This is a genomic window from Gemmobacter nectariphilus DSM 15620 (assembly GCF_000429765.1).
GTDB lineage: Bacteria > Pseudomonadota > Alphaproteobacteria > Rhodobacterales > Rhodobacteraceae > Wagnerdoeblera > Wagnerdoeblera nectariphila.
Map to the genome: position 1 here is coordinate 280,229 of NZ_KE386949.1, position 56,446 is coordinate 336,674.

Annotated in this window: 51 protein-coding genes, 1 tRNA gene and 1 pseudogene (2 of these 53 cut by a window edge); 28 read left to right on the forward strand and 25 right to left on the reverse strand. The window is 66.6% G+C overall.

The features are described from left to right. The 5 genes from G481_RS0120085 to G481_RS0120105 form a co-directional block, all read right to left on the reverse strand. Window positions 1-769, reverse strand: partial view of a DNA translocase FtsK gene (locus G481_RS0120085; protein WP_028031584.1) — the 5' end (the start) only. Its footprint begins 2,231 nt before the window's first position; only the first 769 of its 3,000 coding nucleotides appear in the window; it begins with the start codon at window positions 767-769; the stop codon falls past the left edge of the window. 8 nt (window positions 770-777) lie between these two features. Further along, on the reverse strand, window positions 778-1,956 hold the full coding sequence (locus G481_RS0120090; RefSeq protein WP_028031585.1) for an aminotransferase class I/II-fold pyridoxal phosphate-dependent enzyme: 1,179 nt from the start codon (window positions 1,954-1,956) through the stop codon (window positions 778-780). Window positions 1,957-2,145: 189 nt separating this feature from the next. Beyond that, entirely contained in the window at window positions 2,146-2,469 is a 324-nt protein-coding gene (locus G481_RS0120095) for an H-NS histone family protein (RefSeq protein ID WP_028031586.1), read from the reverse strand. A gap of 129 nt (window positions 2,470-2,598) precedes the next feature. Beyond that, the gene (locus G481_RS0120100) at window positions 2,599-3,153 is read right to left on the reverse strand and encodes an ActR/PrrA/RegA family redox response regulator transcription factor (protein WP_028031587.1); all 555 of its coding nucleotides are present in this window, start codon (window positions 3,151-3,153) and stop codon (window positions 2,599-2,601) included. 102 nt (window positions 3,154-3,255) lie between these two features. Then, window positions 3,256-3,876 carry an SCO family protein gene (locus tag G481_RS0120105; RefSeq protein WP_028031588.1) on the reverse strand — a complete coding sequence of 207 codons (621 nt, stop codon included), beginning with the start codon at window positions 3,874-3,876 and terminating at the stop codon, window positions 3,256-3,258. A gap of 90 nt (window positions 3,877-3,966) precedes the next feature. Between G481_RS0120105 and regB the strand changes: the two genes are divergently transcribed. The 14 genes from regB to G481_RS0120175 all read left to right on the forward strand — a co-directional run bounded on the left by regB (window position 3,967) and on the right by G481_RS0120175 (window position 23,297). After that, entirely contained in the window at window positions 3,967-5,355 is a 1,389-nt protein-coding gene (gene regB, locus G481_RS0120110; RefSeq protein ID WP_028031589.1) for a sensor histidine kinase RegB, read from the forward strand. Between the two features lie 117 nt (window positions 5,356-5,472). Next, a complete protein-coding gene (locus G481_RS24740) occupies window positions 5,473-7,080 on the forward strand; it encodes a PAS-domain containing protein (protein WP_084451147.1) in 1,608 nt (535 codons plus the stop codon). Window positions 7,081-7,122: 42 nt separating this feature from the next. Next, window positions 7,123-7,605: a tRNA (adenosine(37)-N6)-threonylcarbamoyltransferase complex ATPase subunit type 1 TsaE gene (tsaE, locus tag G481_RS0120120; protein ID WP_028031590.1), complete on the forward strand. Its 483-nt coding sequence runs from the start codon at window positions 7,123-7,125 to the stop codon at window positions 7,603-7,605. A gap of 67 nt (window positions 7,606-7,672) precedes the next feature. Continuing rightward, a complete protein-coding gene (locus tag G481_RS0120125) occupies window positions 7,673-8,683 on the forward strand; it encodes an aminoglycoside phosphotransferase family protein (protein ID WP_028031591.1) in 1,011 nt (336 codons plus the stop codon). Then, on the forward strand, window positions 8,683-9,351 hold the full coding sequence (locus tag G481_RS0120130) for a nucleotidyltransferase family protein (RefSeq protein ID WP_035026848.1): 669 nt from the start codon (window positions 8,683-8,685) through the stop codon (window positions 9,349-9,351). Before G481_RS0120125 ends, G481_RS0120130 begins: the two co-directional genes overlap by 1 nt. Next, window positions 9,344-12,247, forward strand: coding sequence for a PD-(D/E)XK nuclease family protein (locus G481_RS24745; protein ID WP_035026849.1), 2,904 nt, complete (start codon window positions 9,344-9,346; stop codon window positions 12,245-12,247). Before G481_RS0120130 ends, G481_RS24745 begins: the two co-directional genes overlap by 8 nt. After that, the gene (gene addA, locus G481_RS0120140) at window positions 12,244-15,549 is read left to right on the forward strand and encodes a double-strand break repair helicase AddA (protein WP_028031593.1); all 3,306 of its coding nucleotides are present in this window, start codon (window positions 12,244-12,246) and stop codon (window positions 15,547-15,549) included. The genes G481_RS24745 and addA overlap by 4 nt, the downstream gene beginning before the upstream one ends. A 61-nt stretch (window positions 15,550-15,610) precedes the next feature. Next, entirely contained in the window at window positions 15,611-15,931 is a 321-nt protein-coding gene (gene trxA / locus G481_RS0120145) for a thioredoxin (RefSeq protein ID WP_028031594.1), read from the forward strand. Between the two features lie 100 nt (window positions 15,932-16,031). Next, a complete protein-coding gene (locus G481_RS0120150; protein ID WP_028031595.1) occupies window positions 16,032-17,873 on the forward strand; it encodes an ABC transporter ATP-binding protein in 1,842 nt (613 codons plus the stop codon). Next, a complete protein-coding gene (locus G481_RS0120155) occupies window positions 17,870-18,790 on the forward strand; it encodes a hypothetical protein (protein ID WP_028031596.1) in 921 nt (306 codons plus the stop codon). The genes G481_RS0120150 and G481_RS0120155 overlap by 4 nt, the downstream gene beginning before the upstream one ends. Continuing rightward, entirely contained in the window at window positions 18,787-20,619 is a 1,833-nt protein-coding gene (locus G481_RS0120160) for an ABC transporter ATP-binding protein (protein ID WP_028031597.1), read from the forward strand. Before G481_RS0120155 ends, G481_RS0120160 begins: the two co-directional genes overlap by 4 nt. Next, the gene (locus tag G481_RS0120165) at window positions 20,616-21,848 is read left to right on the forward strand and encodes a class I SAM-dependent RNA methyltransferase (protein ID WP_028031598.1); all 1,233 of its coding nucleotides are present in this window, start codon (window positions 20,616-20,618) and stop codon (window positions 21,846-21,848) included. Before G481_RS0120160 ends, G481_RS0120165 begins: the two co-directional genes overlap by 4 nt. Before the next feature lie 22 nt (window positions 21,849-21,870). Next, entirely contained in the window at window positions 21,871-22,656 is a 786-nt protein-coding gene (locus G481_RS0120170; RefSeq protein WP_028031599.1) for an ion transporter, read from the forward strand. Window positions 22,657-22,790: 134 nt separating this feature from the next. Further along, window positions 22,791-23,297 carry a L,D-transpeptidase family protein gene (locus tag G481_RS0120175; protein ID WP_028031600.1) on the forward strand — a complete coding sequence of 169 codons (507 nt, stop codon included), beginning with the start codon at window positions 22,791-22,793 and terminating at the stop codon, window positions 23,295-23,297. 144 nt (window positions 23,298-23,441) lie between these two features. Here the strand turns inward: G481_RS0120175 and G481_RS0120180 are convergent, their stop codons facing one another. The 8 genes from G481_RS0120180 to G481_RS0120215 form a co-directional block, all read right to left on the reverse strand. Further along, window positions 23,442-24,638 (reverse strand): phenylacetate--CoA ligase family protein, encoded by a 1,197-nt coding sequence (locus G481_RS0120180; protein WP_028031601.1) that lies wholly within the window; start codon window positions 24,636-24,638, stop codon window positions 23,442-23,444. A 13-nt stretch (window positions 24,639-24,651) separates the two neighbouring features. Then, window positions 24,652-25,473 carry an ABC transporter ATP-binding protein gene (locus G481_RS0120185; protein ID WP_028031602.1) on the reverse strand — a complete coding sequence of 274 codons (822 nt, stop codon included), beginning with the start codon at window positions 25,471-25,473 and terminating at the stop codon, window positions 24,652-24,654. A gap of 58 nt (window positions 25,474-25,531) precedes the next feature. Continuing rightward, window positions 25,532-26,821 carry an ABC transporter substrate-binding protein gene (locus tag G481_RS0120190; protein ID WP_028031603.1) on the reverse strand — a complete coding sequence of 430 codons (1,290 nt, stop codon included), beginning with the start codon at window positions 26,819-26,821 and terminating at the stop codon, window positions 25,532-25,534. Between the two features lie 58 nt (window positions 26,822-26,879). Then, a complete protein-coding gene (locus G481_RS0120195; RefSeq protein ID WP_028031604.1) occupies window positions 26,880-27,956 on the reverse strand; it encodes a branched-chain amino acid ABC transporter permease in 1,077 nt (358 codons plus the stop codon). Between the two features lie 95 nt (window positions 27,957-28,051). Next, on the reverse strand, window positions 28,052-28,282 hold the full coding sequence (locus G481_RS0120200) for a hypothetical protein (RefSeq protein WP_028031605.1): 231 nt from the start codon (window positions 28,280-28,282) through the stop codon (window positions 28,052-28,054). A 207-nt stretch (window positions 28,283-28,489) separates the two neighbouring features. Further along, a complete protein-coding gene (locus tag G481_RS0120205) occupies window positions 28,490-29,476 on the reverse strand; it encodes a branched-chain amino acid ABC transporter permease (protein ID WP_028031606.1) in 987 nt (328 codons plus the stop codon). A gap of 38 nt (window positions 29,477-29,514) precedes the next feature. After that, on the reverse strand, window positions 29,515-30,348 hold the full coding sequence (locus G481_RS0120210; protein WP_028031607.1) for an ABC transporter ATP-binding protein: 834 nt from the start codon (window positions 30,346-30,348) through the stop codon (window positions 29,515-29,517). After that, window positions 30,345-32,309 (reverse strand): long-chain fatty acid--CoA ligase, encoded by a 1,965-nt coding sequence (locus G481_RS0120215; protein WP_028031608.1) that lies wholly within the window; start codon window positions 32,307-32,309, stop codon window positions 30,345-30,347. Before G481_RS0120215 ends, G481_RS0120210 begins: the two co-directional genes overlap by 4 nt. A gap of 270 nt (window positions 32,310-32,579) precedes the next feature. Between G481_RS0120215 and G481_RS0120220 the strand changes: the two genes are divergently transcribed. The 4 genes from G481_RS0120220 to G481_RS0120235 all read left to right on the forward strand — a co-directional run bounded on the left by G481_RS0120220 (window position 32,580) and on the right by G481_RS0120235 (window position 37,109). Next, entirely contained in the window at window positions 32,580-34,520 is a 1,941-nt protein-coding gene (locus tag G481_RS0120220) for a hybrid sensor histidine kinase/response regulator (protein WP_028031609.1), read from the forward strand. Beyond that, window positions 34,517-35,224: a response regulator transcription factor gene (locus G481_RS0120225; RefSeq protein WP_028031610.1), complete on the forward strand. Its 708-nt coding sequence runs from the start codon at window positions 34,517-34,519 to the stop codon at window positions 35,222-35,224. Before G481_RS0120220 ends, G481_RS0120225 begins: the two co-directional genes overlap by 4 nt. Before the next feature lie 212 nt (window positions 35,225-35,436). Further along, window positions 35,437-36,663 carry an MFS transporter gene (locus G481_RS0120230; protein ID WP_028031611.1) on the forward strand — a complete coding sequence of 409 codons (1,227 nt, stop codon included), beginning with the start codon at window positions 35,437-35,439 and terminating at the stop codon, window positions 36,661-36,663. A gap of 92 nt (window positions 36,664-36,755) precedes the next feature. Further along, window positions 36,756-37,109 (forward strand): hypothetical protein, encoded by a 354-nt coding sequence (locus G481_RS0120235; protein WP_028031612.1) that lies wholly within the window; start codon window positions 36,756-36,758, stop codon window positions 37,107-37,109. Window positions 37,110-37,172: 63 nt separating this feature from the next. On the opposite strand, the gene ykgO is transcribed toward G481_RS0120235, so the two are convergent. Together ykgO and G481_RS0120245 are read right to left on the reverse strand one after the other, a co-directional pair. Continuing rightward, window positions 37,173-37,298, reverse strand: a complete 126-nt coding sequence (gene ykgO, locus G481_RS0120240) for a type B 50S ribosomal protein L36 (RefSeq protein WP_028031613.1) — start codon at window positions 37,296-37,298, stop codon at window positions 37,173-37,175. A gap of 74 nt (window positions 37,299-37,372) precedes the next feature. Beyond that, a tRNA-Val gene (locus G481_RS0120245) sits at window positions 37,373-37,447 on the reverse strand. A gap of 181 nt (window positions 37,448-37,628) precedes the next feature. On the opposite strand from G481_RS0120245, the gene G481_RS0120250 reads away from it, so the two are divergent. From G481_RS0120250 to G481_RS0120275, 6 genes are all read left to right on the forward strand, one after another. After that, window positions 37,629-38,498, forward strand: coding sequence for an N-formylglutamate amidohydrolase (locus G481_RS0120250; protein ID WP_028031614.1), 870 nt, complete (start codon window positions 37,629-37,631; stop codon window positions 38,496-38,498). Window positions 38,499-38,596: 98 nt separating this feature from the next. Further along, window positions 38,597-39,415: a tRNA (guanosine(37)-N1)-methyltransferase TrmD gene (gene trmD / locus G481_RS0120255; RefSeq protein ID WP_028031615.1), complete on the forward strand. Its 819-nt coding sequence runs from the start codon at window positions 38,597-38,599 to the stop codon at window positions 39,413-39,415. A 136-nt stretch (window positions 39,416-39,551) separates the two neighbouring features. After that, the gene (locus tag G481_RS0120260; protein ID WP_028031616.1) at window positions 39,552-39,836 is read left to right on the forward strand and encodes a YggT family protein; all 285 of its coding nucleotides are present in this window, start codon (window positions 39,552-39,554) and stop codon (window positions 39,834-39,836) included. A 4-nt stretch (window positions 39,837-39,840) separates the two neighbouring features. Continuing rightward, the gene (gene recQ, locus G481_RS0120265; protein WP_028031617.1) at window positions 39,841-41,880 is read left to right on the forward strand and encodes a DNA helicase RecQ; all 2,040 of its coding nucleotides are present in this window, start codon (window positions 39,841-39,843) and stop codon (window positions 41,878-41,880) included. Window positions 41,881-41,978: 98 nt separating this feature from the next. Continuing rightward, window positions 41,979-43,379: an adenosylhomocysteinase gene (ahcY, locus tag G481_RS0120270; RefSeq protein ID WP_028031618.1), complete on the forward strand. Its 1,401-nt coding sequence runs from the start codon at window positions 41,979-41,981 to the stop codon at window positions 43,377-43,379. Between the two features lie 196 nt (window positions 43,380-43,575). Then, entirely contained in the window at window positions 43,576-43,917 is a 342-nt protein-coding gene (locus tag G481_RS0120275) for a DUF2853 family protein (protein WP_028031619.1), read from the forward strand. A 350-nt stretch (window positions 43,918-44,267) separates the two neighbouring features. Here G481_RS0120275 and G481_RS24750 read toward each other — a convergent pair whose 3' ends face one another. Both G481_RS24750 and G481_RS0120285 read right to left on the reverse strand, forming a co-directional pair. After that, on the reverse strand, window positions 44,268-44,957 hold the full coding sequence (locus G481_RS24750; RefSeq protein WP_051294674.1) for a phosphoribosyltransferase: 690 nt from the start codon (window positions 44,955-44,957) through the stop codon (window positions 44,268-44,270). Beyond that, window positions 44,954-45,868: a nucleoside hydrolase gene (locus G481_RS0120285; RefSeq protein ID WP_028031620.1), complete on the reverse strand. Its 915-nt coding sequence runs from the start codon at window positions 45,866-45,868 to the stop codon at window positions 44,954-44,956. Before G481_RS0120285 ends, G481_RS24750 begins: the two co-directional genes overlap by 4 nt. 73 nt (window positions 45,869-45,941) lie before the next feature. Between G481_RS0120285 and G481_RS0120290 the strand changes: the two genes are divergently transcribed. Continuing rightward, on the forward strand, window positions 45,942-47,789 hold the full coding sequence (locus G481_RS0120290) for an adenine deaminase (protein WP_028031621.1): 1,848 nt from the start codon (window positions 45,942-45,944) through the stop codon (window positions 47,787-47,789). A gap of 62 nt (window positions 47,790-47,851) precedes the next feature. Here G481_RS0120290 and G481_RS0120295 read toward each other — a convergent pair whose 3' ends face one another. The 8 genes from G481_RS0120295 to fabI all read right to left on the reverse strand — a co-directional run bounded on the left by G481_RS0120295 (window position 47,852) and on the right by fabI (window position 54,996). After that, window positions 47,852-49,201: an amidohydrolase family protein gene (locus tag G481_RS0120295; RefSeq protein WP_245595018.1), complete on the reverse strand. Its 1,350-nt coding sequence runs from the start codon at window positions 49,199-49,201 to the stop codon at window positions 47,852-47,854. Further along, entirely contained in the window at window positions 49,177-50,223 is a 1,047-nt protein-coding gene (locus tag G481_RS0120300; protein ID WP_028031623.1) for an ABC transporter ATP-binding protein, read from the reverse strand. The genes G481_RS0120295 and G481_RS0120300 overlap by 25 nt, the downstream gene beginning before the upstream one ends. Window positions 50,224-50,227: 4 nt before the next feature. Beyond that, window positions 50,228-51,016, reverse strand: a complete 789-nt coding sequence (locus G481_RS0120305) for an ABC transporter permease (protein ID WP_028031624.1) — start codon at window positions 51,014-51,016, stop codon at window positions 50,228-50,230. Window position 51,017: 1 nt separating this feature from the next. Next, window positions 51,018-51,830 carry an ABC transporter permease gene (locus tag G481_RS0120310; RefSeq protein WP_028031625.1) on the reverse strand — a complete coding sequence of 271 codons (813 nt, stop codon included), beginning with the start codon at window positions 51,828-51,830 and terminating at the stop codon, window positions 51,018-51,020. Between the two features lie 49 nt (window positions 51,831-51,879). Beyond that, window positions 51,880-52,914: an ABC transporter substrate-binding protein gene (locus G481_RS0120315; protein ID WP_028031626.1), complete on the reverse strand. Its 1,035-nt coding sequence runs from the start codon at window positions 52,912-52,914 to the stop codon at window positions 51,880-51,882. Between the two features lie 127 nt (window positions 52,915-53,041). Next, complete coding sequence (gene gpt, locus G481_RS0120320) at window positions 53,042-53,554, reverse strand: xanthine phosphoribosyltransferase (protein WP_028031627.1); 513 nt, start codon at window positions 53,552-53,554, stop codon at window positions 53,042-53,044. A 9-nt stretch (window positions 53,555-53,563) separates the two neighbouring features. Next, window positions 53,564-54,178 carry a LysE family translocator gene (locus tag G481_RS0120325; RefSeq protein WP_028031628.1) on the reverse strand — a complete coding sequence of 205 codons (615 nt, stop codon included), beginning with the start codon at window positions 54,176-54,178 and terminating at the stop codon, window positions 53,564-53,566. After that, complete coding sequence (gene fabI, locus G481_RS0120330) at window positions 54,175-54,996, reverse strand: enoyl-ACP reductase FabI (protein ID WP_028031629.1); 822 nt, start codon at window positions 54,994-54,996, stop codon at window positions 54,175-54,177. Before fabI ends, G481_RS0120325 begins: the two co-directional genes overlap by 4 nt. Window positions 54,997-55,092: 96 nt before the next feature. Between fabI and pdxH the strand changes: the two genes are divergently transcribed. The 3 genes and pseudogenes from pdxH to G481_RS0120350 form a co-directional block, all read left to right on the forward strand. Next, window positions 55,093-55,695, forward strand: a complete 603-nt coding sequence (gene pdxH / locus G481_RS0120335) for a pyridoxamine 5'-phosphate oxidase (protein ID WP_028031630.1) — start codon at window positions 55,093-55,095, stop codon at window positions 55,693-55,695. A 154-nt stretch (window positions 55,696-55,849) separates the two neighbouring features. Then, window positions 55,850-56,390, forward strand: a pseudogene (locus G481_RS24755) (cold-shock protein). Next, window positions 56,360-56,446, forward strand: partial view of a DUF192 domain-containing protein gene (locus tag G481_RS0120350; RefSeq protein ID WP_028031631.1) — the 5' end (the start) only. 405 nt of this gene lie beyond the right edge of the window; 87 of the gene's 492 nt are visible here — the first part of the coding sequence; its start codon is at window positions 56,360-56,362; the stop codon falls past the right edge of the window. The pseudogene G481_RS24755 and the gene G481_RS0120350 overlap by 31 nt, the downstream one beginning before the upstream one ends.

Here is a 56,446-nt window from a genome sequence, read left to right on the forward strand (position 1 = left end):
GCGGCTCATAGTCCTCGATCAGATCGTCCAGCGGCGGGGCCTGACGCGCCTCGCGGCGGGCAGCAGCCTGCGCCCGGATCTTGCTGCCCACGCCCACAGCGCCCGTGGCCGCCCGCAGCCCTGCCACGCGCAGACCCGCCAGAAGCCAGCCATACAAAACGATGGTGCCGATATAGAGGAACCGCCCGACCGTGCGCAGCTCTTCCTTGTCAAAGCCCAGCGTGAACAGGCCCGCCGCCAGCATTGCCAGCGCCAGCACCACCGAGACCAGCTTGAGCGCAACGCCCAAGCCCACCGGCGCTGCCCCCAGCAGGGCGCCCAGAACCGTATCGCCCAGCAGGCCGCCAAGGCCGAAGGAATGCACCCAGTCGTTGCCCGGCACATGCGTCGCGGCATAGGCCGCCGCCAGAACCACCAGCGTCCAGGCAAAGATCGTGCGGCCGACCGCCCGATCCTCGCCCCGATGCAGCACGAAGCGCATCCCCCACACGCCCGACAGCAGCGGCAAGCTCCAGGCCCCCACGCCCAGGATGATCACCAGCGTCGAGGACACGGCCGCGCCCAGACGGCCCAGCATGTTGCGCGCCGGCTCGTCCGTGGCCACCATCCAGCCGGGATCGTCGGGCGAATAGCTGCCCAGCATGGCCGCCAGCCCAAGCGCCAGCGCAACCAGCATCAGGCCCAGCAATTCCTTGCCGCGCTTTTCCACCAGGGCTTGGGTGGTGCGATCCAGAAGCGGGTCGCGCTGCCGTGCGTGATAGCTCGCCATGCCTCTCCTCACCCGTACAGACAGTCGCGGATCATGGTCAGCCCGCGTTTCGTTTCTTCGGCCGGGGCGACCAGCGCCACGCGGATATAGCCCTTGCCGGGGTTCCCGCCCTGCGCATCGCGCGCCAGATAGGCGCCGGGCAGCACCCGCACGCCGGTCTTTTGCCACAGCTCCAGCGCCGCCTGTTCGCCATCGTCCACCGGCATCCACAGGAAGAACCCGCCTTCGGGCAAGGTCACGCCCTGATGACCGGCAAAGACCTCGGCCGCATCCCGGAACTTGTCGTGATAGAGACGCTGGTTTTCGATCACATGGTCCTCGTCGGACCAAAGCCGCTCGGATACCTTTTGCAAAGGCAGCGGCACCGGCGCCCCGGAATAGGACCGCAGGCGACGGATATGCACCATCGACTTCGGCCCGGCCGCAACGAAGCCCGAGCGGATTCCCGGCACGTTGGACCGCTTGGACAGCGAATTGAACACCACCACGCGCTCGGGATCGGCGCCTTTCGCGGCGGCAACCTCCAGCAGGCCGGGGGGCGGGGCATCGCGCCAGATCTCGGAATAGCATTCGTCGCAGAACACGGTGAAATCGTGATGCTCGGCCAGATCCAGCAGATCGGCCAGATACTCGCGCGAGGCAACAGCGCCCTGCGGATTGGCAGGCGAGCAGATATAGGCGACCGCCACGCGGTCGAGCACCTCGGCCGGCAGGCTGCGGTAATCGGGCAGAAAGCCGGTCGCCGCCGTTGCGCTGACGTAAACCGGCTCGGCCCCGATCGCCAGGGTGGCCACCGCATAGACCTGATAGAATGGATTCGGGATCAGCACGACCGGCCGCTTGCCGCGTTTGGTTTCCGGGCACAGGGCGATCAGCGTGTTGAACAGCCCTTCGCGGGTGCCGTTCAGGTTCATCACCTGGCTTGCCGGAACCTCGACACCATAGCGCCGGCCGATCCAGCCACAAATCGCGGCCTGCAATTCGGGCGTGCCATCATTCGGCGGATAGACGCCGAAGCCGTTCAGGTTCTGCGCCAGAACCTCGGCCACCCAGGCCGGAAACGGGTGTTTGGGCTCGCCGATGGTCATCGACAAGGGTGTCCCGCTAGGCTGATGATGATCCAGAAGCGCCCGCAACCGCGGAAACGCATACTCCGGCAAGTCGGAGAACCGCTCGGGAAATGCCATGTCTGCCTCGATCTTCGGGGTCATATCGCCCCGTTTGAGACGAACTCTAGCGGCATTTTCGGCGCGGGTCCAGAAAAACGCCGCGCTGGCAGGGGGATGCGTGGCGGAAATGGCACGGGCGCAAAATGCAAAGGCGGCACCGCTGGCGCCGCCCTGGCCCTGATCGCTGCCCCCAGGCGATCAGAAAGTTCAGATCGCCATATCCTCGGGCGATTTGCCGGATGCCAGACCGTCGATGAACCAGCGCGGTTTGCGCCCGCGGCCCGACCATGTATCGGACGGATTTTCCGGGTTGGCATATTTCGGAACCGAATTGCCGCGCGGACGGCTCGATTTCGAAGATTGCAGGCTCATGAGTTCCGCAAGCGAAAAGCCCATGTCACGGGCCTTTTCCTCGAGTTCGGCAAGCGCTTCCTTCTTGCGACGATCCTCGTAGGTGGCAACAGCCTTGTCCACTCTTACCTGAAGCTCCTTGAGCTCACGAAGCGACATCGCGTTAAGATCGAGATCCATCGCGGTTCCTTTCTGTTCTGGCGCGCGGTGAAAAATACCGTCCCTTGACAGATGCAGAAAACTGCCTGTCACACAAGCGCAATTGAGCGCCGCGCGATTTGCATCATGCAAAATCGCGTTATGGTTGTGCTATCTCGGGCTGCGCTTGGCAAGAATCCGCTGAAGTGTCCGCCGGTGCATGTTCAAACGCCGTGCAGTTTCCGAAACATTGCGGTCGCATTGCTCATAGACGCGCTGGATATGTTCCCAGCGCACCCGGTCGGCCGACATCGGGTTTTCGGGCGGCGGCGGCAGGGACTCGCCGCGCGACAAAAGGGCATTGGTCACATCATTGGCGTCGGCGGGCTTGGACAGGTAATCCGTCGCGCCGATCTTGACGGCGGCCACCGCCGTGGCAATCGCACCATATCCGGTCAGCACCACGATGCGGCAATCGGGCCGGCGCTCGCGCAAGGCCTCGACCACATCAAGACCATTGCCATCTTCAAGCCGCAGGTCGACCACGGCATAGGCGGGCGGGCGGCTTTGGGCGATGGCCTTGCCCATTGCCACGCTGTCGGCGGTTTCGGGCTGGAAGCCGCGCTTTTCCATCGCCTTGGCCAGACGCTTCACGAATGGCTCGTCGTCATCCACCAGCAAGAGCGAGCGGTCCGCCCCCAGTTCCGCCGGATCGAATTCGGACATGACAGGAAATCCTTGCAACTTCTGGCCCGTTCCGGTTCTAGGCCGCCCTGCCCACCGGGTCAAACCTGCATTTGCGGGACCTGTTGACGCATGGCGTCAATGTTACTTCGCCTCGAGAAAGCACGAGACCTGTTCGGCCATCTCCTCGGGCGTGGTCTCGCGCTTGAAGAACTCCAGAAAGCCCTTCTCGGGGTCCACCAGATAGGTAAAGGTGGAATGGTCCACCAGGTAATATTCGTCCGACTTGTCCTGCGCCTTGTAATAGGTCCGATAGGCCTTGGACGCCGCCTGCGTCTGTTCGGGCGTGCCCGTCAGACCGATCATGCGCGGGTGCAGGGTTTCGACATACGAGGCCATCACCTCGGGCGTGTCACGATCGGGGTCGATGGAAATGAAGATCGGCGTCACCTCGTGGCCCATCTCTTCCAGGATGTCGACCGCCTCGACGTTGCGGGTATTGTCCAGCGGGCAGACATCGGGACAGAACGTATAGCCGAAATAGACCAGCGAGGGCTTGGTGATGACATCCTTGTCCGTCACCGTGCGGCCCGTGTGATCGACCAGCGTGAAGGGCCCGCCAATCGCCCCCGGACCGCCGGCAATCGCCGATTGCCGGCATTGCGCATAGGGGTCGGCCGACTGCCGCTGCAGCACATACCATGCGCTGCCGCCCACCAGGGCAGCCACAGCCGCCACCGCAATTCCAGCATAAACCTTGAGCATTCCGAACCCTCCGTGCCCGACCGGCGGATTGATTGCCGGGCGGTGCCTCGCTAACAAGGGGCAAATCACCCTCCGGAGCCACCAGAGTCAATGCCACGCTTTGCCGCGCACCTGCTGGCCGGGCCGGAAACCAGCACATGGATCCGGCTGCGCACGCTGATCTTGCTGCGCTGGATCGCCGTGGCGGGTCAGGTGGCGGCCATCCTGACCGCCTCGGCGTGGTTCGACCTGGCCTTGCCGCTGGGCGCCTGTGCGCTGGTCGTCGGGCTGTCGGTCATCGCGAACCTTGTGTCGATGACCGTGTTGCCCGCCAGCTACCGGCTGGGCGGCCGGGGCGCGCTGCTGATGCTGCTGTTCGACCTTGGGCAGATCTCGCTGCTGCTGGCGCTGACCGGCGGGCTGCACAACCCGTTTGCCTTGCTGATCGTGGTGCCCGTGACCATCGCCGCCACTGGCCTGACGGATCGGAGCACCGCCATTGTCGGGGCGGCGACGCTGGCCTGCGCCGGGCTGTTCTCGGCATTCCGGATGCCGCTGCGGCTGACAAGCGGGGCCGAATTGCAGATGCCGCCGCTGCTGGAATTCGGCCATGCCATCGCCATCGTGATCGGGGTCGGCTTTCTTGCGCTGTATGCCCGCCGTGTGTCGGGCGAGATCCGCAACATGTCCGAGGCGCTGATGGCCACCCAGATGGCGCTGGCGCGGGAACAGAAGCTGACCGACCTTGGCGGCGTCGTCGCGGCCGCCGCGCATGAGATGGGCACACCGCTGGCCACCATCAAGCTGGTCAGCTCGGAGCTGATCGACGATCTTGCCGGGCGCGAGGGGCTGGAGGATCTGCGCGAGGACGCCGCCCTGATCCGCGATCAGGCCGACCGCTGCCGCGACATCCTGCGGTCCATGGGCCGGGCCGGCAAGGACGATCTGCACCTGCGCAACGCCCCGCTGGATACCGTGCTGCACGAGGCCGCCGAGCCGCATCAGGCGCGGGGCAAGGCGCTGGTGTTCAACCTGCACCCCGCCCAGGGCGCCGAGCCGCGCCAGCCGCAGATCCGCCGCGCCCCCGAGATCATCCACGGCCTGCGCAACCTGATCCAGAATGCCGTGGATTTCGCGGCAACCACGGTCTGGATCGACGGGCAATGGTCCGGGAACGTGATCGTCGTGCGGGTGATCGACGATGGCCCCGGCTATCCGGCGCAACTTCTGGGCCGCATTGGCGAACCCTTCCTGCGCCCCCGCAGCGACGAGGGGCGCGAGCGCCCGGGATATGAGGGGATGGGGCTTGGTCTTTTCATCGCCAAGACCCTGCTGGAGCGGTCGGGGGCCACCTTGACCTTTGCCAATGGGGGCGATCCGTTCCTCAGCCGCGACGAACGCCCGGCCCGGTCGGGTGCCATCGTCGAGGTGTCCTGGCCGCGCGAGGCGATTGCCGCGACCGAAGGCCGCCTGGGGGAGAACCAGCCGATCAACGGCTAGGCCCCCCGGGCATGATCGTGCAAGGCGGGCCATTTCCCTGTCGCTCTATTAACATGTGATTAACCTATTCTCCCCTAGGTTGCTTCTTGCGCGATCTTTCCCGCCAAGGGGCGACTTATGACATTGGACCAGGGGCTTTGGCTTTTCGCCGTCAGTTTCGCTGCTGCCATTCTGGCCCTGTGGGCCGCAAGCCTGATCCAGAAGGGTCAGGGGCGCGGCCGCGCCGGGGTCTTTGCCGAAACACCGGCCGGCACGGTGCTGCTGTTTGATGGGGACCGGCTGCTGGATGCATCGGCCGGCGGGCGCGCGTTGCTGGCCGCCTCGCGCGGGCCGGGGTCGGATTGGGCGCGGTTCCTGTCCTGGGCCGCCCCCCGCTTTCCAGGTGTCGAAACCCAGCTTGAACGCCTGCCCGATCTGGGGCGCATCTCGCTTGTCTCGACCGCGCCCGACGGGATGACCCTCAGCGCCGAATGGCGCAGCGGCCTGCGCCGCATCGCCTTGCTGGAACCCCATGTCGAAAGCACCGGGCGGCTGATCGACGCCCTCGCCCAGCGCGCCCAGGACGAAGAGCTGGACTCGTTGCGCCAGATCACCGACGAAGCCCCGCTGCCGATCTGGCGCGAAGATGCCGGGGGGCGGGTCACATGGGCCAACCGTGCCTATGTCGCGCTGGCCATGCAGCAATCGACCGAGGCAGAGCCGATCGGCTGGCCCCTGCCCCGCCTGATCGAATCGCCGACCGATGGCCGGCGCGCCCTGCCCGCGCCCGATGGCAGCACCACCCGCTGGTTCGATTGCTCGATCACCCCGCAGGACGGGGGCGGGCACATCGCCTTTGCCCTGCCCGCCGATACTGCGGCGCAGGCCGAACAGGCGCTTGGCAGCTTTGTCCAGACCCTGACCAAGACCTTTGCGCATCTGCCCATCGGGCTGGCCATCTTTGACCGTCAGCGCAAGTTGCAGCTGTTCAACCCTGCCCTGACCGACCTGTCGGGCCTGCCGGTCGATTTCCTGTCGGCCCGCCCCGGTCTGTTCGCCTTTCTCGACATGATGCGCGAGCGGGGGATGATCCCCGAGCCCAAGGATTACAAATCCTGGCGCCTTCAGATGGCCGCGCTGGAACAATCCGCCGCCAGTGGCCAGTATGAGGAAACCTGGGCGCTGCCCTCGGGCCTGACCTATCGGGTGATCGGCCGCCCGCATCCCGAAGGCGCGCTGGCGCTGCTGTTTCAGGACATCAGCGACGAAATCACCCGCGCCCGCCGGATGCGCGCCGATCTGGAACTGGGCCAATCGGTGATCGACGCCACGGACGAGGCGATTGCGGTTTTCTCCTCGGCGGGGCAGCTGGTGATGTCGAACACCGCCTATGCCCGGCTGTGGGGCCATGATCCGTCCGAACAGGTGGCCGAACAGTCGCTGTCCGAACTGGCGGCACTCTGGCGTGCGGCCTGCGCCCCCAGCCATTTCTGGGCGCTGGCCGAAGGCTATGCCGCGACCTCTGGCCCGCGCGAGCCATGGGTCTCGCAGGCGCGGCTGAACGACGGGCGCAGCCTGCGCTGCCGTCTGGCCCCGCTGGCCGGCGGGGCCACGCTGGTCGGCTTTTCGGCCGAGGCTGCGCTGGATCTGCCCGTCGATCCCGCGATGCGGCTGATCCTGACGCCCGACCCTGCCGAAGCAGCGCCGGATCGCTGGTCACGGCGGGACCATGCCAGCACGGCGTGACGGCCCCTTCCTACGCCGCGCGGGGCAGGTTACAACCGGCGCATGACCCGTGCCGCGCCGTCCCTCCGCCTTCCCTTGCCTGACCCCGATGCGACGGCCTCGCTTGGGCGCTGGCTGGCGGACAGGCTGGGCGCGGGCGATGTGCTGCTGCTGCAAGGGCCGATTGGCGCGGGCAAGACCCATCTGGCCCGCGCGCTGATCCAGCACCGGCTGGCCGCCGACGGCCGGATGGAGGATGTGCCCTCGCCCACCTTCACCCTGGTGCAGGTCTATGACACCGCGGCGGGCGAAATCTGGCATGCCGACCTTTACCGCCTGACCCATCCCCAAGAGGTGGTGGAACTTGGTCTTGACGAGGCATTTTCCACCGCGCTGTGCCTGATCGAATGGCCCGACCGGCTGGGCAGCCTGACCCCGCCGCAGGCGCTGACCCTGACGCTGGCCGCCGATGGCGAGGGGCGCAGCGCCACGCTGACCGGCCCGGCCGACCGGCTGGCGCGGCTTGGGGCGCCGCCGCAGCCATGACGCACGGGCCCTTTCGCGACATCCGGGCGCGGCTTCGGCGCGCTGCAACCTTGGGACATTGCCCGCCATGACCGACCGCAAGGCCCTGTCCGATGCCTTTGTCGCCCGCGCCGGCTGGGCCGATGCCGCGCGCGGCTTTCTGGCGGGCGATGCCTCGCCCCGCAGCTATGACCGGCTGCGGCGCGGCGCGGAAACTGCCGTCCTGATGGATGCCCCGCCCGAGCGGGGCGAGGATGTGCGCCCCTTTGTCACCATGGCGCGCCATCTGCTGGGCCTTGGCCTGTCGGCCCCGCGCATCCTGGCCGAAGACCCCGCCAACGGCTTTCTGCTGCTCGAGGATCTGGGCGACACGCTCTATGCGCGCCTGCTGGACCGTGACCGGGCACCCGAGGAACAGATCTACGCCGCCGCCATCGAGGTGCTGGCCACCTTGCAAGGCGCCCCGCCACCCCCTGGCCTGCCGGACCACACCCCCGACTTCATGGCCGAGGCAGCGGGCCTGTCGCTGGGCTGGTATGCCCGCGCGGTGACGGGCCAGCCGCAAGATCCTGCCCCGCTGGTGGCCGCCATGGCGCAGGCGATGGCAGCCCATTGCACCGCAAAGCCGGTTCTGGTGCTGCGCGACTATCATGCGGAAAACCTGCTGTGGCTGCCGGACCGGCAGGGGCTGGCACGCGTCGGGCTGCTGGATTTCCAGATGGGGTCCATGGGCCAGCCGGAATATGACCTGATCTCGCTGCTGCAAGATGCGCGGCGCGATGTGCCGCGCGATCTGGCGGACCGGATGATCGCGCATTTCGCCGCCCTGACCGCCGCCGATCCGGGCCGCACCGCCACCGCCTGCGCCGTGCTGGGTGCCCAGCGGGCCTTGCGCATCCTGGGCGGCTTTACCCGCCTGTCGCTGCATTTCGGCAAGCCGGGCTATGTGCGGCTGATCCCCCGCGTCTGGGCGCATCTGCAGCACGATCTGGCCCATCCGGCCCTTGCCGGGGTCCGCGCCGCCGCCCGCTTGCCCGAGCCGACCCCCGAAGCCTTGCAAAGGATCACCGAGCTGTGCGGAACCGTCCCGACTCTTTGATGCTGTTCGCCGCCGGGTTCGGCACCCGGATGGGTGCGCTGACGGCTGATCGGCCAAAGCCGCTGATCCCCGTGGCCGGGCGGGCGCTGATCGACCATGCGCTTGAGCTGGTGCGCGGGGCAGGCATTGGCCGCACTGTCGCCAACCTGCATTATCGGGGCGCGCAGATCCGCGACCATCTGGCCGGGCAGGACATCCTGTTCAGCGAGGAACAGCCTGACATCCTGGAAACCGGCGGCGGGTTGCGCGCGGCGCTGCCGCTGCTGGGGCCGGGGCCGGTTTTTACGCTGAACACCGATGCGGTCTGGACGGGGCCGAACCCGCTTCTGACCCTGCGCGAGGGCTGGCACGGGGGCATGGGCGCGCGGCTGCTGCTGGCCCCACTGGCGCAAACGCGCGGGCACGGGCCGAAGGGCGATTTCACCCTGCACCCCGATGGCCGCATCACGCGCGGCGGCGACATGGTCTATCTGGGCGCCCAGATCCTCGACCCCACGGGGCTGCAGACGATCCCCGATCCGGCCTTTTCGCTGAACCGCCTGTGGGACCGGCAGATCGCCGCAGGCCAGGCCTTTGGCGCGCTCCACCCGGGCCTTTGGTGCGATGTGGGCCGCCCAGAAGGCATTGACCAGGCCGAGGCCATGCTGCGGGAGGGTGCCGATGGCTGAACGCACCACGATCTTTGGCATCCCCCCCGGCCTTGATTTCGCCAAGGCGCTGGTCGCGGGCCTGCGCATGCGCCTGCACGGCCAGCCGCCCGAGGCGATAGCGCGGGCGACGCTGTGGGTCAACTCCTCGGGGATGCGCGAGCGGGTCAAGGCGCAGTTCGGCGCACATGAGCTGTTGCCGCGCATCCGCCTTGTCACCGAACTGGCCGAGGCTCTGCCGCTGCCCGGTCTGCCGCCGCCCGAACCGGGGCTGCGGCGGCGCTTGCAGCTTACCCAGCTGATCGCCCGGCTGCTGGATGCCGAACCCGACCTTGCCCCGCGATCAGCGCTTTACGATCTGGCCGACAGCCTGGCGGGCCTGATCGACGAGATGGCGGGCGAAGGCGTGACCCCCGAGGCCGTGGCGGCGCTGGACGTGTCGGACCATTCGCTGCACTGGGCGCGCACCCAGCGGTTTCTGGGCATCGTCGCACCGTTCTTTGGCCCCGATGCCAGCCCGCAGGCCGAAACGCGCCGGCGCATGGTGGCGGCCCGGCTGGGCGATCTGTGGGCCGCGCATCCGCCGCAGGGGCCGGTGATCGTGGCAGGCTCGACCGGCTCGCGCGGGGCGACGGCGCTGATGATGCAGGCGGTGGCGGCGCTGCCGCAAGGCGCCCTGGTGTTGCCGGGGCATGATTTCGACATGCCCTTGCCGCTGTGGGACCGGCTGGACAATGCCCTGACCGCCGAGGATCATCCGCAATACCGCACCCGCCATCTGCTGGATCTGCTGGGCGCGCAGCCCGGCGACATTGCCCGCTGGACGGGCGATATCCCCCCGGCGCCGGGGCGCAACCGGCTGGTCTCGCTGGCGCTGCGGCCGGCGCCCGTCACCGACCAATGGCTGGCGGAGGGCGCCCACCTGCCCGACCTGCGCGAGGCGACCGCCGCCATGACGCTGATCGAGGCCCCCAGCCCACGGGCCGAGGCGCTGGCGATTGCGCTGATCCTGCGCAGCGCGGCCGAGGGCACGCAGACCGCCGCGCTGGTCACCCCCGACCGCGACCTTGCCCGTCAGGTGACGGTCGCTCTGGACCGTTGGGGCATCGTGCCCGATGACAGCGCGGGCCGCCCGCTGGCGCTGTCGCCGCCGGGGCGCCTGTTGCGGCAGATCACCGGCCTCTTTGGCCAGCGCATCACGGGCGATCGGCTGCTGGCGCTGCTGAAACATCCGCTGGTGCACACGGGGGCGGAACGGGGCGAGCATCTGCGCCTGACCCGCGATCTGGAACTGCACCTGCGCCGCAAGGGGCCCGCCTTTCCCGAGCCGGATTTCCTGCGCGGCTGGGGCGCGGCGCAGGACGCGCCGGGTTGGGGCGACTGGCTGGCCAGCTGCATCGCGGGGCTGGACAGCGTCGGCACCCGGCCGCTGGCCGACCATCTGGCGCATCATCGCGCGCTGGCCGAACGGCTGGCCGCCGGCCCCGTCCCCGGCAGCGGCGAGCTATGGCTGGAAAACCCCGGCGAGGTGGCCGCCGCCGCCTTTGCCGCACTCGAGGCCGAGGCAGAGCATGGCGGCGATCTGGCCCCGCATGATTATTCTGCGCTGTTCGATGCCGTGATTGCGGGCCAAGAGGTGCGCGACATCATCACCCCCCACCCGCGCATCCGCATTCAGGGCAGCCGCGAGGCGCGCGAGCTGGCCGCCGATCTGGTCATCATGGGGGGCCTCAATGACGGGTCATGGCCCCAACTGCCGCCGCCCGACCCTTGGCTGAACCGGCAGATGCGGATGCGGGCCGGGCTGTTGCTGCCCGAACGCCGCATCGGCCTGTCGGCGCATGACTTCCAGCAGGCCATCGCCGCGCCCGAGGTGATCCTGACCCGCGCCGCCCGCAGCGACGAGGCGGAAAGCGTGCCCTCGCGCTGGCTGAACCGGCTGGTGAACCTGATGCAGGGCCTGCCGGACCGGCACGGGCCGCAGGCGCTGGCAGCGATGCGGGGGCGGGGGCGCGACTGGCTGGCGATGGCCCGCGCACTGGAACGCCCGGCGCAGGACACCCCCCGCGCCCAGCGCCCGGCCCCGGCCCCGCCCGCCAAGGCCCGCCCGCTGGAACTGCCGGTGACGGGGATCGAGACGCTGATCCGCGACCCCTATGCGACTTACGCGCGGGAAATCCTGCGGCTGCGCCCGCTGGATCCGCTGCGCGCCGAACCCGACGTGCGGCTGCGCGGATCGGTGCTGCACAAGGTGATGGAGGTGTTTGCGCGGAATGCTGACCGTTCGATGCATGGCCTGCTGGCCGCCGCCGATGCCGTGCTGGAAACCGAGGTGCCCTGGCCCGCCGCCCGCATCCTGTGGCGCCAACGCATCGCGCGGGTGGCGGACTGGTTCCTGGCGTTCGAGGCCGATCACGCCGGCAACCCGGTCCTGCTGGAAAGCCCCGGCGGGATCGAGGTTGCGGGCACCGGCTTTCGGCTGACCGCGCGGCCCGACCGCATCGACATGCTGGCCGATGGTCGCCTGCATCTTTACGATTACAAGACCGGCAACCCGCCCAGCCAGAAACAGCAGCAATATTTCAACCAGCAGCTGACGCTTCAGGCTGCCATGGCGCGGCTGGGCGGCTTTGGCGCCCTTGGCCCATCCGAGGTGGCGGCGGCCACCTATGTCGGCCTTGGATCCAGCCCCAAGGCGGAACCCGTGGACGTCGATGACGAAACGCTGGACAAGGCCTGGGCAGGGCTTGCGAAGCTGATCGCCACCTATCTTGACCCGGCCACCGGCTATGCCGCCCGCCGCGCCATGCACAAGCACGCCTTTGGCAGCGACTATGACCAGCTGTCGCGCTTTGGCGAATGGACCATGGCCGACAGCGCGGTGAAGATGCCCGTCGGCAAGGAGGATGAGGCATGACGCTTTCCGCATCCGATGTGCAACAACGCGCCGCCGATCCGGCGCATTCGGTCTGGACCTCGGCCAATGCCGGATCGGGCAAGACCAAGGTGCTGACCGACCGCGTGGCCCGTCTGCTGCTGTCGGGAACCGAACCCCAGCGCATCCTGTGCCTGACCTATACCAAGGCCGCCGCCGCCGAGATGCAGAACCGCCTGTTCCGCCGCCTTGGCGAATGGGCGATGATGCCGGAACCCGATCTGCGCGCCGCGCTGGCCGGGCTTGGGCTGACTGCGGCGCCCGATGCCGAAACGCTGGCCTCGGCCCGGCGGCTGTTCGCCCGCGCCATTGAAACGCCAGGCGGGCTGAAGATTCAGACGATCCACAGCTTCTGCGCCGCCCTGCTGCGCCGCTTTCCGCTCGAGGCGCAGGTCTCGCCCGGCTTTGCCGAGATGGACGACCGTTCGGCCGATCTGCTGCGCGCCGAGATCGTCGAGGATATGGCCGAACGCGCGCCCGAGGTGATCGCCCGGCTGGCCCGCCACTATAGCGGCGAAGATTTCCTGAAACTGGCCGCCGAGGTCGCAGGCAACCGCGCGCGGTTTGACGGGGCCAGCCGCGACACGCTGGCAACGGCGCTTGGCCTGACGCCGGGTGATACCCCCCAACGCCTGCTGGCCGATGTGTTTCTGGGCGGCGAGGCAGAGTGGCTGGCGCAGATCGCGGCCTTGCTCGCCAGCGGCAGCACAACCGACAGCAAGGCCGCCCTGCGCATCAAGGCGCTGGATCTGATCGGCGCGGGCTTGCGCGATCTGGCCGGGCTCGAGGGCGTTCTGCTGACCGGCAGCAGCGCGAAAGAGCCGTTTTCCGCCAAGATCGGCAGCTTTCCCACCAAGGCGACGCGCGGCAAGCTGGGCAACCTGATCGACCCGCTGGAACAACTGATGGCCCGGGTCGAGGCGGCCCGCCCCCGCCGCCTTGCGCTGGAGGCGCTGGAGCGGGCCAGCGCGCTGCACGATTTCGCCGCCAGGTTCCTGCCGGACTATGACCGGCGCAAGCAGGCGCGCGGCTGGCTGGACTTTGACGACCTGATCCTGCGCGCCCGCGATCTGCTGTCGGTGTCATCGGTCGCGCAGTGGGTGCTGTATCGGCTGGATGGCGGCATCGACCATATCCTGGTCGACGAGGCACAGGACACCGGCCCCGACCAATGGCGGGTGATCGAGCTGCTGGCGCAGGAATTCACCGCCGGCCAAGGCGCGCGCGATCAGGGGCGCACGATCTTTGTCGTGGGCGACAAGAAGCAGTCGATCTATTCGTTCCAGGGCGCCGATCTGGAAAAGTTCGACGCGATGCAGGCGCATTTCTCGCAGCAGCTGGCGGCGGTGGGCACGGCGCTGCATCTGCACCCGCTGGAATATTCGTTCCGCTCCTCGCCAGCCGTGCTGGGCGCGGTGGACGCCACCTGCGCGCCGTTCGAAAGCCTTGGCCGCGTCAGCCACATCGCCTTTCGCAATGCCATGCCGGGCCGGGTGGACCTGTGGCCGGTGGTTGCCGCCGAGGATGACCCCGACCCCGGCGACTGGTTCGATCCGGTGGACCTGCCCAGCCCCCGCGCGCCCGAAGTGGTCCTGGCCGAACGGATCGCCCAGCAGATCAAGGCGCTGCTGGCCGCGGGCACCCGCATTCCGCAGACCGACGGCACCGACCGGCCCATGCGGGCGGGCGATGTGCTGATCCTTGTCCAGCGCCGCAGCGCGCTGTTCCACGAGATGATCCGCGCCTGCAAGGCCGCCGGCCTGCCCATCGCCGGGGCCGACCGGCTGAAACTGGGGGCGGAAATCGCGGTCAAGGATCTGGCCGCGCTGCTGTCATTCCTGGCCACGCCCGAGGATGATCTGGCGCTGGCAACCGCCCTGCGATCGCCGCTGTTCGGCTGGGACGAACAGCAGATTTACGACCTTGCACAGGGTCGCGGGCGGCAATGGCTGTGGGAAACCCTGCGAAAACGCGACGATCACGCCGATACGCTGGCCGTGCTGCACGATCTGCGCAACCGCGCCGATTTCCTGCGCCCCTTCGAGCTGATCGACCGCATCCTGACCCGCCACGATGGCCGCCGCCGCCTGATTGCCCGCCTCGGCGCCGAGGCCGAGGACGGGATCGACCAGTTCCTGTCCCAGGCCCTGGCCTATGAGCGGATGGAGGTGCCCAGCCTGACCGGCTTTCTGACGTGGCTCTCGACCGATGATGTCGAGGTGAAACGTCAGGCCGACAGCGCGGGCGACCGGATCCGGGTGATGACCGTGCACGGGTCCAAGGGCCTTGAGGCGCCGGTGGTCATTCTGCCCGACACCGGCGACCGCCGCCCCGCGCAGGGCGGCGAGACGCTGGTGCTGGGGGACGGCACGCCGGTGTGGAAGACCGGGGCCGACCACGCGCCGCCGCCGATGGCCGCCGCCCTGGCCGACCAGCAACGCCGCTGGCACGAGGAAAACCAGCGCCTTCTGTATGTCGCCATGACGCGGGCGGAAAGCTGGCTGATCGTGGCCGCCGCCGGCAAGGCGGAAAAGCCCGAAAGCTGGTATGCCGCGATCCGGGCGGGGCTGTCGTCACTGGGGGCCGGGCCACTGGATACGCCGACCGGCCCCGGCCTGCGCCATGCCTTTGGCAACTGGCCCGCCGATGGCGCGCCCGCCGAGGCGGTGGTGGACCAGCCCGCGCCCTTGCCCGACTGGGCCAGCCGCCCCGCCGCCCCGGCCGCCAAGGCCCCGCCGCCCCTGAAGCCATCCGGCCTTGGCGGCGCCAAGGCCCTGCCGGGCGAGTCGGACTTGTCCGAGGCCGAGGCGATGGCGCGCGGCACCCTGCTGCATCGGCTGCTGGAGGTGCTGCCCGACCATCCTGCCACCGACTGGCCCGCACTGGCGGGTGCCATGGGCGCCGACGCCGCCCTGCTGGCCGAGGCGCGCGGCGTTCTGGCCGCGCCCGATCTGGCCTTTCTGTTCTCCCCCGGCACGCTGGCTGAGGTGGAATTTGCCACCACCCTGAACGGCCAGCCGATGACCGGCCTGATCGACCGGCTGATCGTCGGCCCCGATCATGTGCTGGCGGTGGATTTCAAATCGAACGCCACGGTGCCTGCGACGCCCGATCAGGTGCCCGATGGCCTTTTGCGCCAGATGGGAGCCTATGCCCATGCGCTTAAGGCGATCTATCCGGGCCGACAGATCGAGACCGCGCTGCTGTGGACATCCTGTGCCCGGCTGATGCGCCTGCCCCACGATCTCGTGTCGCAGGCGCTCGGCCGTGCCGGGCTGCCTTGACGCGGGGGGCGGGGGTTCTTACCTTCACTGGCAACTTCATATTCCAGTCAGGAGATATGTCATGGCCACCGTGCCCGTCACCGACGCCACCTTCGATGCCGAAGTGCGCCAGTCGTCCATCCCCGTCGTGGTGGATTTCTGGGCCGAATGGTGCGGCCCGTGCCGCCAGATCGGCCCGGCGCTGGAAGAGCTTTCGAAGGAATTCGAAGGCAAGGTGAAAATCGTCAAGGTCAACGTCGACAATGACCAGCAAGCGGCGGCCCAGCTGGGCGTGCGCGGCATTCCGGCCCTGTTCCTGTTCAAGGACGGCCAGGTCGTGTCGAACAAGGTTGGCGCTGCCCCCAAGGCCTCGCTGCAAAGCTGGATCCAGTCGGCGATCTGATCGCCGCCCCCGGATCATCCAAAAGGTGCCGCCCCATCGGGGGCGGTTTCCCTTTTGACGCGCGCGGCCTATATCGGGCATTCAAGGAAAGCGCGCATAGATGTTCCGGTTTTTTGAAACACTCGTAGACCCCTACCAACCCTATCCGCAGGCCGATACACCGCCCCGCGGGCTGTGGCCGTTCCTGCGCGACTATGTCCTGCCGTTCCGCAAGGTCTTTGCCGTGACGGCGCTGGTCTCGCTGCTGGTCGCCTCGGGCGATATTGCGCTGATCTGGTATGTCGGGCGGCTGGTAGATCTGCTGACCACGGGCGCCCCGGCCGAGGTACTGGCCGGCCACGGCTGGGAATTCCTGACCGTGGCGCTGATCATCGCGCTGGTGCGGCCGATGATTTCGGGCACCGGCACGGCGCTGCTGCACAACACCATCCTGCCGAACTTTGGCACCATGATCCGCTGGCGGGCGCATCGGCATGTGCTGCGCCAGCCCGTCGGCTGGTTCGAGGGCGATTTCGCCGGCCGCATCGCCAACCGCATCATGCAGACCCCGCCTGCGGCAGGGGACGCCGTGTTCCAGACCTTCGACGCCATGGCCTTTGGATCGGTCACGGTGATCGGCGCAGGTATCCTGCTGGCCGATGCCGACCCGCGCCTGCTGGTGCCGCTGGTGGTGTGGTTTGGCTGCTATGCCTTGCTGGTGCGCTGGACGATCCGCCATGCCGGCCCCGCCGCCAAGGCCAGCGCGGACGCGCGCAGCGCCATCACCGGCCGGGTGGTCGATGCCTATACCAACATCCATTCGGTCAAGCTGTTCGCCCATCATGACCGCGAAATCGCCCATGCCCGGGACGCGATCGAGACCGCACGGGTCAAGTTCCAGCATGAGATGCGCATCATCACCCGGATGGATGTGACGCTGACCGTGCTGAACGGGCTGCTGATCGTGTCGGTGATCGGCTGGGCGGGGCTGCTGTGGTATCAGGGCGCGGCATCCGTGGGTGCTGTGGCCGCCGCCGCGGCGCTGGTCTTGCGGCTGAACAACCTGACCTATTGGCTGATGTGGGCGACCACCGGCCTTGTGCAGGCGCTTGGCACCGTGGCCGAAGGCATGGAGACGATCGCCCAGCCCGTCACCGTGCTGGACAGCCCCGCCGCCCGCCCGCTGGACTGGCACGAGGGGCGGATCGAATTTCAGGACGTGCGCCACCATTACGGCCGCGACTCGGGCGGGTTGCAAGGCGTGTCGCTGACCATCCGGCCGGGGGAAAAGGTCGGGCTGGTGGGCCGGTCGGGCGCGGGCAAGACCACGCTGGTCAAGCTGCTGCTGCGGTTCTACGACGTGGAAGCAGGGCGCATCCTGATTGACGGGCAGGATATTGCACAGCTCACGCAAGACAGCCTGCGCCGCCAGATCGGCATGGTGCAGCAAGACAGCTCGCTTCTGCATCGTTCGGTGCGCGACAACATCCTCTATGGTCGCCCCGATGCGACCGAGGCCGAAATGATCGAAGCCGCACGGCGGGCCGAGGCGCATGACTTCATCCTGACGCTGGAAGACCCCGAGGGGCGCACCGGCTATGACGCCCATGTCGGCGAGCGCGGGGTGAAGCTGTCGGGCGGCCAGCGCCAGCGCATCACGCTGGCACGGGTGATCCTGAAGGATGCGCCGATCCTGGTGCTGGACGAGGCGACCAGTGCCCTCGACAGCGAGGTCGAGGCGGCGATCCAGGATACGCTGTATCGCGTGATGCAGGGCAAGACGGTGATCGCCATCGCGCACAGGCTGTCGACCATTGCGGCGATGGACCGTATCGTCGTGCTGGATCAGGGCCGCGTGGCCGAAGACGGCACCCATGCCGACCTGCTTGCGCGGGGCGGGATCTATGCCTCGCTCTGGTCGCGGCAATCGGGCGGGTTTCTGGGCGACGAGGTGACACAATGAAGGGCGGGTGGTGGTCTGCACCGGGTCTGCGGCTGCGGGGGCGGCTGCTGATCCTGACAGGCATCGTGATGATGCTGGCCGCACTGGCCGCAGGGCTTGCCGGGCATGGGCTTGCGGGCTTTGCGCTGATGGCGGCGGCCTTTGCAGTGGCCCGGCTGCTGGCCCGGCCCTGGCTGCTTGGCAAGCCGGCGGACCTGTCGCGCGATCTGGCGGGGCAGGTGGCGCTGGTGCTGGTGCTGTTCTGGCTGGGCGTCGGAATCGGGGCGGCAACCGGCTGGCACCCGGCCCTGCCGCTGTGGCTGCCCGCCCCCATCGCCTTGGCCGCAGGCGGCCTTGCCCGGCTGATCTGGCGCCCGATGCCGCCCGAGATGGACGGCTTTCTGGACGAGGCGACCGAGACCCTGACCCGGATGGCCGCCGATTTCAGCGCCGATACCGCAGGCGACACCGAACAGACCCGCCACACCATCGCCGATCTGTGCGCCGCGCTGGACGCGCTGCCGCAGACGGGCGTGTCGCATTACGATCTGGTGGATGTGCTGCTGGAAGGCATGGGGCGGATCCCGGTTCCCGATTTCATCGACACGCTGCACGGGCGGGCGACAGGCGGGGCGGAACGCGATCTGCGCGCGCTGGTGATCGGGCTGACCGACCCTTGGGTCGCCGAACGCGCCCTTGGTCAGCGCGAGCTGAACGCCTCGTTCGAGGTGATCGTCACCTCGGGCAATGCTGCCGCCCTGTCCGCCTGGGCGATGGGGGCCGGGGCGCTGCTGGATGCTGTGCCCCACGCCGCCATCGACATGCCGCCGGCCGACCGCCTGCTTTTCGTGGCGCAGTCTCAGGATGCGGCCCTGCGCAAGCTGCTGGCCGAACTTGCCGCCCGGCTGGAGACGTTCAACAGAGAGACCGAGGCATGAGGCTGGCCGATCTGATCACCCCGTTCCAGCCGGCCGACGGTGCCCCGCCGCGCCGGCTGGGCGCGTTCTTCCTGTGGTGCCTTGGCGGGTCGTGGAAGGCGCTGCTGATCGCCTCGGTCGTCTCGGCGCTGGCCGGCGTGACCGAGATCGTCTCGGCCACAATTCTGGGCGCGGTCATCGACGCGACGGCGGCCACCGATCCGCAAGGGTTCTTTGGCGCCCATGCCTGGCTGATCGCGGTGTTCCTGGGGTTCTATCTGCTGGCCCGGCCGCTGATCTTTGCCGCCTCGTCGGCCGCGAATTCGGTGGTGATCGGACCGAATGTCATGCCGCTGGTGCTGTCGCGGCTGCACCGCTGGACGATGGGTCAGGCCGTCACCTTCTTTGACAACGATTTTGCCGGGCGCATCGCGCAAAAGCAGATGCAGGCCGCCCGCGCCGTGACCGATGTGGTGTCGGAAACCATCAACACCGGGGTGTTTGCCCTGGCCTCGGTCGTCGGATCGGCAGTGTTCTTGCTGGACATCGACGCGCGGATGGCGCTGGCGCTGGCGCTGTGGCTGGCGGCCTATCTGGCGCTGATCCGCTTCTTCATGCCGCGCATCCGGGCGACATCGGTCAGCCGGGCGGCGGCGCGGGCGAATATCTCGGGTCAGGTGGTCGATACGATCACCAACATCAAGACGGTGAAACTGTTCGCCCATTCCGACCACGAGGACCGCGCCGCGTTGAAATCCATGGGCCTTTACCGCGAGCGGTCGATCGACTTCGGCGTCGTGTCCGCCTGGTTCCGGCTGTCGCTGATGATGCTGGCAGGCGCCTTGCCGGTGCTGCTGATCGGCGGCACCACCTGGCTGTGGACCCATGGCGCCGCCACGGCGGGCGAGATTGCCGCCGCCGGCACCATCGCCATCCGAATCGCGCAGATGACCGGCTGGGTCAGCTTTACCCTGATGGGCATCTACGCCAATGTCGGCGAGGTCGAGGATGCGATGCACACCCTGACCCCGCCCCATGCCCTGACCGATGCCCCCGATGCCACCCCCTTGCCCCGCGTTCGGGGCGAGGTGCGCTATGACCATGTCAGCTTTGCCTATGGCGGCCAGACCGGCGGGGTGCGCGATCTGGATCTGACGGTGCGGCCGGGCGAGCGGCTGGGCATCGTCGGCGCCTCGGGGGCAGGAAAATCGACGCTGGTGGCGCTTTTGCTGCGGCTTTACGATCCCGAAAAGGGCGCCGTGCGGATCGACGGGCACGATCTGCGCCGCGTGACCCAGGAATCCTTGCGCCATCAGATCGGCATGGTCACGCAGGAAACCGCGATGTTCAACCGATCCGCCCGCGACAACATCCTCTATGGCCGCCCCGATGCCATCGAGGCCGAGGTGATCGCCGCCGCAAAGGCCGCCGAAGCGCATGATTTCATCCTGACGCTGGAAGATCACAAGGGCCGCAAGGGCTATGACGCCCATCTGGGCGAGCGGGGCGTGAAACTGTCGGGCGGACAGCGCCAGCGCATCGCCCTGGCCCGCGCCTTCCTCAAGGACGCCCCCATCCTGGTGCTGGACGAGGCCACCAGCGCGCTGGACAGCGAGGTCGAGGCGCAGATCCAGTCCGCGCTGGACCGGGTGATGCAGGGCAAGACCGTGCTGGCCATCGCGCACCGGCTGTCGACCATTGCCGCAATGGACCGGATCGTGGTGATGGATCATGGCCGGATCGTCGAACAGGGCCGCCACGCCGACCTGCTGGCCTCGGGGGGGCTTTACGCGCGCTACTGGGCGCGGCAATCAGGCGGCTTCCTGGGGCTGGAGGATGCGGCCGAATGAAACTGACAATCGAACGGCTGGGCCATCATGGCGATGGCATCGCACGCGGACCAGACGGGCCGGTGTTCATACCGGGCGTTCTGCCTGGCGAAGAGGTCGAGGGCGAGGTTCAGGGCGATCGGATGATGGCCCCGCGCATCGTCACCCCGTCCGCCCATCGCCGCAAGCCGCCTTGCCCCCATGCCCGCGCCTGCGGCGGCTGCGCGCTGCAACATGCGGACGATGCCTTTGTCGCCGACTGGAAGCAGGGCGTCGTGCGCCACGCGCTGGACGCCCAGGGGCTGGAGGCACCGTTCCGGCCGCTGGAAACCTCGCCCCCCCGCAGCCGTCGGCGCGCCACGCTGTCGGCGCGGCGCACCAAGGCGGGGGTCACGCTGGGCTTTCACATGCGCGGATCGGATCAGGTGGTCGCCGTGCCCGGCTGCCTGTTGCTGCACCCCGACCTGATCGCCGCCTTCCCGGCGCTCGAGGCGATCACCCGCGCCGGTGCCTCGCGCAAGGGCGAGCTGTCGCTGACCGTCACTGCCACGCTGTCGGGCCCGGATGTCGCCGTGACAGGCGGCAAGCCGCTGGATGCCGCGCTGATCCAGGATCTGGCCGGACTGGCCGAGGCGCACCACCTGGCCCGCCTGACATGGGAGGGCGAGGCCGTCGCGCTTCGTGCCCAGCCGCTGGTCGCGATGGGCGCGGGGCGCGTGCCGCTGCCGCCGGGCGCCTTCCTGCAAGCCACCGCCCAGGGCGAGGCCGCGCTTCTGGCCGCCGTGCGCGAGGCCGTGGGCCCCGCGCGCAAGGTGGCTGACCTGTTCGCCGGCTGCGGCACCTTTACCCTGCCGCTGGCCGAAACCGCCGAGGTTCATGCCGTCGAGGGCGATGCCACGCTGACCGCCGCCTTGTCGGCCGGCGCGCGCAACACCCGTGGGCTCAAGGCGATCACGGTGGAAACCCGCGATCTGTTCCGCCGCCCGCTGATGGCGGACGAGCTGCGCCTTGACGCCGCCGTCATCGACCCGCCCCGCGCCGGGGCCGAGGCGCAGGTGGCCGAGATCGCCCGCGCCCGTGTGCCGGTCGTGGCGATGGTATCGTGCAACCCCGTCACCTTCGCCCGCGATGCCAGGATGCTGGTGGCGGCGGGCTATCGCCTGGATTGGGTGCAGGTGGTGGACCAGTTCCGCTGGTCCACGCATGTAGAGCTTGTCGCCCGCCTGTCGCTGCCCCATATCGGCACCTGAACCCGCGAACAGGAGCCCGAAAATGACGCCGCGCCAACGCCTTGACGCCTGGCTTGACACACCCTTTGTCCGCAACGGCATCATGGCCGTGATCGTGTTCAACGCGATCTTGCTGGGTATGGAAACCTCGGTCACGCTGATGGACCGGGCGGGAGGGCTGATCGTCGCGCTGGACCGGCTGTGCCTCGGGATCTTCGTGGTGGAACTGCTTGCCAAGCTTTACGCCCGCGGCTGGCGGTTCTTTCGCAATGGCTGGAACCTGTTCGACTTTGCCATCGTCGGGATTTCGCTGATCCCGTCGGCAGGCGGGCTGTCGGTGCTGCGGGCGCTGCGGATCTTGCGGGCGCTGCGGCTGGTCTCGGTTGCGCCGCGCCTGCGCCGGGTGGTCGAGGGGTTCGTCACCGCCTTGCCCGGCATGGCCTCGGTCTTTCTGCTGATGGCGCTGATCTTCTATATCGGCGCGGTGATGGCGACCAAACTGTTCGGCGCCGACTTTCCCGACTGGTTCGGCAACCTGGGCCGGTCGGCCTATACGCTGTTCCAGGTGATGACGCTGGAAAGCTGGTCGATGGGCATCGTGCGGCCGGTGATGGACATGCACCCCTATGCCTGGGTGTTCTTTGTGCCCTTCATCATGATGACCACCTTTGCCGTGGTGAACCTGCTGGTGGGCCTCATCGTCAATTCGATGCAGGATGCGCATTCCGAGGAAGAAAACAGCCGCACCGATGCCTATCGCGAGGAAGTGCTCAATCGGCTGGCAGAGATCGAAAAGCGGCTGGCGGCGCGCGAGCACACGCCGATGTGATGTGGCACCGCCCTGCCCCCTGCGGTAGGGAAGGCTGAGCCGGGGAACCGGGGGTTTGCACCCCCGGACCCCGCAGGATATTTTTGGACAGATGAAGGGGCAGCCGCCGCAAGAGCGGCCCCAAGGGGCAGACCATGCTTTGGACAAGACGCGGAACACTTTTCGGAATGATCGCAGCGGGGCTTTCTGCCTGTGCACCGTCGAAATTCCGCCGCTATAACGGGCCGGAAGTGACGCGGATCGAGGTGCACAAGAGCGCCCGCAAGATGTATCTGCTGAACGACAAGAAGGTGCTGAAAGACTATGACGTCGGCCTGGGTCACGCCCCGGTCGGGCACAAGCAGTTCGAAGGCGATGGCAAGACCCCCGAAGGGGTCTACTATGTCGACCGTCGCAACCCCAACTCGAACTTTCACCTGTCTGTCGGGCTGTCCTACCCGAACCCGGCCGATCGCGCCTTTGCGCAGGCGCAGGGCAAATCGCCAGGCGGGGATATCTTCATCCATGGTCAGGCCGGCAAGCACACCCTGCGCGGCCGGGGCCGCGACTGGACCGACGGCTGCATCGCGGTGACCGATCGCGAGATCGAGGATGTCTATGCCATGGTCAAGGTCGGAACGCCGGTCGCGATCTATCCCTGAGGGGACGGGCGCGACCCTGTTTCATCTGCCCCCAGATATTGCCCAAGGGGGCCGACGGCCCCCTTGGACGGGAAGATCGCGAGAGAGCCGGACCGTCAGGCCGCCGAGCGGTCGGCCTGACTGGCGAATGCCCCCTGCAATCCCTCAGCCATAGCTGCGGCGATCCTCGATCACCTTGCCATCATTGGGCAGGCTGCCGGGCGGGACCAGTTCGATCCGGCCCTTCATCTTCAGCACATCCATGACCGAGCCCTCATAGAGGGCGGGGTTCGAGGCGCGGGTTTCCACCTGCACGGTCATCACGTCCATCTCGCCATCGCGGTCGGCAATGACGCGCACGCGCGTCACCTCGGCGTGGCGGGCGACCAGATCGGCGACCTGTTCGGGCCGCACGAACATGCCCTTGATCTTGGTGGTCTGGTCAGCCCGGCCCATCCAGCCCTTGATGCGCAGGTTGGTGCGCCCGCACGGCGACTGGCCCGGCATCAGCGCCGACAGATCGCCCGTGGCAAAGCGGATCAGCGGGTAGTCGGGGTTGAGCGTGGTCACCAGGATCTCGCCCACCTCGCCCACCGGGACGGGATCGCCCGTGCCGGGGCGCACGATTTCCACGATGACGCCTTCGTCCAGGATCATCCCTTCCATCGCGTCGGATTCATAGGCAACATTGCCCAGATCGGCCGTGGCATAGCACTGGCGGCACGTGATGCCGCGATCCGCATATTCCTGACGCAGCGAGGGGAACAGCGCCCCGCCCCCGACCACCGCCTTGGCGATCTTGAGTGCGGCGCCCATCTCGGCGGCCTTGTCGAGGATGACCTTGAGATAATCCGGCGTGCCGGCATAGGCGGTGCTGCCGATGTCGGCCGCAGCCCGCACCTGCAATTCGGTCTGGCCGGTGCCCGCCGGCACGACGGCCGCGCCGACGGCACGGGCCCCATTGTCGAACATCATGCCCGCCGGCACGAGGTGATAGGAAAAGCAGTTCTGGATGATGTCGCCCTTGCCGATGCCGGTGGCATGCAAGAAGCGGCCCACGCGCCACCAGTCATAACCGATCCCGCCCGGCTCGTAGATGGGCCCCGGCGATTGAAAGATCTGGGCAATGTTCGACACCGCAACCCCGCCAAACGGCGGATTTGCCTGCTGGCCTGCGACCAGCGCCGATTTGCGCATCACCGGCAATGCGGCCAGATCGGCAAGCGAGTTCACCGCGACACCGGCAAGGTGCGCCCCTGCCGCACCCTTGGCGGCGCGAGCCAGCTGGGCGCGCAGCGAGATCAGCTGGTCGGCCTCGCGCTCGTCCTGGCTGCGGGTTTCCAGCGCATCATAATATGGCATGACGACTTACTCCTTACGCCAGCCAGCGCTTGCGGCGGCGATAGCTGCGCACGTCGCGGAAGCTCTTGCGCCCCTTGTCCGACATGCCGAGGTAGAATTCCTTGACGTCCGGGTTCTCGCGCAGCTCTTGCGCCGTGCCTTCCATCACCACGCGGCCGCTTTCAAGGATATAGCCGGTGTGGGCATAGCGCAGCGCGACGTTGGTGTTCTGTTCCGCCAGAAGGAAGGTCACGCCTTCCTTTTCATTCACCTCGCGGACGATCTCGAAGATCTGTTCGACCAGCTGGGGGGCCAGGCCCATCGAAGGTTCGTCCAGCAGAATGGTTTCCGGCCGGCTCATCAGGGCGCGGCCGATGGCGCACATCTGCTGCTCGCCGCCCGAGGTATAGCCGGCTTGCGAGCGGCGCCGCTCGCGCAGGCGCGGGAAGTAGTTGTAGACCATTTCCAGATCGCGCGCGACCTCGGCCCGGTCGCTGCGGGTATAGGCGCCGGTCAGAAGGTTTTCCTCGACCGTCAGGTGTTCAAAGCAGTGGCGCCCTTCCATCACCTGGATGACACCCAGCTTGACCAGATCGGCCGGGTTGCCCTCGGCCACGTTCTGGCCGCGGTAAAGGATCGAGCCCTTGGTCACGTCGCCGCGCTCGGATTTCAGCAGGCCCGAAATCGCCTTCAGCGTCGTGGACTTGCCTGCGCCGTTGCCGCCAAGCAGGGCCGTGATGGCACCCTTGGGAACCGACAGGCTGACGCCTTTCAGCACCAGAATGACGTGGTTGTAGATCACCTCGATATTGTTGACCTCCAGCAAGGTCTCGCGGGTGGGTGCGGCGTCCAGCATGGCAGGGCTTCCCTTGGGGTGGTCCCCGGCCCGCGAAATGCGGGCCGGGAAAAACGTGTCAGTTGCAGCGTTCGGTGATCTTGTTCTCGGCCGCATAGGCTGCGGAATCCGCAGCAACCAGCGGATCGAGAACCTCGTTGTCCGGCTCGATGAACCCGGTGATCAGGTTCCACTTCTTGGCCGAAGCATCCCACTGCTGGATCATCGCGGCGCCCGGGCCACCGTGGTCGGCGCAGGTCGCCTTGAACGGCATCCCGAAGTGCGGCAGGCCCAGCTCGGTCAGGCGTGCCTCGGTCAGTTCCAGCTCTTCCATGCCGTCGCGCAGCTGCGCGGGGGTGATCTTCGAGCTGCCAACCTTGGCCTGGGTGTTGCGGATCGCCTCCGAGATGACCATCGCGGCATACATCCCGCGCGAATAGACCGCGCTGCCGATCTGATCGCCCGCACCGGCCTTCTTGCCGGCGTCATAGACGTATTTCTTCAGGTCCGCATAGACCGGATAGTCCATGCCGACCCCGTGGAAGGTCAGCGCCTTGTAGCCGTTCGCACCGGCGCCCACCGGGGTCACGTCGTTTTCCGAACCCGACCACCAGATGCCGATGAACTTGTCCATCGGGAAGCGGATGTTCGCGGCTTCCTGGATCGCCACGGCGTTCATCACGCCCCAGCCATACATGATCACATAATCAGGCTTGTCGCGCCGGATCTGCAGCCACTGCGATTTCTGCTCCTGGCCGGGCGAGTCGACGGGCAGCAGGTTCAGCTCGAACCCGTGCTTCTTCGACAGCTCTTCCAGCGTCCGGATCGGCTCCTTGCCATAGGCCGAGTTGTGGTAGACCAGCGCGATCTTCTTGCCCTTCAGATCGTTGCCGTTTTCCTGCAGCAGATACTTGATGGCCACCGAGGCGCCGTCCCAGTAGTTGGCCGGGAAGTTGAAGACCCATTCGAACACCTTGCCATTGGCGGCCGAGGTGCGGCCATAGCCCGGGGTGTACATGGGGATCTTGTCGGCGGTGACCTTGGGGATCAGCTGATAGGTGATGCCGGTCGACAGCGGGTTATAGATCAGCGCGCCCGAGCCCTTGGTCGATTCATAGCATTCGACCCCTTTCTCGGTGTTGTAGGCGGTTTCGCATTCCGGCACCTGGATCTTTTCGCCGCCAATGCCGCCGTCACGCTCGTTCAGCAGCGTGAAATAGTCGCTGAACCCGTCGGCATAGGGGATCCCGCCCGCCGCGAACGGCCCGGTGCGGTAGCTCAGGTTCGGCACCACCAGATCGGCCTGCGCCATCCCTGCGGCCGATGCGGCGATTGCCGCGGCAGCCAGCATGGTAAAGGTCTTCCTCATTCTGCATCCTCCCAGTTGCAATGTCGCCGGTTCTCCCGGCATCCGTTTCGGCCCGGCCCTAGTGCGGGAAGGGCCACAGTCTCAGCTTCTCCTTGGCCAGGCGCCACAGCTGGGCCAGGCCATGCGGCTCGACGATCAGGAACGTCACGATCATCGCGCCGATAATCATCAGCTCGATATGCGCGGCCAGATCGGTCGGCCAGCCAAGCGCGCCCACCAGCACGTTCTTGAGCAGCACCGGCAGCAGCACCAGGAACGCAGCCCCGGCAAAGCTGCCGAAGATGCTGCCAAGCCCGCCGATGATCACCATGAACAGCACGAGGAAGCTCTTGTTGATCCCGAAGGCCTCGCCCACCTCGGCCGCGCCCAGATAGACCGCAAAGAACAGCGCCCCGGCGATACCGATGAAGAACGAGGACACGGCAAAGGCGGACAGCTTGGTGCGCAGCGGGTTCACCCCGATGATCTCGGCGGCGATGTCCATGTCGCGGATCGCCATCCACTGGCGCCCGATGGACCCGCGCGTCAGGTTCCGCGCAATCCAGGCCACGATGAGCAGGATGACCAGGCAGAACAGATACTTGGCCCAGGCCGGCGTATTGGCGCCCGTCACCGCGATGCCAAAGATGGTGCGTTCCGGCGCGTTGATCTGCCCCGAGGCCGAATAGTTGTAGAACCACGGCACCTTGTTGAACAGCCACACCAGGAAGAACTGTGCGGCCAGCGTGGCCACCGCCAGATAGAACCCCTTGATCCGCAGCGACGGCAGGCCGAACAGCACGCCCACCAGCGCAGTGATCCCGCCGGCCAGCAGGACGTGGAAGAAGATGTTGATCTCGGGGAAGGCGGTCATCAGCTTGTAGCAGGCATAGGCGCCTACCGCCATGAACCCGCCCGTGCCCAGCGACACCTGCCCGCAATAGCCGGTCAGGATGTTCAGCCCCAGCGCGGCGATGGCATAGATCAGGAACGGCACAAAGACCGCATTCGCCCAGTAATCGTTGATCAGGAACGGCACCACGCCAAAGGCCACCGCCAGCAGCGTGTAATATCCCATCCGGTCGAAGCGGATCGGAAAGGTCTGGTTGTCGTCACGGTAGGTGGTCTTGAAATCCCCTGCCTCACGGTAAAGCATGGCTCAGACCCTCCCTTGCGCCACGAAAAAGGGCGCTGTCCCCGTCATGGAGACACGCGCCCGAATGGATTGATTGCAGTCTGCCGCCGGCGCCGTCAGGCGTGCGCGGTCTCCTCCTGCCGCACGCGTTCCCCGCGCGGCATGTCTTGCGTCAGCGCCACCAGCCGCAGCCGCGACCAGATGCCGACCATCAGCCCCAGCAGCGCCAGGACCAGCACAGCGGCGAACAGCGGATGCCCGTCCATGAACGCCAGCACCGACAGCCCGCCGAACACCCAGAACGCCGAAAACCCGAGCGTGCAAGCGATCGCCCAAAACTTCTTCATTCCGCGACTCCTCCCAGAGCCCGGCGCCGGATGCGCCAGTATGTCGCAGAGTAGAAACGCCGCAGGTCGCGTCTGTCAACAAGCATTCCGAATTCAGCATGTGACCGCGGCCCTGTTTTTCGCCTTGGACAAATATCCTCCGGGGGGTGCGGGGGGTGGAAAACCCCCCGCTTGCGCCGGATTGGACATGCGATGCGATCATCATGCTCACACCCGCTCGATGATCTTTTCGCCGAACAGCCCCTGCGGGCGGAACACCAGGAAGACCAGCGCAAGCACATAGGCGAACCAGTTTTCCGTAGCGCCGCCGATCAGCGGGCCGGCGAAGAATTCGAACAGTTTCTCGCCCACACCGATGATCAGCCCGCCCACGATGGCGCCAGGGATCGAGGTGAAGCCACCCAGCATCAGCACCGGGAGCGCCTTGAGCGCGATCAGCGACAGGCTGAACTGCACCCCCGACTTGGACCCCCACATGATCCCGGCGACCAGCGCGACGAAGCCGGCGATCGACCAGGTCAGCACCCAGATGAACCGCAGCGAGATGCCGACCGACAGCGCCGCCTGATGGTCGTCGGCCACGGCGCGCAGCGCGCGGCCCTGCTTGGAATATTGCGAGAACAGCGTCAGGCTGACCACCAGGATCACCGCGACCACGGTCGCCACGATATCCAGCTGGTCGATGAAGAAGCCATAGCCAAAGGCGTTGAAGGTGAAGTCGTCGATCGCTGCCGACATGCCTTGCGGAATGCCCACATCCAGCTTCTTGATGTCGGCGCCCCACATCACATCGCCCAGCCCTTCCAGGAAATAGGCCAGACCGATGGTTGCCATGAACAGGATGATCGGCTCCTGGTTCACCAGATGCTTGAGCACGAAGCGTTCGACCAGAACCGCCAGACCGACCATGACCACAGCCGTCAGCAAGATCGCCAGCACCGCTGGAACGTGCCAGCCAAAGTTGTGCAGCTGCGTGCCGAAGGTTGCGTTGATCAGGTGGGAAAAGGGGATCTGCCCGTCCTGAATGCCCACCAGCGTCAGCGCGGCAAACAGCGCCAGCACGCCCTGGGCATAGTTGAAGATGCCGCTGGCCTTGAAGATCAGCACGAAACCAAGCGCGACCAGCGCATAAAGCACCCCGGCCATCAGGCCGTTCAGCGTGACTTCGATGGCATAAAGAAGCTGGTCAGGCATCGGCGCCTCCCATGGTGCAAGGGGTCAGGGTCGGGCGGTCAGTCATGGCTCACCCCCAGATAGGCGTCGATCACTGCCTGATTGCTGCGGATCTCGTCGGGCGGGCCATCGCCGATCTTCTTGCCGTAATCCATCACGACCACCCGGTCGGACAGATCCATCACGACGCCCATATCATGTTCGATAAGGGCAATCGTGGTGCCGAATTCGTCGTTCACATCCAGGATAAAGCGGCACATGTCCTCTTTTTCCTCGACGTTCATGCCGGCCATCGGCTCGTCCAGCAGCAAGAGCTTGGGTTCCGCCGCCAGCGCGCGGGCCAGTTCCACCCGCTTTTTCAGGCCATAGGGCAGACGGCCCACCGGGGTCTTGCGGATGTGCTGGATTTCCAGAAAGTCGATGATCTTCTCGACCTTCTCGCGGTGCTCGTCCTCTTCGCGCTGCGCGGCGCCCCACCACAGCGCCTGTTGCGCCATGTTGGATTTCATCAGCGTCAGGCGGCCGGTCATGATGTTGTTCAGCACCGACATGCCTTCGAACAGCGCGATGTTCTGGAAGGTGCGGGCGATGCCCTGGCGGGCCACCTCGTAGGGTTTGGTTGGCGGACGCTTGGCGCCGCGGAACCAGACCTCGCCCTCTTGCGGGACATAAAAACCCGAGATCACGTTCAGCATCGAGGATTTGCCGGCGCCGTTCGGGCCGATGATCGCGCGGATCTCGCCTTCGCGGATGTCGAAGGAGATGTCGGTGATCGCCTTCACCCCGCCAAAGCGCAGCGTGATGTTCTTCATTTCCATCAGCACCGGGCCGATCTTGCGGCCGTCGGCGGTGGTCCAGCCCTCGGCGGGCAGCGGTTGGGCGGCGGCGGTCATGCGGCCTCCTTGCGGGATTGGGCGACGGGCACGACCTTGGCATCACGCATTTCCAACGTGGCGTTGATATAGCCCTTGCGGCCGTCCTCGTAGGTGACTTCGGTGCGGGTGCTGACCTGTTTCGAGCCGTCATAAAGGCCGGCGATCAGATCGGCGTATTTCTCGGCGATGATGTTGCGGCGGACCTTGCGGGTGCGCGTCATCTCGCCGTCGTCGGCGTCCAGTTCCTTGTGCAGCACCAGGAAGCGGTGGATCTGGCAGCCCGACAGCATCCGGTCCTGCGCGACCGAGGCATTCACCTCCTCGACGTGCTTCTGGATCATGTCCAGCACCTTGGGATGCCCGGCCAGTTCCTGATAGCTGGAATAGGCGATGTTGTTGCGTTCCGCCCAGTTGCCCACCGCCGTCAGGTCGATGTTGATGAAGGCGGTGCAGCGATCGCGCCCGTTGCCGAACACCACGGCCTCGAGGATGTTCGGATAGAACTTCAGCTTGTTCTCAACGTATTTCGGCGCGAACAGGCTGCCGTCCGACATCTTGCCGACATCCTTGGCGCGGTCGATGATGCGCAGATGACCCGAGCCTTCCTCGAAGAAGCCGGCATCGCCCGTGGCGACCCAGCCCTCGGCGTCCTTGGTCGAGGCGGTGCTGTCGGGGTTCTTGTAGTATTCGACGAAGGTTCCGGGGCTGCGATACAGCACCTCGCCATTCTCGGCGATCTTCACCTCGACGCCGGGCGAAGGCACGCCCACGGTGTCCGAGCGCACCTCGCCATCGGGCTGCTGGGTGATGAACACCGTCGCCTCGGTCTGGCCATAGAGCTGCTTGAGGTTGATCCCGAGCGAGCGGTAGAAGTCGAAAATCTCGGGCCCGATCGCCTCGCCGGCGGTATAGCCGACGCGGACACGGCTGAAGCCAAGGGTGTTCTTGAGCGGGCCATAGACGAACAGGTTGCCCAGCGCATAACGCAGGCGGTCCATGCCCGACACCGGCTTGCCATCAAGGATGGCCGGGCCCACCCGGCGGGCCACGTCCATGTAGTGATCGAACAGCCATTTCTTGAAGCGGCCGGCGTCTTCCATGCGGATCATCACGCTGGTCAGCTGGCCTTCGAACACCCGCGGCGGGGCAAAGAAATAGGTCGGCCCGATCTCGCGCAGGTCGGTCATCATGGTGGCGGCGGATTCGGGGCAGTTGACGCAAAAGCCGGTCCAGAACGATTGCCCGACCGAGAAGATGAAGTCGCCAACCCAGGCCATCGGCAGATAGGCCAGAATATCCTCGCCCGGCCCCAGCCGGTCGAATTCGGCGGAATTTCTCGCCGTCTCGATCACGTTGCGGTTCGACAGAACCACGCCCTTGGGCTTGCCCGTGGTGCCCGATGTATAGAGCATCACGCAGGTATGGTCCCAGGTCAGCTCGGCGGTGCGGGCGTCAAGCTCGGCCTCGACGCGGTAGTGACCGGCCTTGCCCTCTTCGGCGACATCGTGCAGCCAGTTCAGGTGGCTGTGGTCGTATTTCCGCATCCCCCGCTTGTCGTGATAGAGGATGTGCTCGATGTTCGGCAGCCGGTCCTGGATTTCCAGCACCTTGTCCACCTGTTCCTGATCGCCGGCGATGACGAAGCGCGCGCCGCAGTGGTCCAGCACATAGGCCATCTCTTCGGCCACCGCGTCCTGATAGAGCGGAACCGGGATCGCGCCGCACATCTGCGCCGCGACCATCGACCAGTAAAGCGCCGGGCGGTTGCGGCCGATGATCGCCACATAGTCACCGCGGTTGATGCCAAGGATCATCAGACCAAGCGCGATGTTGCGGATCTCTTCGGCCGTCTGCGCCCATGTCCAGGTCTGCCAGATGCCGAATTCCTTTTCCCGGTAGGCCGGTTTGCCGCCATGCACACGGGCATTGCGCGCGAGCAGCGCGGGAATGGAGCAAAGATCGCCTGACGGCGTTTGCATTTGCACGGACTGTCCCTCCCTTGGCCGGGAATGCCGCGTCCTCCTTGCGACGATTCCCGCCTCCTTGCGTTGAGTGAGGGATCGGGGCGAAAGGTTGCCTGACTTTTTCGCAATCCTTACGAATTGTAACACTACGATTGAAAGGCTTTCCGGCTGGCCGGGGCGGGTGCTAGACCGGACCCCGCACCGCCCGCATCCGGCGCCGGGGGCCAGCCCCCGGACCCCCGGGATATTTGAGGACAGATGAAGGGGCGGCGACAGGAGGACCGGATGCCGCTGACCGACGATGCCCGCACCGGGCTGACCCGTGCCGGGCTGAACATGATCCAGCAGGCGCTGTCGATCTTTGACAGCGACCTGAAGCTTGCGGTCAGCAACCAGCGGTTCCAGAGCATGTTCGACTTTCCCGATGCCCTGGTCACGCCCGGGGCGGATTTCGAGGATGTCATCCGCTTTCAGGTGATGCGCGGGGAATATGGCCCCGTGGATGATCCCGAAGAGGCGATCCGCGTGCGGGTCGAGGCCGCGCGTGCCTTTGTGCCGCATTACATGGAGCGCCAGCGCGCAAACGGGCGGTGGATTTCGGTCGAGGGGGCGCCCCTGTCACAGGGCGGCTGGGTGACGGTCTATACCGACATCACCGAGGTGAAGCTGCAAGAAGGCCTGTTGCGGGCCCGGTCCGAAGAGCTGTCGGGCGAGGTGCTGGCCCATGCCGAACGGCTGGCGCAGGCCAACCGGCAGCTGGGCGCAAGCAACGCCGCCCTTGAAGATGCCAAGCGCGAGCTGACCGAGATGGAGGCGCGCACCCGGCTGACCACCGAGATGATGCCGGCCCACATCGCCCATGTCGGCCGCGATCTGCGCTATACCTATTCCAACCGGCGGCTGAGCTCGGTGCTGCCGGGCCGGCCGTCGAACATTCTGGGCCTGACGGGGCGCGAGGCGCTGGGGCCGGCGACCTTTGCCAAGATCGAACGCAACCTGCGTCAGGCGCTGGCCGGCGAGGCGACGGTGCTGGAGTTTTCCGACGACGACAGCGGGCGGCGGATCCGCGGGGCCTTTACCCCCGACCGGATCGGGGACGGGCCGATCAACGGGGTCTATATCCTGTCGATGGACGTGACCGAAGAGGCGCAGGCCCGCGCCGCGCTGACCCAGACCCGCAAGCGCGAGCTGGCCGCGCAGCTGACGAGCGGGCTGGCGCATGATTTCGCCAATCTGCTGACGATCATCCTGGGCCTGCAATCGCGGCTGGAGCGGATGGACCTGCCGGCCGAGGCCGCCGATCTGGTACAGGCGACGCTGGCTGCGGCGCGGCGGGGGGGTGTGCTGCTGGACCGGATCGGCTCGATCTCGGGCAAGCGGGCGCTGAAGCCGGTGGCGGTGGACCTGGCGGCCTTTGGGGCCGAGTTGCGCACCCTGGCCCGTGCGGCGCTGCCCGACCGGGTGGCGCTGGACATCCGGGTCGACGATTTCGGCGGGCCGGTGCTGCTGGATCCGGGGGCGTTGCAGGATGCGCTGGTCAACCTGATCCTGAATGCGCGCGATGCGATGGGGGCAGGCGGCGGGCGCATCACCGTGACCGCCCGGTCGCTGCGCGATACCTGGGCCGAATTCACCGTATCGGACGATGGCCCCGGCTTTTCCCCCGAGGCGCTGGAGCGCGGGCTGGATCCGTTCTTCACCACCAAGGGCGGCGAAGGGTCGGGGCTGGGGCTGGCGATGGTCTATGACCATGTGAACCTGGCGGGCGGATCGGTGCGGCTGGGCAACCGGGTGCCGCGGGGTGCCATCGTCACGCTGCGCCTGCCGCTGCGGCGGGTCAGCGCGCAGGTCGCGCCCGGCCTTGTGCTGCTGGTCGAGGACAGTGACGACATCCGCGAATCTGTGCGCGAGATGCTGCGCATCATGGGCCATGCCGTGATCGAGGCGACCAGCGCCGAAGAGGCCGAGGCGCTGGCCACCCTGCCCGGCCTGCTGCTGATCCTGTCGGACATCAATCTGAAAGGCGCGACGACCGGCGTTGCGCTGGCCGAGCGGCTGGCCGGGCGTGGCAGCACCGTGCCGCTGGCGTTGATGACCTCGCTGCCGGCCAGCGATCCGCGCCGTGCCCGCGCCGAGCGGCAGTTTCCCGTGCTGGCCAAGCCGTTTGACGCGCCCGCGCTGGCTGCCTTCCTGTCCCGCCTGCCCCTGACCGAGAGCGCCGCATGACGCAAGCCCATATCGCGATTCTGGACGACGAAGCCGAAATCCGCCGGATGCTGGCCGATGCCCTGACCGAGGCAGGGTATCGGGTGACCACCTTTGCCCGCGCCACCGAATTCGAGGCCGCCCCGAACCGGGGCGCGCCCGATGTCTGTCTGGTCGATCTGGGGTTGCCCGACCGCGACGGGCTGGCGGTGGTTCACCGGCTGGCGCTGGAATCGGGGGCGGCGATCATCATCATCTCGGGCCGCGCACAGGTGCAGGACCGGGTGACGGGGCTGGAGCTGGGGGCGGACGATTACATCATCAAGCCCTTCGAGCCGGCCGAGGTGGTCGCCCGCGTCCGTGCGCGGCTGCGCAAGGGCCGGGCCGAGGCGGCACCGCGCGCCCCGCAACTTGCCCGCTTCAACGGCTGGACGGCCGAGTTCGACCGCTATGTCCTGGTGGCCGAGGATGGCACCGAAGTGCCCTTCAGCCATGCCGAAGGCGAGGTGCTGCGCATGTTCCTGGACAGCCCCAAGCGGCTCATCAGCCGGGCGCAGATGCAAGAGACCCTGGGCGGCGCGGCTGGGGAGAGCTTTGATCGCGCGATGGATGTGCGCATCTCGCGCCTGCGCACCAAACTGGGCGAGGATCCGAAGAACCCGCGCCTGATCAAGACGATCTATGGCGCGGGCTATATCTTTCTGGGCGATGTGAGCTGGGGATAGCACCGGCCGCCTTGCACGGCCCCCCGCGTGGACGGGGGCCCTGCCCCCGGTCGCGTTCCGCGACTCCCCCGGGGTATTTGAGGCAAGGTGAAGAGCAGGCGTTTGCCCTGCCCCCCTTGCCTTTCCTTGCGGAAGGGTCTTTCTGCGAAGGGTGCGGCCATGAGTCTCGGGCTCGGCCGTCTTGACTGCCCGTATGGAAGTGAACGGTTCCGATGACGACAGCCACCCTTGATGCCGCGCCCAGCCCCACCCGTCCACGCACCTATCTGGGTGTGCTGATCGTGCTGGGGATGACGCATTTTCTGAACGACCTGATGCAATCGCTGATCCCGGCGGCCTATCCGCTGCTCAAGGAAAGCTATGCGCTGGATTTCTGGCAGATCGGCATGATCACCATGACGTTCCAGATCGCCGGATCGCTGCTTCAGCCGGTGATCGGTTTTGTCACCGACAAGCGCCCTGCGCCCTATTCGCCGGTGGTGGGCATGATGTTCACGCTGTCGGGTCTGGTCAGCCTGGCCTTTGCCCACAGCTATGCGGTGATTCTGGTCTCGGTGGCGCTGATCGGCATCGGCTCGTCGATCTTTCACCCCGAGGCGACGCGGATGGCGCGCTATTCCGCAGGATCGCGTCAGGGGCTGGCGCAGGGCATCTTTCAGGTCGGCGGACAGGCTGGCGGCGCGCTGGGGCCGGTGTTCGCCGCGCTGATCATCGTGCCCTGGGGCCAGCCCACCCTGGCCTGGTTTGCCGTCACTGCCCTGATGGCCATGGCGCTGCTGGGCTGGATCGGCAGCAAGCAGCGCGAGATCAGCGCCGCCTTTGCCGCCGGACGCGCCAAGGGCAAGGGCGCAGGCGGTGCCCATGCCAGCTATACCCCGGCCACCGTGATGGTGGGCATGGTGGTGCTGACGCTGCTGATGTTTTCCAAGAACGCCTATGGCGAGAGCTTTCGGTCCTTCTATACCTTTTACCTGATGGACCGTTTCGGGCTGTCGATCCCTTCGGCGCAGATGATGCTGTTCTTCTTCCTGCTGGCCTCGGCCGTGGGGGCGCTGATCGGCGGGATCGTCGGCGACCGGATCGGGCGCTATCGGGTGATCTGGATTTCCGTGCTGGGGCCGCTGCCGCTGACGCTGCTGCTGCCGCATGTCGATCTGTTCTGGACCGGCATCCTGACGGTGATGATCAACCTGATCATGGCCAGCGCCTTTGCCTCGATCCTGATCTACGCGATGGAACTGGCGCCGAACCGGATCGGGCTGATCGGCGGGCTGTTCTATGGGCTGAACTTTGGCCTTGGCGGCATCGCCGCGGCGATTCTGGGCGGGCTGGCCGACACCTATGGGGTCGAGACCGTCTACCGGATCTGCGCCTTCCTGCCGCTGGCCGGGCTGCTGGCCTGGTTCCTGCCCCGAATCGACGACCGGCGCGGGGCCTGACCCGCGGCCGGGGGCGTGCCGACGCCCCCGACTGATCCGCAAGGCCCTGGGCAACGTAGACGCGACATGTGTCATGTCGGAGCGCGCCGCCCATGTATAGACCTGCAATCCTTGCCTCTTGCCTGTGGCTGTCAGGCACTGCCGCCCTGGCCGAGACGGTGCGAATCCAGTCGCAGAGCGATTTCCTGGCGATCGTGCAAGGCAAGGCCCTGACACGCCTTGGCATCGCGCTGGAGGTCACGCCCGATGGCCGCATCACCGGGCGCGCCTTTGGCAGCCCGGTTTCGGGCGCCTGGGTCTGGAAGGACGGGTATTTTTGCCGAAGCCTTTATCATGGCGAGCGCGATCTGGGGGACAATTGCCAGATGGTCGAATTGCGCGGCTCGCGGCTGCGCTTCACGTCGGACAGGGGGGCCGGCATTCATGCCGATCTGCGGCTGAACTGACGCCGCAAATGCAAAGGGCCGCATCCGAAGATGCGGCCCAATCTGCAAGCTCTGCAAAGCAGCTTAGCCCTGACGGGCCTTGTAGCGCTTTTGCGTCTTGTTGATCACGTAGATCCGGCCCTTGCGGCGCACGATCTGGCAATCGCGGTGACGCTGCTTGAGCGAGCGGAGCGAGTTTGCGACCTTCATGGTGCTCTCCTTCTTCGCGGCGCGTCGCGCGCCTTGGGGTTGCCGTTTGCCTGGGGTATTCCCCAAGCGGTGAATGGTGGGCACGACAAGGATCGAACTTGTGACCCCTACGATGTCAACGTAGTGCTCTACCGCTGAGCTACGCGCCCGTCGCTGTCTGCCCTATCGTCTGTCGAACACAAGGTCAACAGGGCAAAACCGCGTCTGACGAGGCGTATAGACAGAGTCGCAGGGGGCTTCAAGGGGGTCTGTAACGGTTTTGCGCGAAAGCCTCGAAACCATCGACAGGGGCGCGGTTTGGGCTATAGCATGACCACCCAGAGGAGACCCATGAGCCGCACCGCCTTTGATCTTTTCCTTCCGCGTCGGCGCGATACGGCGACCGTCTTTGCATCGCCCCATAGCGGGCGTGACTATCCGGCTGAATTCGTGGCCCAAAGCCCGCTCAGCCGCCGGGTGCTGCGATCATCCGAAGACGCCTTTGTCGATATCCTGTTCGGCACTGCGCCCGATCATGGCGCACCGCTGCTGTCGGCGCGCCTGCCGCGCGCCTGGGTCGATCTGAACCGCGCGGTGGACGAGCTGGACCCGGCGCTGATCGAAGGGGTGGGGCGCGGCGCGCTCAATCCCCGCGTGGCCTCGGGGCTGGGGGTGATTCCGCGCGTCGTTTCGGGGGGGCGGGTGATTCATCCCGGCCGCATTTCCCGCACCGAGGCCGATGCACGGCTGAACACCGTCTGGCACCCCTATCACGAGACGCTGCAGACACTGCTGCGCGAGGCGCGGCACGTCCACGGGGCGGCGCTGCTGATCGATTGCCATTCGATGCCCCACGAGGCGATTGCCGCGCATGGCTCGGCCAACCGTCCTTGCCCCGAGGTGGTTCTGGGCGATCGCCATGGCTCGGCCTGCGGGGCAGATGTGATGGTCGAGGTAGAGGCCGCCTTTGTCCGCGCCGGCTTTCGCGTGGCCCGCAACACGCCCTTTGCCGGGGCCTATGTCAGCCACGCCTATGGCCGCCCGTCGATCGGGCAGCATGTCGTGCAGGTGGAAATCGACCGGGCCGTCTACATGGACGAGGCGCGGATCCTGCCCTCGGCGCAATTCGACACGGTGCGCCGGCGGCTGGCGCAGGTTGTCAACGATCTGTCGGCGCTTGGGCGGCGGCTGGGGCCGGGCGTTTCGCTGGCGGCCGAATAGCCGGCTGGTATCGGCCGCGCTTCGGCTGTATGCGCCGTGCCCGTGGGATATTTGCATCAAGGCGAAAACCGGACCAGGATCGCCGGAAGGGTAAGGGCATGAGCGGACCCGAGAGCAAGGCACGGTCGCATGGCCGGTTTTCGGTAAAGGTCTCGTTGCAGCCGCGCGACCTGATGGAAGAGCCGCGCGTGGTGCGCGGGGCGTGGCGGGCCCGCGTCATCACCCTGTTCCCCGAGGCATTTCCGGGCACGCTGGGCCTGTCGCTGACCGGCAAGGCGCTGGATCAGGGGCTTTGGGCGCTGGAGACCATCGGCCTGCGCCAGTTCGGCGAAGGCAAGCACCGCAATGTCGATGATACCCCCGCCGGGGGCGGCGCCGGCATGGTGCTGCGCGCCGATGTGGTGACCCGCGCCCTGGCCGAGGCCAGCGAGGGCACCCCGCGCGAGCGCGCCCGCTGGCCCATCGTCTACCTCTCGCCGCGCGGGCGGCGGTTCGATCAGGCGATGGCCCGCGACTGGGCCGCCGCCGATGGCATCACGATGATCTGCGGCCGATTCGAAGGCGTAGATCAGCGCGTTCTGGACCGTTTCGCGATTCAAGAGGTCAGCCTGGGCGATTTCGTGATGACCGGCGGAGAGATCGCCGCGCAAGCGATGATCGACGCCACGGTCCGGCTGTTGCCCGGCGTTCTGGGCAACGCCGCCTCGACCGAGGAGGAAAGCTTTTCCGATGGTCTGCTCGAACATCCGCAATACACCCGCCCTGCCGTCTGGGACGGGCGCGAGATCCCGGCCGTCCTGACCTCGGGCAATCATGCCGAGGTGGCCAAATGGCGCCGGGCCGAGGCCGAACGGATCACCCAGGAGCGCCGCCCCGACCTTTGGGCCGCCTATCTTGCGCGGCAGGGCAAAAGCTGAGCCCCGCCTTTGGCCTGCGTTCAAACAATTGTTGACCGTTTTCAGCCCAGGCTGGGCCGCGAACCCGGCCTCTGGTCTTGCCCTCGGGAAAGGGTGCGGCTAGCAAGTCCGGGTCGCCCATGGACCGGAGTGCCCGATGACCTCGCTGCTGCAAATCCTGCTTATGATCCTGCAAGTGGCGCAATTCGTCATCCTTGCGCATATCATCATGAGCTGGCTGATCAACTTTCAGGTGCTGAACCTGCGCCAGCCGCTGGTCTATCAGATCTGGAACGGGCTGGAGCGGTTGCTGGCCCCGGTCTATGACCGCATCCGCTCGGTGCTGCCCAGCCTTGGCGGGCTGGATCTGGCGCCGCTGATCGCGCTGCTGGCGATCTATGCCCTGCGGATCGTGATCACGAACAACCTCTACAGCTTCTGAGCCAATGCCCGATCCGCAGGAAGTTCTGTCCCGCGTCTTCGGGTTCCCCGACTTTCGCCCCGGCCAGGCGGAAATCGTCCAGGCCGTGCTGGCCGGGCGCAACACGCTGGCGATCATGCCGACGGGCGGGGGCAAGTCGCTGTGCTTTCAGTTGCCGGCCCTGTGCCGCGACGGGCTGACGGTGGTGATCTCGCCGCTGATCGCGCTGATGCGCGATCAGGTCCGCGCGCTGCGCGCGGTGGGGGTCGAGGCAGGCGCGCTGACATCGGGCAATACCGAGGAAGAGACGGCCGAGGTCTTTCAGGCGCTCGACGACGGGCGGCTGAAACTGCTGTATCTGGCGCCCGAACGGCTGGCCAGCGTCGGCACACAGGCCATGCTGCGCCGCGTCGGCTGCACCCTGATCGCGGTGGACGAGGCGCATTGCGTCAGCCAGTGGGGCCATGATTTCCGCCCCGATTATCTGCGCATCGGCGAATTGCGCCAGTCGCTGGGCGTGCCGCTGGCGGCCTTTACCGCCACCGCCGATGCCGAAACGCGGGGCGAGATCGTCACCCGCCTGTTCGGGGGCGAGACGCCGGAAACCTTTCTGCGCGGCTTTGACCGGCCGAACATCCACCTGGCCTTTGCCGCCAAGGACCAGCCCCGCAAGCAGATCCTGTCCTTTGTCACGGCGCGGCGGGGCCGGTCGGGGATTGTCTATTGCGGCACGCGGGCGCGGACGGAAACCCTGGCCCAGGCGCTGCGCGATGAGGGGCACCCCGCCATCGCCTACCACGGCGGCATGGACCCCGATCAGCGGCGCGAGGCCGAGCGGCGGTTCCAGCAGGAAGACGGGCTGATTGTCGTGGCCACCGTCGCCTTCGGCATGGGGATCGACAAGCCCGACATCCGCTGGGTCGCGCATTCTGACCTGCCCAAATCGATCGAGGGTTACTATCAGGAAATCGGCCGCGCGGGCCGCGACGGGGCACCGGCGGAAACCCTGACGCTCTATGGCGCCGACGATATCCGCCTGCGCCGCAGCCAGATCGACGAAGGGCTTGCCCCGCCTGAACGCAAACAGGCCGATCATGCCCGACTGAACGCCCTGCTGGGTCTGGCCGAGGCAACGGGGTGCCGGCGGCAGGTCTTGCTGGGTTATTTCGGCGAGACGGCCGAGCCTTGCGGCAACTGCGATCTGTGCGACCGGCCGGTCGAGATTTTCGATGCGACCGAGGCGGTGCGCAAGGCGCTGTCGGCCATCTTGCGCACCGGCGAATCCTTTGGCGCGGGGCATCTGATCGACATCCTGCGCGGCAACGAGACCGAAAAGGTCAAGGCGCGCGGGCATGACCGGCTGCCGACCTTTGCCGTCGGGCGCGACATGGCGAAATCGGCCTGGGATGCGGTCTTCCGCCAGATGATGGGGCGCGATCTGGTCCGCCCCGATCCCGAACGCCACGGCGCCTTGCGCATGACCGAGGCAGCCGTTCCGGTGCTCAAGGGCGAAGTGCCGATCCACCTGCGCCGCGATGCGCTGAAGGCAACCGACCGCCCCGCCGTCAAGGCGCTGGTGGCCGAGGAGGACGCGCCGCTGCTGTCCGCGCTGAAAGCCAAGCGCCGCGCCCTGGCCGAGGCGGCGGGCGTTCCGGCCTATATCGTCTTTCCCGACCGCACCCTTGTCGAAATGGCCGAGCGCCGCCCGAGCACCATGGACGAAATGGCCCGCATCACCGGGGTTGGCGCCAAGAAGCTGGAAAGCTTTGGCGCCGACTTCCTGTCGGTGATCGCCGGCGCGGCCGAACCGCTGCACCCCCAGCGGATGCGCCTTGCCGGGCGGGCCGAGGCCGAGGTGTTCGACCGCCTGCAAGAAGCCCAGCTGGAACTGGTGCGCGGCGAGGACGGGGCGGGCAAATACCTGACCTGCACCCATGCCACGCTGCGGATGATCGCCGAACGCCGCCCCGGATCGCTGGCCGAGCTGGAGCGGGTGCAGGGCATGGGGCCACAAAAGGCCGAACGCTTCGGCGCCGCCTTTCTGGAAATCCTGCGCGAGGCCTGAGCCGGGCGAACCCGGCCCACCGCCATTGCCGCAAACCGCCCCAGATGCTATGGCGCAGCAGGAATTGGCAACGGCCAAACGCGTAAAAAGGACAAGTCATGGCGCAGGACTACATCGTCAAGGATATCGGGCTGGCAGAGTTCGGCCGCAAGGAACTCGACATCGCCGAAACCGAGATGCCGGGCCTGATGGCCTGCCGCGCCGAATTCGGCGAGACCAAGCCGCTGAAAGGCGCGCGGATCGCCGGCAGCCTGCACATGACGATCCAGACCGCCGTTCTGATCGAAACGCTCAAGGCCCTGGGCGCCGATGTCCGCTGGGCGTCGTGCAACATCTTCTCGACCCAGGACCACGCGGCAGCGGCGATTGCCGCGACCGGCACCCCGGTCTTTGCGGTCAAGGGCGAAAGCCTGGAAGAATACTGGGATTACACCGACCGCATCTTCCAGTTCGGGGGGATCGGTGGCACCTGCAACATGATCCTCGACGATGGCGGCGATGCGACGCTCTATATCCTGATGGGCGCGCGCGTCGAGGCAGGCGAGACCGACCTGATCGAAACCCCGACCAGCGAGGAAGAGGTGTGCCTCTTCAACCAGATCAAGAAGCGCCTGAAGGCCAGCCCCGGCTGGTTCACCAAACAGCGCGCCGAGATCCAGGGCGTGTCCGAGGAAACCACCACGGGCGTCAAGCGCCTTTATGATCTGCACAAGAAGGGCCTGCTGCCCTTCCCGGCGATCAACGTCAACGACAGCGTCACCAAGTCGAAGTTCGACAACAAGTATGGCTGCAAGGAATCGCTGGTCGACGGCATCCGCCGCGCAACCGATGTGATGATGGCCGGCAAGGTCGCCGTGGTCTGCGGCTATGGCGATGTGGGCAAGGGCTCGGCGGCCTCGCTGGCCGGTGCAGGCGCCCGCGTCAAGGTGACCGAGGTTGACCCGATCTGCGCGCTGCAAGCCGCGATGGACGGGTTCGAGGTCGTGCTGCTGGAAGATGTCATCGACACCGCCGACATCTTCATCACCACCACCGGCAACAAGGACGTCATCCGCATCGAGCATATGCGCGCGATGAAGGACATGGCGATCGTCGGCAACATCGGGCACTTCGACAATGAAATCCAGGTCGCCGCGCTGAAGAACCACAAGTGGACCAACATCAAGGACCAAGTGGACATGATCACCATGCCCTCGGGCAACCGGATCATCCTGCTGTCCGAAGGGCGTCTGCTGAACCTTGGCAATGCGACCGGGCACCCGTCCTTTGTGATGTCGGCCAGCTTCACCAACCAGGTGCTGGCACAGATCGAGCTGTGGACCAAGGGCGATCACTACAAGCCCGGCGTCTACATCCTGCCCAAGCATCTGGACGAAAAGGTGGCCCGCCTGCATCTGGAACGGATCGGGGTCAAGCTGACGGTGCTCAAGCCCGATCAGGCGGCCTATATCGGCGTGACGCCCGAAGGCCCGTTCAAGCCCGAGCATTACCGCTATTGATACCCCTTTCAGGGATCGCAAGGGCCGCCGGGCAACCGGCGGCCCTTGTCGTTGCCGGCCCTGCGGTGTTCCGCCGGCACGGGGAGAAACGGGGCAGAATTCCCTTGGTCCGCCCGTTGCATTGCGCCTAAGGTTCGTGGGGGCGCCGGCCTGAATGGGTCAGGCACATGACCGAACCACACATGGGGGACATGGGATGAGCAAACGTGACGAGTTGATCGCCAAATACGCCGACGATCTGCGCAACAAATGCAGGGTCGAGCCGGATATGGCGCTTCTGACCAAGGTGACCATCGGCTGCGGCCCGGCAATCTACAATGCCGACAGCGAAACGGTCGCGGCCTCGCAGCCGGCCGAGCTTGAGACGGTCAAGAAGAACTTCCTGATGAAGAAGCTGGGCCTGCCCGACAGCCCTGCCCTGATGGATGCGATCAACGCGGTCGTCGAGGTCTATGGCAAGTCCGAGCGCAACAAGTATCGCGCGGTGGTCTATTACCTGCTGGTCAAGCATTTCGGCAAGGAAGCGGTCTATGGCTGAACCGCCGCGCCGGATTTGAGGAAAATCCGGCGTATTCGCCATTTGGCGCCAGGGCGCTGCGGGTGTATCAAGGGGTCAAGGGCCAGTATGGCCGGAACCTGATGATCTTCCCGTGGTGCGAGGGGTGCGCCTGGGTGTGAAGGGGGGTTCCGGTTCGCCGGGCCCCCCGTTTCCTTTTCAGCGTGGTTCTGTCGGCTGCCGGGGATGGGGGTTTCACACCCCCAATGCGGCACGGCGCCAAGGCGCCGTGCCGCATTCCCCCGTGGGATATTTTCTTCAAGGCGAAAGGGGGCGGTGTCTTTGCCGCCGAGGCACCTTCGGGAGGCCGCCGCGACGATTTGGGGGCCACCCTAGGCCTGGGGATCGGGGCGCCAGCGTTGATCTGTGCCAAGGCGCAGGCGCGGGGTGGCGATGGCGGACACGAACCCCATGCCGGGAGGCACCGCTGCGGACCACAGCCGCCCCTGCGCCATGGCAAAACCGCAGGCAACCGGGGTGACGCCCGCCTTTGACAGCACCGCAAGCGCCGCGCGCAGGGTGCTGCCGGTGCTGGCCACATCGTCGACCAAGGCCACCCGCCGCCCGGACAGCAGCGGCAGCATACGCGGGTCAAGGTATAGCCGCTTGCCCTGCCCCGGCGTGGTGATCGAGGACAGCGGCTCGGACAGATCCTCGTCATACCAGAACTTGCGGCTGGTCCCCATGGGCACCATCCGGCGATGCCCCAGCCGCCGCGCCACTGCATCGGCAAGGCCAAGACCCAGCGTCGGCAATCCGACCACCACCTCGGGCGCATGGGATGCCAGCCGGGCCGCCAGCACCTCGGCCAGCGCATCGGCCACCGCGAACCCCGCCTGATTGACGATCAGCGATGCAACGCCCTGTGTGCCATCCCCCGGCAGGGTGCGGATGGGCAAGGCTATCTGGCGCCCGTCGGGCAACCGTGCCGGATAAAGGCCTTGATAGCCCGCCGCATCATCCCACGGCAGGGTGCCGGGCGGGAAAAGGTCTTGCCAGAACTCGTGCGGGGCCAGGGTCACGAAAGGCCCGCGATCAGCTGCTCGACGGCTGCGCGTCCTTCGACCTCGGTTGCGACCAGCACCAGCATGCGCGAGATCTCGGGCGTCAGCGCGCCCGCATCGCGGGTGGGGCCAAGGTCGACCGCAAGGCCGGTCGATTCCAGCCCGAACAGTTCACGGTTCGTCGCCATCAGCATCACGCAAGGATCATGCAGGGGGCGGCTTTCGGCGCCTGGCCCGGTGACGGTGGTGTTCTGGAAATAGGCCTCGATCAGCCGGGCGGAATACTGTGCCTGCGGGGTGCCGGCGGCGTGAAGGCGCGCGCAATCCTCGGGCGTTGCACGCACCTGGCGCGTGACATCCAGCGGGATCAGCACGATCGGCAGGCCCGAGCCCAGCACGATGTCCGCCGCCTCGGGGTCAGCCGCCATGTTGAATTCCGACCGTGGCCCGATATTGCCCTTGTCGCGCAGCGCGCCGCCCATGGCGATGATGCGGCTGACACGGCGGGCCGCGACGGGATGCTGCTGGAACAGCCGGGCAATGTTGGTCATCGGGCCCAGCACCATCAGAACCACCTCCGAGGCCGGCTCGCGCATCAGCGTCTCGGCCAGAAAGCTGACCGCATCATCCCGCGCGGGCACTGTAGGCATGGGGAAATCGACCCCGCCCAGACCGTCCGATCCATGGATGTCCGACACGTCGAACCCCTTGCGCGACAGCGGCCCGGCGGCCCCCGCGTGCACGGGAATATCCTCGCGCCCCATCAGCGCCAGGATGCGGCCGGCGTTGCGCGTGGTCCGCTCGATCCCGATGTTGCCGGCAACGGTGGTGATCCCGAGAACCTCGAGGTCCGGCGCGGCAAGGGCATAAAGGATCGCCACGGCATCGTCGATGCCGGGGTCCGTGTCGATCAGCACTCGGGTGGTCATGTTGTCTCCGCTTCGTCTCTGGCCATTCAACGCGCCCGCTGGCAGATTGCAACCCCATGCGATGGAGAGCCCGATGCCCGACGATCTGATCCTGAACGCAGCCGACGAGGTCAAGATCCGTCAGGCGCTGGTGCTGGTCGCGCTGGGGCGGCAACCTGCCGATCTGGCGCTGCGGGTCGGGCGGCTGTTCGATGCCCCCACCGGCACCTGGATGGAGGATGCCGAGATCGTCATCAAGGGCCGCCGCATCGCCTATACCGGCCCGCGCGGGTCCTGGCCGGGCACGGCCGCACGGATCGAGGATCGCCCCGCCCTTGCCGCCGTGCCCGGCTTTGGCGAGGTGCACAAGCATATCGAATCCAGCCACCTGACCCCGGAACATGAGGCCGCGCTGGTGCTGCCCCATGGCAATACCTGGACCTGCGAGGCGAGCCACGAATTTTCCAACGTCAACGGCGCGAAGAACCTGGACTTCTGGCTGACCGCCCGCCGCGCGGGCTGCCCGCTGAAAATCTTTCCGCTGCCGGGGTCGGCCGTGCCCCCCACGGGCTACGAGGTTTCGGGCGGGCATTTCGGCGCACAGGAACAGGCCGTCTTCATGGCCGAGCCGATGGTGGCCGGACTGGACGAGGTGATGGACTGGCCCGCCGTCTGGAACCGCGAGAACCCCTCCTATGACCGGCTTTGGGGCATGATCGGCGCGACCTTTGCGGCGCGCGGCGTGGTCGAGGGACACGCGGCAGGCATGCGCGATCTGCCCGGCATCAACGCCTTTGCCGCCGCCGGTCTTGCCAGCGACCACGAGGCATGGACGCCCGAGGAAGCCTGGGACAAGCTCCGCCATGGCCTGTTCCTGGAAATCCGCCCGCATTCCATGCCCGACATCATCGGCGGGTTGCTGGAGCGCGGGCTGAAGGACTGGTCGCAGATCGCCTTTGCGACCGATGACCGCGGCGCCTCGGACACGCTGAAGATGGGGGCGACCGATTACAACGTGCGCCTGGCGATCCAGTCGGGGCTGACGCCGGAACAGGCGATCCAGTGCGTCACCATCAACCCGGCCCGGCATATGCGCCTGACGCCCTGGGTCGGCGCCATCGCACCGGGGCGTTATGCGGACCTGGTGCTGCTGTCCGATGTGGCCACGCTGGAGATTGCCGAGGTCTGGGCGGATGGCGCGCAAGTCTCCTCTGGCAAGGCATACACCGGCGCCCTGCCCCGCATCGACTGGCCCGACTGGGCGACGACATCGGTAAAGCTGCCGCGCGCGCTGACGGCCGAGGATTTCGCCATCCCCGCCCCCGGCCCCATGGCCAAGGCCGCGCTGCTGCGCCCGTTCCACTGGGCGGATGACTTCATCACCACGGACCTGCCGGTCGAAAACGGTCAGGTTCAGCGCGACACCGCCCGCAATATCACCAAATTCGCCGTGGTGGACCGGCACACGGGCGCGGGCACCATCGGCCGCATGTTCTGGCTGGGCACCGGCCCGGCCACGCCGGATACCGCCGTCGCCTGCTCGGTCGCGCATGACAGCCATAATATCTGGGTCGTGGGGTCGTCCGATGCCGCCATGGCGCTGGCGGTCAACCATCTGCGCGAAACCCAGGGCGGCTGGGCGCTGGCCACCGGCGGGCGCATCACGGCGCAGGTCCGCTATGAGGTCGGCGGGCTGATGACCGCCCGCCCTGCCGAAACCTTGCACGCCGAGATGGAAGCCCTCTATGCCGAGGCGGCGAAGATCGACTGGATGTTTGAGCCCACCTTCTCGCCCCGCTGGTGGGCCGGCTTCCCCGAGCGGCTGCAATTCGCAACCCTGACCTGCGCGCCCTGGCGCTGGGTGCTGGTGGCGCCGAACCCCGCCGCCCCCACGGGCCTTGTGAACGTGCAGACCGGCCAGTCCCACCCGGTGGTCTGGTAGACCTGCAACTTCATCTTTCCCCAAATACCCTGGGGGTCCGGGGGCGATGCCCCCGGCCTCGCTCACCGCCCGCGCAGGGCCCGATCAATCTCGGCCATCCGGCCCCGGAACCGGCCGGCCACCTGCGCCGCATCGGCCCTGGCCTTGGCCGGATCGACCGACAGCACCTGCCGGCCGCGCATCAGCCAGCGCCCGGCGACCATCACATCTGCAACATCCGGCGCCATCGCGGAAAAGACCAGGGTGGCATAAATGTCATAAACCGGATGCAGCCGCGGCGCGGCCATGGAAACCCGGATCAGATCGGCCTGCTTGCCGGGTTCCAGCGATCCGATATGGCGGTGCAGGCCCAGAACCCGCGCGCCCTCGATCGTCGCCATGCGGATCACCTCGACCGCCGGCATCGGCTTGCGCGATCCGCCGGCGATCTTCTGGAACATCGACACCGGCGCGAACTGGGCGAACAGATCCAGCGTGTTGCCGCTCATCGGGCCATCGGTGGAAATGCCGACCGGGATCCCAGCCGCCCGCATCGCCGTCACCGGCGCGATCCCGCGCCCTCCCTTGCCATTCGCCCGCGCGTTATGGGCAACCCCGACGCCAGAGGCCGCCATCAGCGCAATGTCATCTGGCGAGACATGCAGGCAATGCGCCGCCACAAGACCGGGGCGCAGCAGCCCCGCCTGCGCCACGGCCTGAACCGGCGACAGGCCAAGACCGGCCGCCCAGTCGGTTTCCGGCCCGGTTTCCGCCAGATGGATCTGCACCGGATAGCCGGGGTTCGCCTCGGCCCAGGCGGCCACCCGCTCCATCACCGCCATGCCAGTCGAATAGGGCGCATGGGGGGCAATGCCGGGGGTGATGCGCGGATGGTCGCGGTAGCGGTCCATCAATTCCTCGACCCGCGCGAAACCTTCGTCGAAATCGCGGTGATCGGGCGGGTCGAAATCGGCCAGCGTCTGGCCGACCACCCCGCGCAGACCGGCGCTGTCCAGCACCTCGGCCACCACGGTTTCAAAGTAATACATGTCGGCAACAGTGGTGACGCCGCCCTGGATCAGCTCCAGCGCCGAGAGGCCGGTTCCCGCCCGCACCATGTCCGGCGCGACGAATTCACGCTCCAGCGGCAGGATATAGCGGTAAAGCCGGTCGTCGACATCCTCGCCCAGACCGCGGAACAGCGACATGGCCAGGTGCGAATGCGGGTTCACCATGCCAGGCATCAGCACATCGCCGCCAAGGTCCACAACCTCGGCCCCCGGCACCTCGGGCGCCGCGCCGCCGCCAAGCGCTGAAATCACCTCGCCGGTCACAAGCAGCCAGCCACGGTCGATCACCGGCATGTCCGCCGTGCAGGGCAGAAGGCAGGCGTTGGTGAACAGCGTCGTCATGCGGCCGGCAGGATGCAGCATTGCGCGGGGTTCGGCGCCAGATGCACGGCGCTGCCCGGCTCGCGCACATCCGATAGCGGGCTGGTCGCCAGCAGGCTGCCCAGAGGCGTCTCGCAAACATACTGATAGCTGCGGCCCAGATAGGTCCGAAGCCCCAGACGGGCGGGAATACCCTGGTCCGATACCAGCAGCCCCTCGGGCCGCGCGGCCAGAACGAAACAATCCGGGATCGCGCCGAAATCGTCCTGCGACAGGATCAGCTCTGCCCCTTGGGCCGCCGCTGTCACCCGCGCGCCATCGCGTGCCGCCACCTGCATGGGGATCAGGTTGTCATAGCCCACGAACCGCGCCACGAATTCGTTGGCGGGGCGCTGATACAGCACCTCGGGCGTGTCATATTGCATGATCTGCCCGGCATGCATGATCGCCACCCGGTCCGAGATGGAAAACGCCTCTTCCTGATCGTGGGTCACGAACACGCTGGTCGTGCCATTCGCGCGTTGCAAGGTGCGAATCTCGGCCCGCATTTCCAGGCGCAGCCGGGCATCGAGGTTCGAGAGCGGCTCGTCGAACATCAGAAGCGGCGGCTCGATCACCAGCGCGCGGGCCAGGGCCACGCGCTGACGCTGACCGCCCGACAAGGCGCCGGGCAGACGATCGGCCAGATGGGCCAGCCCCACCCGCTCCAGCATGGCGGTCACACGCTTGGCCCGGTCCGCCGCGCCGACCCCGCGCTGTTTCAGGCCAAAGCCCACGTTGTCGGCCACCGACAGATGCGGAAACAACGCATAGCTTTGGAACACCAGTCCGATATCGCGCTTGTGCGCTGGCAGCCTGGTCAGATCCTTGCCGCCTAGCGTGATGGACCCCGAGGTCGGTTCCAGAAACCCCGCGACCAGCCGCAAAGTCGTCGTCTTGCCGCAGCCCGAGGCGCCCAGCAGGGACACCAGTTCCCCTGCCGGCACCTCTAGCGACAGATCGTCCAGCACCTTGGTGGTGCCGTAATGCGCGGTCAGGTTTTTCAGTGTCAGGGCTTGGGTCATGGCATCATTTCGCAAGGAAGGTCAGGCCCAGCGTGCGTTCCACCACCGCCATCACGGCGACGGTCAGCAGCATCAGCAGAACCGAGACAGAGGCGATCACCGGGTCGAAGAACTGTTCCACATGCGCCAGAATCTGGATCGGCAGGGTGGAAACCCCCGGCCCGGTCAGGAACAGCGACACCGACACATCGTTGATCGAGGTGATGAAGGCCAGGATGAAGGCGGCGATCACGCCCGCCTTGATGTTCGGCAGCACCACGGTGAAGAAGGTCTTCAAGGGCGGCGAGCCAAGCGAGATCGCCGCCTCTTCGACCGAAAAGTCGAACGAGGCCAGCGAGGCCGACACCACCCGCACGCAATAGGGCAGCACGATCAGCGTATGCCCGATCAGCAGGGTGGCAAAGATCGGCAGCTCCCAGGACGTTGCCACGGATCGCAGCAGCGCAAAGCCCAGCACGATTTCCGGCACCAGCACCGGCAGCACAAAGATGGTGGACAGCCAGCCCGGCAGCTGGATGCGAAAGCGGTTCAGCGCATAGGCCGCCGGAATGCCGATGACCAGCGCGATGGCCGTGGCCAGAAAGGCAATCTGGATCGAGGTCACGATGGTGCGCCGGAAGGCGGCCATTTCGAAGATCTTTTCAAACCAGCGCAGGGTCAGGCCCTGCGGCGGAAAGGTCAGATAGCTGGTGTCCGACAGCGCCGCGCCGATCACGATGACCAGCGGGCCCATCAGGAACAGATAGACCAGAACCGCGAACAGGGTCAGCGGCAAGGGAACGGTGCTGCGCATCTTATGTGGCCATCGGATTGAGGCGTTTGGCAACGCGCGTCATGCCCAGCACGACAAGGATGGTGACAACGACCATGATGGTGGCAACCACCGCCGCGCCGTCCCAGTCAAAGGCCACCATGGCCCGCTGGTGCAGCAAGGTGCCCATGACCATCTGCCGCTCGCCCCCCAGAAGCTGCGGGGTGGCATACGAGGTGAACGAGCCGGTGAACACCAGCACCGCCCCCACGATCAGCCCCGGCACCGCCAGCGGGAACACCACCTGACGGAACGTCGCCGCAGGGCCCGCGCCCAGGCTGGCCGAGGCCTGGATCAGATCGTCGGGAATCCCCTCCAGCACTCCCACCAGTGTCAGGATCATCAGCGGGACGAACAGATAGACCATCGCCACAATGACCGAGCCCTGGGTGTACAGCATGGAAAACGGCGTATCCGTCACCCCCAGCCAGATCAGCGCATTGTTCACGATGCCATTCTTTCCCAGCACGATCAGCCAGGCAAAGGACCGCACCACGACCCCGGTGAGCAGCGGGAACACGGCCGCGATGATCAGCACCGAGCGCCAGCGCGGCGGGGCGCGCGAGACGACAAAGGCCGTCAGGAACCCCACCACCAGCGAGATCAGCGTGGTGATCGAGGCAATTTCCAGTGTGCGCCACAACACGGTGCGCCGGAAACCCGACCCGAAAAAGGCCCCGTAGCCCGCCGTATCCAGCAGCGTGGCCACGATCGTTGCCCCCACGGGCAGGATCAGCGCAAGCACCACCAGCGCAAGCGCGGGCAGGCTGAGCATCCATCCGGCAAGTCGTCGCATCATCGTTCCTTGGACAAGGCGGGGGCGTCACCGCCCCCGCGCCCCGGCATCACATGCCGAAGATTTCGTTCCAGCGATCGACCCACGCGCCCTTGGCCGCGTTCATCTTGCTGTAGTCGATCCGCTTGAGGCTGTTGATCTGCGCCTCGCCATAGGTCCACTTGGCGGCAGCCGCCTCGGACAGTTCGACCGATTTCGCGGTCGGGGCATCGACGCCATTCTCGGCCAGCACTTTCTGCAGCGCCGGATCCAGGATGAAGTTGATGAACTCATAGGCCAGATCGACGTTTTCGGCGCCGGTCGGGATGTTCACGGTGTTCAGAACGGCGATGTCGCCATCCGACAGCTTGGCCCATTCGATGGTGGGCACCGCGGCCTTGAGCTGGCCCAGCGTGAAATCCTGGGTCATGGACACGGTGATCTCGCCGGTCGAGAACAGGTTGATCATCTCGGATCCGGTCTGATAATTCTTGACCGTGTTCGGCTTGATCGCCTCGATTTCCTTGAAGGCCGGATCGGCGTTCTCAAAGGCATCGGTGCCGGCCTTTTGCCCCGCCAGCATGACAACCATCGGGCCGGCCGTCGTGGTGATGCCCGGCAGCGAGATCGAGGATTTCAGATCCGCGCGCCACAGATCGTTCCACGAGGTGATCGGCGGGTTGACCTTGGCCGCGTCATAGACCACGCCGATACGGCCAACGGTATAGGCCGGGCCATAGCCGCCCTGCGGATCCTGCGCGATGGTGTGCAGGCCGGCGACATTCGGCAGCTTGGCGCGGTCCAGCTTCTGGAACAGCCCTTCGGTAATGCCGATCTGGCTGAAGCTGTCGGTCAGATAGATGACGTCAACGCCCTTGCCGCCGCGGATTTTCACCTTGTTCAGGCGGTCGGCGTTGTTGCCGGTCTCGAACACCAGTTCGCAGCCGCATTGCTTCTGGAACGGCTGAACGATGAATTCATTCAGCTTGTCGCCGTTGAAGCCCCACCACGAGATGGTCAGCGTCTTGGCGTTTGCAGCAGCCGGCGCGGCAAGTGCCAGCGCAACGGCTGCAGACCCGATCAGGGCGGAAAGGCGGGAAGACATGGAAAACCTCGCTGTCTGGCAGGCCGTCTGAGCGCGGCCGACGGGCCAGATCTTCCACCCTTCGACGAAAAGGGCAAGATATGATCATATGCGCGCGACGCGCATTCGCATCCCGCCCGTTTCCGCGTCAGTCCCGGCCGCGATAGGGATCGACGTATTGCAGCGCCATGTCCCAGGGGAAGAAGATCCAGGTGTCCTGGCTGACTTCGGTGACATAGGTATCCACCTGCGCCCGGCCGGCAGGCTTGGCATAGACGGTGGCGAAATGCGCCTTGGGATACAGCTTGCGCACCAGCTCCAGCGTCTTGCCGCTGTCGACCAGGTCGTCGATGATCAGAATGCCGGTGCCATCGCCCAACAGGTCGGATTGCGGCGCCTTGGTCACCGTGGCCTCGGCCCGCGACTGGTGGCTGTAGGATTTCACGCTGATCGTGTCGACCACGCGAATGTTCAGCTCTCGGCTGACGATGGCTGCGGGAACCAGACCGCCGCGGGTGATCCCGACGATCGCGGTCCATGCCCCGCCCTCGCCCGGCCCCTTGCCGTCCAGCCGCCAGGCCAGCGCGCGGGCATCGCGGTGGATCTGGTCCCAGGAAACGTGAAAGCCCTTTTCATGCGGCAAACGGTCGGCAGCGGCCATGGCATCCTCTCAGGTGGCGGCGATCTTCAGTCCAAGAACGGCCAGAATCCCGCCAAAGGCGCGGTCGATCCCGGATTTCATTCTGGCGTAGATACTGCGAGTCCGGTCAAAGGAAAACAACCTTGCAACAAGGATATTGCACACCACCTCGTTGACCCAGACCGCCAGCAGCAGGGCGGCGATCCAGGGCAGGCTGGTTCCGGGCGGAACCGTTCCCACGAAGACCGCACCAAAGAACACCGCCGGCTTGGGGTTCGACAGTTGCGTTGCAATCCCCAGCCACATGGCCCGCAGCCGGCCGCGCGCCACCTGGCCCTGCCCCGGCCCGGCCATCGGCTCGGCCGCATGGCGCCACATGTTGAAGGCGATCCAGCACAGGAACAGCCCGCCCGCGACCTTGAACCCCCACAGCAGCGCGGGTGCGACCTTGAACAGGACCGCAAGCCCGAACAGCGCCGCCACCGCCCAGCACACCGCGCCCAGCCCCAGACCAAAGGCCAGCCAGACGCCAGTGCGGAACCCTTCGGTCACGCCGGTGCGCGCAGCCATCAGAACCGCCGGCCCCGGAGAGGCGGCGGCAACCAGATGCAGCGCCCAGGCGGCCAGAAAGGCGGCCAGCGTCACTCTTTGCGGCCCGTGACGACGTCGATGTCGGGCGCATCCACCGCCTTCATGCCGACAACATGATACCCGGCGTCCACATGCAGGTTTTCCCCCGTGGTGCCCGACCCCAGATCGGACAGCAGGTAAAGCGAGGCCTTGCCCACCTCTTCCTGGGTCACGTTCCGGCGCAGCGGGCTGTTCAGCTCGTTCCACTTCATGATGTAGCGGAAATCGCCGATGCCGCTGGCGGCCAGCGTCTTGATCGGGCCGGCGGAGATCGCGTTCACGCGAATGCCGTCCTTGCCCAGATCCTCGGCCAGATACTTGATCGAGGCTTCCAGTCCGGCCTTGGCCACGCCCATCACGTTGTAATGCGGCATGACCTTTTCTGCGCCGTAATAGGTCAGCGTCAGCAGGCTGCCGCCATTGGGCATCATGGCCGCCGCGCGCTGGCAGACGGCGGTGAAGGAATAGACCGAAATGTCCATCGCCATGTTGAACCCGGCGCGCGAGGTATCGACATAGCGGCCGCGCAGCTCGTTCTTGTCGGCAAAGCCGATCGCATGGACGACGAAATCCAGCGTGCCCCAGCGGTCCTTCAGCGTGTCGAACAGCGCGTCGATGCTGGCATCGTCGCCCACGTCGCATTCGGCCAGCAGGGTGGACCCCACTTGCGCAGCCAAGGGCTCGACGCGTTTTTTCAGCGCATCACCCAGATAGGAAAACGCAAGTTCGGCGCCCTGATCCGCCAAAGCCTTGGCGATGCCCCAGGCAATCGACTTGTCGTTGGCCAGGCCCATGATGAGCCCGCGTTTGCCTTGCATCAGACCATTTGACATTGAGAGTCCCTCGCCCACTTATGTTCGGGTCCGGACGGGTGTAGGGCATAGCAAGAGCCGCATCAAGGCCGGGTGGACGCAAGGTAAGGCAGGCCCATGGACCGCACAGGCATCTTCGCAGGCGACAATCCCTTTGACATCGCACGGTCCTGGCTGGCCGAAGCCGAAAAGACCGAGCCGAACGATCCCAACGCAATCGCCATTGCAACGGTCGATCCCCAGGGGCTGCCGAATGTGCGCATGGTGTTGCTCAAGGAAATCGCGGACGACGCCTTTGTGTTCTACACCAACTACGACAGCGCCAAGGGGCAGGAAATCGCGGCCTCGGGCAAGGCGGCCTTTGTCATGCACTGGAAATCGCTGCGCCGCCAGGTGCGGGTGCGCGGGACGGTGACGCGCGACGAAGGACCGGGCGCCGACGCCTATTATGCCAGCCGCAACATCCAGTCGCGCCTGGGCGCCTGGGCCAGCCGGCAATCGCAGCCGCTGTCCAGCCGCGGCGCGCTGATGGCCGAGGTTGCCAAGATCACGGCGATCAAGGGCCCGAACCCGCCGCGCCCGCCTTTCTGGGGCGGCTTTCGGATCTCGCCGGTCGAAATCGAGTTCTGGGCCGATGGCGCATTCCGATTGCATGACCGCTTTCGCTGGCGCCGCGAAGGGCCTGGCGCGGCATGGGACATTCAGCGCCTGAACCCGTGAAAGACATGCCGTGCTTCAACCTTTTGGCTAGGTTGACAATTTTCGCGCATCGCGAATTTTCTCCACACAGCGCGGTTCGTCTTTTTCCTTGAAAGTCGGATCCCGTCAGCGCAGAAATGCACAGTGAGCTGTACTGGGGAAAAAGGCTCGAAGTATGGAAGAACAGGACAAGGCCCTGGAGCGGATTCGCATTCAGGGCCGAGTGAAGTGGTTTGATCCGGTCAAGGGTTTCGGCTTCATCGTGGCCGAAGCTGGAGGGCCGGATATCTTGCTGCATGCCAATGTGTTGCGCAATTTCGGGCAAGGTTCCGTGGCCGATGGTGCGGGCATCGACGTCTTTGTCCAGCGCACCAACCGCGGCACCCAAGCGGTGGAAATCGTCGAGATCAGCCCCCCCGGAAGGCGCGGCCTTTGTCCTTGGAGAGGATGTTCCCCCGGAAGTCGCCAGCACGATTGCCGATCTGCCTATCGAACCTGCGCGGGTAAAGTGGTTCGACAAGGGCAAAGGATTCGGCTTTGCCAATGTCTTTGGCCGGGCGGAAGATGTTTTTGTGCATATCGAGGTGCTGCGCCAGTCCGGCTTTGCCGATCTTCAGCCCGGTGAAGCCGTCGGAATGCGTATCGTCGATGGCAAGCGCGGCCGCATGGCCGCTCAGGTGGTGTCATGGGAAGCTGCATTGCGCAAACCGGCCTGAGGGCGGCAATCGCCACCCTGCTGATGGCCATCTCGGGACAGATGGCTGCTGCGGCC

Excerpts from the sequence above, each read along its gene's own strand:
- G481_RS0120100 (WP_028031587.1), bottom strand. The coding sequence starts at position 3,153 with ATGTCCGAATTCGATCCGGCGGAACTGGGGGCGGACCGCTCGCTCTTG.
- G481_RS0120090 (WP_028031585.1), bottom strand. The coding sequence starts at position 1,956 with ATGGCATTTCCCGAGCGGTTCTCCGACTTGCCGGAGTATGCGTTTCCG.
- G481_RS0120315 (WP_028031626.1), bottom strand. The coding sequence starts at position 52,914 with ATGTCTTCCCGCCTTTCCGCCCTGATCGGGTCTGCAGCCGTTGCGCTG.
- G481_RS0120180 (WP_028031601.1), bottom strand. The coding sequence starts at position 24,638 with ATGCCATATTATGATGCGCTGGAAACCCGCAGCCAGGACGAGCGCGAG.
- G481_RS0120275 (WP_028031619.1), top strand. The coding sequence starts at position 43,576 with ATGAGCAAACGTGACGAGTTGATCGCCAAATACGCCGACGATCTGCGC.
- G481_RS0120160 (WP_028031597.1), top strand. The coding sequence starts at position 18,787 with ATGAGGCTGGCCGATCTGATCACCCCGTTCCAGCCGGCCGACGGTGCC.
- G481_RS0120150 (WP_028031595.1), top strand. The coding sequence starts at position 16,032 with ATGTTCCGGTTTTTTGAAACACTCGTAGACCCCTACCAACCCTATCCG.
- recQ (WP_028031617.1), top strand. The coding sequence starts at position 39,841 with ATGCCCGATCCGCAGGAAGTTCTGTCCCGCGTCTTCGGGTTCCCCGAC.
- tsaE (WP_028031590.1), top strand. The coding sequence starts at position 7,123 with ATGACCCGTGCCGCGCCGTCCCTCCGCCTTCCCTTGCCTGACCCCGAT.
- G481_RS0120250 (WP_028031614.1), top strand. The coding sequence starts at position 37,629 with ATGAGCCGCACCGCCTTTGATCTTTTCCTTCCGCGTCGGCGCGATACG.
- G481_RS0120200 (WP_028031605.1), bottom strand. The coding sequence starts at position 28,282 with ATGAAGAAGTTTTGGGCGATCGCTTGCACGCTCGGGTTTTCGGCGTTC.
- G481_RS0120125 (WP_028031591.1), top strand. The coding sequence starts at position 7,673 with ATGACCGACCGCAAGGCCCTGTCCGATGCCTTTGTCGCCCGCGCCGGC.
- G481_RS0120185 (WP_028031602.1), bottom strand. The coding sequence starts at position 25,473 with ATGCTGGACGCCGCACCCACCCGCGAGACCTTGCTGGAGGTCAACAAT.
- G481_RS0120290 (WP_028031621.1), top strand. The coding sequence starts at position 45,942 with ATGCCCGACGATCTGATCCTGAACGCAGCCGACGAGGTCAAGATCCGT.
- G481_RS0120095 (WP_028031586.1), bottom strand. The coding sequence starts at position 2,469 with ATGGATCTCGATCTTAACGCGATGTCGCTTCGTGAGCTCAAGGAGCTT.
- G481_RS0120215 (WP_028031608.1), bottom strand. The coding sequence starts at position 32,309 with ATGCAAACGCCGTCAGGCGATCTTTGCTCCATTCCCGCGCTGCTCGCG.
- G481_RS24745 (WP_035026849.1), top strand. The coding sequence starts at position 9,344 with ATGGCTGAACGCACCACGATCTTTGGCATCCCCCCCGGCCTTGATTTC.
- regB (WP_028031589.1), top strand. The coding sequence starts at position 3,967 with ATGCCACGCTTTGCCGCGCACCTGCTGGCCGGGCCGGAAACCAGCACA.
- G481_RS0120260 (WP_028031616.1), top strand. The coding sequence starts at position 39,552 with ATGACCTCGCTGCTGCAAATCCTGCTTATGATCCTGCAAGTGGCGCAA.
- G481_RS0120105 (WP_028031588.1), bottom strand. The coding sequence starts at position 3,876 with ATGCTCAAGGTTTATGCTGGAATTGCGGTGGCGGCTGTGGCTGCCCTG.
- G481_RS0120195 (WP_028031604.1), bottom strand. The coding sequence starts at position 27,956 with ATGCTTTACCGTGAGGCAGGGGATTTCAAGACCACCTACCGTGACGAC.
- fabI (WP_028031629.1), bottom strand. The coding sequence starts at position 54,996 with ATGTCAAATGGTCTGATGCAAGGCAAACGCGGGCTCATCATGGGCCTG.
- G481_RS0120210 (WP_028031607.1), bottom strand. The coding sequence starts at position 30,348 with ATGACCGCCGCCGCCCAACCGCTGCCCGCCGAGGGCTGGACCACCGCC.
- G481_RS0120305 (WP_028031624.1), bottom strand. The coding sequence starts at position 51,016 with ATGCGCAGCACCGTTCCCTTGCCGCTGACCCTGTTCGCGGTTCTGGTC.
- G481_RS0120165 (WP_028031598.1), top strand. The coding sequence starts at position 20,616 with ATGAAACTGACAATCGAACGGCTGGGCCATCATGGCGATGGCATCGCA.
- G481_RS0120300 (WP_028031623.1), bottom strand. The coding sequence starts at position 50,223 with ATGACCCAAGCCCTGACACTGAAAAACCTGACCGCGCATTACGGCACC.
- G481_RS0120310 (WP_028031625.1), bottom strand. The coding sequence starts at position 51,830 with ATGCGACGACTTGCCGGATGGATGCTCAGCCTGCCCGCGCTTGCGCTG.
- G481_RS0120285 (WP_028031620.1), bottom strand. The coding sequence starts at position 45,868 with ATGACCACCCGAGTGCTGATCGACACGGACCCCGGCATCGACGATGCC.
- ahcY (WP_028031618.1), top strand. The coding sequence starts at position 41,979 with ATGGCGCAGGACTACATCGTCAAGGATATCGGGCTGGCAGAGTTCGGC.
- G481_RS0120220 (WP_028031609.1), top strand. The coding sequence starts at position 32,580 with ATGCCGCTGACCGACGATGCCCGCACCGGGCTGACCCGTGCCGGGCTG.
- G481_RS0120175 (WP_028031600.1), top strand. The coding sequence starts at position 22,791 with ATGCTTTGGACAAGACGCGGAACACTTTTCGGAATGATCGCAGCGGGG.
- ykgO (WP_028031613.1), bottom strand. The coding sequence starts at position 37,298 with ATGAAGGTCGCAAACTCGCTCCGCTCGCTCAAGCAGCGTCACCGCGAT.
- G481_RS0120235 (WP_028031612.1), top strand. The coding sequence starts at position 36,756 with ATGTATAGACCTGCAATCCTTGCCTCTTGCCTGTGGCTGTCAGGCACT.
- G481_RS0120295 (WP_245595018.1), bottom strand. The coding sequence starts at position 49,201 with ATGCTGCATCCTGCCGGCCGCATGACGACGCTGTTCACCAACGCCTGC.
- pdxH (WP_028031630.1), top strand. The coding sequence starts at position 55,093 with ATGGACCGCACAGGCATCTTCGCAGGCGACAATCCCTTTGACATCGCA.
- addA (WP_028031593.1), top strand. The coding sequence starts at position 12,244 with ATGACGCTTTCCGCATCCGATGTGCAACAACGCGCCGCCGATCCGGCG.
- G481_RS0120155 (WP_028031596.1), top strand. The coding sequence starts at position 17,870 with ATGAAGGGCGGGTGGTGGTCTGCACCGGGTCTGCGGCTGCGGGGGCGG.
- trxA (WP_028031594.1), top strand. The coding sequence starts at position 15,611 with ATGGCCACCGTGCCCGTCACCGACGCCACCTTCGATGCCGAAGTGCGC.
- G481_RS0120230 (WP_028031611.1), top strand. The coding sequence starts at position 35,437 with ATGACGACAGCCACCCTTGATGCCGCGCCCAGCCCCACCCGTCCACGC.
- G481_RS0120225 (WP_028031610.1), top strand. The coding sequence starts at position 34,517 with ATGACGCAAGCCCATATCGCGATTCTGGACGACGAAGCCGAAATCCGC.
- G481_RS0120190 (WP_028031603.1), bottom strand. The coding sequence starts at position 26,821 with ATGAGGAAGACCTTTACCATGCTGGCTGCCGCGGCAATCGCCGCATCG.
- gpt (WP_028031627.1), bottom strand. The coding sequence starts at position 53,554 with ATGGCCGCTGCCGACCGTTTGCCGCATGAAAAGGGCTTTCACGTTTCC.
- G481_RS0120170 (WP_028031599.1), top strand. The coding sequence starts at position 21,871 with ATGACGCCGCGCCAACGCCTTGACGCCTGGCTTGACACACCCTTTGTC.
- trmD (WP_028031615.1), top strand. The coding sequence starts at position 38,597 with ATGAGCGGACCCGAGAGCAAGGCACGGTCGCATGGCCGGTTTTCGGTA.
- G481_RS0120205 (WP_028031606.1), bottom strand. The coding sequence starts at position 29,476 with ATGCCTGACCAGCTTCTTTATGCCATCGAAGTCACGCTGAACGGCCTG.
- G481_RS24740 (WP_084451147.1), top strand. The coding sequence starts at position 5,473 with ATGACATTGGACCAGGGGCTTTGGCTTTTCGCCGTCAGTTTCGCTGCT.
- G481_RS0120130 (WP_035026848.1), top strand. The coding sequence starts at position 8,683 with ATGCTGTTCGCCGCCGGGTTCGGCACCCGGATGGGTGCGCTGACGGCT.